Source organism: Rhodospira trueperi, from assembly GCF_900101965.1.
GTDB classification, from domain to species: domain Bacteria; phylum Pseudomonadota; class Alphaproteobacteria; order Rhodospirillales; family Rhodospirillaceae; genus Rhodospira; species Rhodospira trueperi.
The window spans coordinates 55,494-112,967 of the sequence record NZ_FNAP01000013.1; the positions used below are offsets into that span (position 1 = coordinate 55,494).

Genomic DNA, 57,474 nt, shown 5'->3' on the forward strand with positions numbered 1-57,474 from the left:
GGTGAAGAGGGTGTCCGTGGTTTCGACCCGCAGGTGGACGTCCTTGCAGAGGAACCGCAGGTCGCGGTTGCGCATCAGGGCGCCGGGCAACAGGCCAGTCTCGCACAACACCTGGAAGCCGTTGCAGATGCCCAGCACGGCGACGCCGCGTTCGGCGGCCTTGCGCACTCCCGTCATGGCGGCGGCGTGGGCGGCCATGGCGCCGCAGCGCAGGTAGTCACCGTAGGAGAACCCGCCGGGGACGACGACCAGGTCCAGGTCCTCGGGCAGGGCGGGGTCAGCGTGCCAGTGCATGACAGGCGGGCGGCCGGTGGTCTGCTCCAGGCTGACCGCCACGTCGCGGTCGCAGTTGGAGCCGGGAAAGACGATGACGGCGGACTTCACGGGTCCACCTCGATCCGGTAGGTCTCGATCACGGTGTTGGCCAGCAGTTGGCGGCACATGTCGTCCACGCGGGCGCGCGCGGCCTCGGCGTCGGTGTCGTCCAGGTCGAGGTCGATCACCTTGCCCTGACGGGCCTCCTTCACGCCGTCGAACCCCAGCGAGTGGAGCGCATTGGCGATGGCCTTGCCCTGTGGGTCGAGCACGCCGGGCTTCAGGGTGACATGAACGCGGGCCTTCACGGGCTGGGTCCTCCGGTCATTACAATGGTGGCGGCGCCGACGCGGGATTCCAGAGCGCTTGGCGTGCGTTCTGAATCACGCAAGGCGCCTTCATGATTTAATATCTGAGCAAATCGTCGTCGCGATCCGTTCCGGATCGCTCGGGATTTGCTCTACTGCAACACCGCCGGACCCTGCATGTCGCGGGGGCCGCCCTCGGGCAGGATGCCGAGTCGGCGGGCGACCTCCTGATAGGCCTGCTCGACGCCGCCCATGTCGCGGCGGAAGCGGTCCTTGTCCAGGCGTTCGTTGGTCTTGACGTCCCACAGTCGGCAGTTGTCGGGGCTGATCTCGTCGGCCAGCACCAGGTGCATCTCGTCGGTCTGGTCGTCATAGACGCGACCGAACTCCAGCTTGAAGTCCACCAGCTTCAGCCCGATGCCCAGGAACAGGCCCGACAGGTAGTCGTTGACCCGCAGCGACAGGCTCATCATTTCGTCCAGGTCCTGGATGGTGGCCCAGCCGAAGGCGGTGATGTGCTCCTCGGTGACCATCGGGTCGTTCAGATCGTCGCTCTTGTAGTAGTACTCGACGATGGAGCGCGGCAGCACCGTGCCCTCCTGGATGCCGAAGCGCTTGGACAGCGAGCCGGCGGCGATGTTGCGCACCACGACCTCGATGGGGATGATCTCCACCTCGCGCACCAACTGCTCGCGCATGTTCAGGCGGCGGATGAAGTGCGTCGGCACGCCGATGTCGCCCAGACGCTGCATCAGGAACTCGCTGATGCGGTTGTTCAGCACCCCCTTGCCGGTGATGGTGCCCTTCTTCTGATTGTTGAAGGCGGTGGCGTCGTCCTTGAAGTACTGCACCAGGGTGCCCGGTTCGGGACCCTCGAACAGGACCTTGGCCTTGCCTTCATAGATTTGTCTGCGTCGGGCCATCAGCATCGTCTTGCGGGTTGGGGGCGGAAAACAGGAGCAAGCGCCCGCCACCGGACGGCGACGGGCGCGACAGCCGCACCATAGCGCGGGGCGGTCTTCGTTGAAAGGCGGATATTTGAGGGCGATCCGCCGGACACCCGCTTCAGCTCGCGGCCGCCTGGGGTTCCGCGGTGTCCGGCTCCTTCGGCGGGACATCGTCCGCGCCTTTTGCCGGCGCGGGGGGCGCGGCCTTCTTTTTTTTCCGGGCCTTGGATCCGGCCACCTCGTCCGGCGCCGGCGTGGTTCCCGCGTCCGGTTCGGGCGGCACACCCTCGGCGCCGATGGCCGGGCCGTGATAGTCCGTCACACCCTGCGCCAGCGCGAAACAGGCCAGCCGCACCGCCTTCGGAATGTCGATGACGTCGCCGTCACGCTCGCCCTTTTCGTAATACTGGACGACGCGGCGCTTCAGGCCCAGGGCCTCCGCCGCCTCTTTTTGCGACATGCGCATGACGCCCTTGCGCCAGTGCTTGAAGTCCTTGGGTGTCACGGTCCTCTCTCGCGCAGCATGGCTGCCATCAGCCATTCATTCTGCTGTTATCATGATATGACAGGACACGCAAAGCCGGGATGTGCGCCGTGTCAGCGCTGTTCGGCGCCCAGGGGCACCGGCCGGAACGGCGTGCGGTCGGGCGGGCCGTCGGCGAACCGCATCACCGACGCGGGGCCGTCCACGGCCGGGGCGGGCAGGGCGATCTGGGTGGCGTTGACGGTGGCGAACCCGCTGTCCAGGGCAAAGCACAGGCCGGCGGTCGCCGCCGGTGCGTTGGTGTCGGCGCCCCGGCCCTGAAGCGCCGTCCAGGCCTCCCACCCGTCCGGGGCCGTCGGATCGGGCGGCGGCGCGGCCCGGAAGTGCTGTAGGTTGGCGGCGATGCGCGGGTCGGCCGTATCGTTGGCGTCGAAGGCGGTGATCATCGACAGGCCCTCGTCCAGCGGAATCGCGTTCATCGGCTCGGTGCCGGCGTGGCGCAGCCAGAAGGCGTCCCGGTTGTCGGCGATGATCATGTTGAAAGCCCGATAGGCGTCCGGGTTCAGGTCGGCGAGCGCCCGCGCGGCATCCGCCGCGTCGGCGTGGTCCAACGCCTCCAACACCAGTTCGCCCCGGCTGCGCTTGCCCGCTTGCGGCCCCAGCGTGCCCTTGCGGTTCAGCATCACCGCGACGACGCCGGAGTCGTTCAGCCCCAGCCAGGAGCCGCCCGCAAGGTCGTCGCGCCCGGCGATGATCTCCGGGCGGTCGGGCCAATGGCGTCCGGGGGCCGTCCATGGCCGATCCCGCATCTCGTCGCGGTTCCCGGCCAGGATCAGCGGCCAGGCGTGGTTCGGCCGGCGCAGCACGATGACGGTACACATCAGGGAGGTTCCTTGTTCTTTCTCTATCCTGTCGGGGACGGCCCCGGTTCCGTCTTCCCAACGTGGGGAGGTTCGGCCCGTTCCTCAAATCCCGGTGCGAAAAAGGGGGTAGGCTCGCGCGCGGTGGTGAGGGTATAAGGGCCGCGCTCCGGGAGGATACCTCCGGAACAGGGAGAGGGAGGACCATGAGCGATCCGTTCCAAGAGCGCGAAAAGGCGTTCGAGGCGAAGTACGAACACGACGAAGCCTTGCGGTTCCGAATCATCACCCGTCGTAACAAGCTGCTGGGGCTGTGGGTCGCCGGCGAGGTCGGCATCACCGGCGCGGACGCCGATGCCTATGCCCAAGACCTGATCGAATACGACCTGACCCACGCCGGCAAGACCGACATCGTGGACAAGGTGCGGGCCGATCTGGCGGCGCGCGGGATCGAGATGTCGACTCACCGGCTGGAACTGCGGATCGCCAAGCTGCTGCATGAGGCCGAGGCGCAGGTCAACGCCGAGCTGGTGGGCAAGCCGTCGCACTGACGGCGTCGCTGCGGTCGGCGGGGACGGCGCTTTCTTGACCGGCCCCGGACCGTGCCCTATGTCGAGCCCATGCTGGGCGGGACCGGGTCCGGTCCCGCCGTCGATTCGTGCTCCGTCGTCTCCCTGAGGACACCGCCATGGCCGTTCTGCCCATCGTCGTCGCCCCCGATCCCCGCCTGAAACGGACCGCCGAGCCGGTGGCCACTGTTGACGCTGGGGTCGCCGCCCTGATGGACGACATGCTGGAGACGATGTACGCCGCGCCGGGCATCGGACTCGCGGCCCCGCAGGTGGGGGTGCTTAAGCGGGTCATCGTGGTGGACGTGGCGCGCGAGGGCGAGCCGCCGCAACCGCTGCGCATGGCCAACCCCGAGGTGGTCTGGTCCTCTGAGGAGTCCAATGTCCACGAGGAAGGCTGCCTGTCCCTGCCCGACATGTACGAGGATGTCACCCGGCCGGCCCGGGTGCGGGTGCGCTATCTGGATCGCGACAATCGCGAACAGGAGATCGAGGCCGACGGCCTGCTGGCCACCTGTGTGCAGCACGAAATCGACCACCTGAACGGCAAGCTGTTCGTCGATTACCTCAGCACCATCAAGCGCGGCATGATTCTGCGCAAGTTGCAGAAGCGCAAGAAGAACGGAGACCTCGCCGCGTGACCCTGCGCGTCGTCTTCATGGGCACGCCGGACTTTGCGGTGCCGGCGTTGCGGGCTGTGGCCGACGCGCACGAGGTCGTCTGTGTCTACACCCAGCCGCCGCGCCCCGCCGGTCGTGGCAAGAAGGAGCGGCCCTCGCCCGTGCATCAGGCCGCCGAGGCGCTGGGTGTGCCGGTGCGTCATCCCGCCACCCTCAAGGACCCGGCCGACCGTGAGGCCTTCGCCGCGCTGGGAGCCGACGTGGCCGTGGTGGCGGCCTACGGGCTGATCCTGCCGCGTCCGGTGCTGGACGCGCCCCGCCTGGGCTGCGTCAACATCCATGCCTCTCTGTTGCCGCGTTGGCGGGGTGCCGCGCCGATCCAGCGGGCCATCATGGCCGGCGACGCCGAAACCGGACTGACCATCATGCGGATGGAGGCCGGCCTCGACACCGGTCCCATGCTGCTGTCGGTGAAGACCCCCATCGGCCCGGACACCACGGCGGGCACCCTGCACGACACGCTGGCCGCGATGGGCGCGCCCTTGATCCTGGAGGCGCTGGACGGGCTGGCGGCCGGGGTATTGACGGCGGTGCCTCAGCCTGTGGACGGGGTGACCTACGCCGCCAAGATCGATAAGGGGGAAAGCCGGATCGACTGGACCCGGCCGGCACCCGATCTGGACCGCCATGTGCGCGGTCTGTCGCCGGTGCCGGGCGCGTTTTTCGAGCACGACGGCGAGCGCGTGCGGGTGCTGGCCGCGACACCAGAGGATGGGCGGGCCGAAACAGCGCCCGGCACGGTGCTGGACGATGCGCCCCGTGTGGCCTGTGCGGACGGCACGGCGTTGCGTCTCGACCGCCTGCAACGCGCCGGCAAGGGGCCGGTGGATGGCGCCGCCTTCCTGCGCGGCCGGCCGTTGCCACCGGGCACGGTTCTGGGGTAGGGACGGCGGCGCCATGCCCCGCTACAAGCTTGTCATCGAATACGACGGTGCGCCCTTCGTCGGTTGGCAGCGTCAGGACAACGGCCCGTCGGTCCAGCAGGCGCTGGAGGAGGCGGCCGAGCGCATCTGCGGCGAGCCGGTGCGCTTCCACGCCGCCGGGCGCACCGATTCGGGCGTGCATGCGCTGGGCATGGTGGCGCATGTGGACCTGCCCAAGACCCTGCCGGACGGCAAGCTGGCCGACGCGCTCAACGCCCACCTGCGGCCGGCGCCTGTCGCGGTGCTGATGGCGGAGGACACAGGCGAAGACTTCCACGCCCGCTTTTCCTGCATCGAGCGCCGCTATCTCTACCGCATCCTGACCCGCCGTGCCGATCCGGCGCTGGACCGGGGTCGGGTGTGGTGGCATGCGCGCTCGCTCGACGCCGACGCCATGCATGCCGCCGCCCAAGTGCTGGTCGGCCATCACGACTTCAGCAGCTTCCGCGCCGCCGAGTGCCAGGCCGACAGTCCGGTCAAGACGCTGGACGACCTGTCCGTCGCCCGGTGCGCCGAAGAGGTGCATGTCACGGCCCGCGCGCGCTCCTTCCTGCATCATCAGGTGCGCAACATGGTGGGCTCGCTGGCGCTGGTCGGGACCGGCAAGTGGTCGGCGGCCGACCTGCGGGCGGCGCTGGAGGCCCGCGATAGAGCCGCCGCCGGGCCCACGGCGCCCGCGTGCGGGCTGTACTTCGTCTCGGCACGGTACGGCGAGGAGTGAGGGGGCGACCTACTCGTCCCCGATGCCGTCCTCGCCGTCCTCGGCGCGGCGGCGCCGGTGCATGGTCAGGCCGACCTCGTCCAGCACCGCCTGATCCTTGCGGGCGCGCTCCTGCTCGGCCCGTTTGTCGCGGGCGTCCTGCGCCAGTTCATAGGTCTTGCGGCGCCGGTACAGTTCGGCCAGGGACTCGCGCGTCGTTTCGATCCGCGCGCGGACATCCGCCAGGGCCTCGGCGAGGTCGGCCTTGCGCTGGCGGTGCGCGGTCAGGAACGCGGGGAAGGTATAGGCCGCCTCCGGGTGCTTGTCGGCCAGCCGCGATTCCCGCGCCAGGGCCTCGTCCAGCGCGCGGTCGCGGGCGACCAGATCCGACTCCTCGCGCAACAGCACGCCGATCTGACGGCGCAACTCGTCGATCTCCAGCTTGTTCAGGCGGATGACCGCGTGAAGGTCGCCCTTGGCCATGGCGGATGGACCTCACAGGCCGCGCCGGCTCGGCCACAGCGCCAGCAGGGCCGGCAGCACTCCCAGCGTACACACCAGGGTCAGGCCGATGGCGATGGTCAGCAACACGCCCATGCTGGCCGTGCCGGGGTGGCTCGACGCGGCGATGGACCCGAACGAGCCGATGGTCGTCAGCGCGCTGAAGACGACGGCGCGCGGGGTGCTGCTCGTCATGGCGCGGCCGACGTCGGTTTCGTCGCGCTCGCGCTGAACCAGGTGGATGGCGCTCGCCACCCCCAGCCCGAACAGCAGTGGCAGAACGATCACATTGGCGAAGTTGAACGGCAGGCCAAAGACCGCCGCCGAGGCCACCGTCAGCAGCGCCGCCAGTGCCAGGGGCGCGAACACCAGCAGGATATCGCGGACGCGGCGCAGCGTCACGGCCAGCAGGAGGGTGATGCCCACCAGCGCCAGCCCGGCCGCCTCGGCGAAGGCCCGCAGCACCGTACGTCCGGACTCCCGGATCAGGACGGGGGAGCCGGTGGCCTGTGGGACCTCGGTGCGCACGGCATCGACGAAACGCGCCAACTGGTCCGGATCGCGCGGGTCCAGGGCGGGACGGACCTCGACCCGGGCTTGGCCGTCCGGCGCGAGATAGCGGCCGAGCAGGGCGTCGGGCAGGTCCTCCAATGCGACCGGCCCGGCCATCAGCGAGTCCCGCAGCCGGTCGAGCATCGGCGGCAGGTCGGCGGTCAGACCCTCCGCCACGGTGGCCAGCGCGGTGTCGGTTTCGGTGCGCGCCAGGGTCTCGGCGAGGCGGGTGGCGGCGGCGGCCGTCTCGCCTCCAGCGCTGTTCGCCAGCCGCCCCAGCGCGCTCACCAAGTCATCGCGCGCGGCCCGACGCTCCGCCGCGTCCGGCGCGGGCATGGGATCGACCGCCAGCGCCGGCCCCAGGAACAGCGCCAGATCCTGGATCGCCATCAACTTTTCGGCTTGGTCCCGGGGCACCAGATCGCGGGCGGTGATCGCGCTGTCGACCTCCGGCAGGGCTCCGACCCGTTCGGCGACGGCCTCGGCGGCGTCCAGGTCGGCGGCCAGAATGTCCATGGTGTAGGGCGTAACCCGGGAGTCCTCCAGCAGGTCAAACAACGTGGCAACGGACTCGGTGTCGGGATCGCGCAGGTTCAACGGATCGAAGTCGAAGCGCGCGCCCGGCACCAGCGCCGCCGCGCCAATGCCCAGGGCCAGCGCCGCCAGGGCCACCGTCCGTGCGCGCTGGCGCAACCCGGACTCCAGGTGGCCGGCCAACCGGCCGAGCGTGCCGTCGGAGCTTGTGCCGCGCCCCGGTCGAGCCGGCAGCAGGGCCAGGATGGCGGGCGGCAGCGTCAGGTTGGCGATGAAGGCCACCGCCATGCCCATTCCGGAGATCAGGCCAAGCTGCGCCAGCCCCCGGTAATCCGTGGGCAAGAAGGACAGGAAGGCGATGGCGGCGGTCACCGCGCACAGGGCCAGGGCCGGGCCGACGCCGCGCGCCGCCTCGGCTAGGGCGGCGGTGTTGTCGGCGCCCCGGTCGCGTCCTTCCTTGTAGCGCAGGGCGAAGTGGATGCCGAAATCCACCGACAGGCCGATGAACAGCACCGCGAACGCCACCGAGATCAGGTTCAGGGTGCCCACGACCGCCGCCGCCAGACCGGCCGTCCAGCATAGTCCCGCGAGCAAGGTGATCACCGTGGCCAGGATCAGGCGCGGCGAGCGCAGGCCCAGGATGAGCAACGTGACCACGGCGGTCAGGGTGATGGCGCCGGCGATGTCCATGCCGGTCTGAACGCTCTTGAGTTCCTCGGTTTCCATGGCGGCGGCGCCGGTCAGGCGCACGGTCACGCCGGCCTCTGGGGTCAGTCCCAGATCCCGGGCGGTGGCGCGCACGGCCTTCATGGCCTCGCCGGCGGGAGAGAGCCCGGTCAGGTCCCGCTTGGGCTTGGCCAGGATGATGCGACGGTCGGTGTTCGTGGGCAGGTCGGCGGCGGGCTCGATCAGATCCCGCCAGTCCAGCCGGGCGGGGACGTCTGACAGCCGGGCCTCGGCGGTGTCGGCCATCCGGTCCAGCACTGCCGCCAGCGGCAGGGCCTGACCGGATCCGCCGCCCGCCTCGGCCAGCCCGTCGGCGACGGTGCCCATCAGGTGCGCGAGTCCGCGCAAGGAAGGGTCGGCCGCGAGCGGTCCCAGCAGGGGTTGGGCCTCGGCCAGGGTATCGGAGACGCCGTAAAGATCGTCCAGTGGCAGGAACAGCAGGCCGTTGCGGCGGAAGAATGGATCGCCCGCCACATCGGAGACGAACGCCAGCAGATCCATGCGTTGGCTCAGCGCGTCGCCCAGCCGCGCGGCGGCCTCGTCGGTCATGGCCGCCGTCCGGCCCTCCACCACGATGACCAGTTCGCCGCCGAAGCGGGGGAACGCCTCCTTCAGCGCGCGGTCTTGCTGCTGGAACGGCAACGCGGGGTCCAGCATGGTCGAGGTGTCGGTCGAGACACCGATGCGCGTCGCCGCCAGCCAAAGGGACAACACGGTCAGCAGCAGGGCCACCGTCAGCACCGCCCAGGGGTGGCGGCGCGCGGTCTCCACCCAGCCGGCGAGCAGGCGCGCCGTCATGTCACGAACCCGTTGTCGCGGAACCAGGTTACCGCGTCGGCGATGGCCTGATCGGCGGGCCGGGCGTCGTATCCCAGATCGCGCCGGGCCTTGGCGCTGGAAAAGAACATGCGCTTGCGCGCCATGCGCAGGCCATCGACGGTGGCGAACGGCTCCTTGCCGGTCACCCGGGCGATGCCCTCCGCGATATGGGCAAAGGGCAGGATCAGTCCGTGCGGCAGGCTCACCCGGGGCGGTTTGCGGCCCATCAGGCGGGCCACCACGGCCAGGATCTCGGCCAGGGTCATGTCCTCGCCGCCCAGAATATAGCGTTCACCCACGGCGCCCCGGTCGAAGGCGAGCAGGTGCCCGGCGGCGACGTCGTCCACATGGGCGATGTTCAGCCCGGTATCGACGAACGCCGGCATGCGGCCGCAGGCGGCCTCGACGATCACGCGGCCCGTCGGGGTCGGCTTGATATCGCGCGGCCCGATGGGGGTGGAGGGGTTGACGATCACCACCGGCGCGCCCTCGGTCTCGATCAGCCGGCGCACGGCCTGCTCGGCCCGGAACTTGGAGCCCTTGTAGGCCCCGATCATGTCGGCCTCGGTCGTGGGCGTGTCCTCGTCGGCCGGAGCGCCGTCGGCGTGGGGCTTCAGCACGGCGACGGAGCTGGTGTAGACGGCGCGCCGCGCACCCGCCTCCAGAGCCGCCCGGATGACGTTCAGCGAGCCCTGAACGTTGGCCGTCTCCATGGCCTCCGGATCGGGAATCCACAGGCGGTAGTCGGCGGCCACGTGGTACAGCGCGTCCACACCCCGCGTGGCGGCCTTCAGAGACGCGGGATCGGTCAGGTCGCCCTCGGCGATCTCGACGTCGAGGCCGGCCAGATTGCGCCGGTCACTGCCGGGCCGCGCCAGACAGCGCACCGCCTCGCCGCGTGCGAGCAGGGCGCGCGCGACGGCGGTTCCGACGAAACCGGTGCCTCCGGTGACCAGCGTTGGCATGGCGGTTTGATCCTCAACAGAAATCATTGCGGCCATGCGTACCGCTCCGGCCGCGTTCGGACAAGGGGTGGGCCAGTGTTGCGAATCCGTCTCAGGCGATAATCCCTCGACCGATTGGGGTGACCGCATCCTTGCATCGCCCCCGCGCGGATCGCTAGATAGGGGACAAATCAAGCTCTTGATCAAGGATCCAGCTCGTGGATGAGACCCACGCCCCTTCCGCTTCGACCGCGCCGTCGGATGGCATCCATACCTCGGCGCACGAAATGCCGACCCGACTGCGGGTCATTCTGGCCAGTCCGCGCGGCTTCTGTGCTGGTGTCGAGCGGGCCATCGAGATCGTCGAGCGCGCGCTGGAGATCTATGGCCCGCCGGTCTACGTGCGGCACGAGATCGTGCACAACAAGCATGTGGTCGAGACCTTGCGCGCCCAGGGTGCCGTCTTCGTCGAGGAACTGGACGAAATTCCCGACGGCGCCATGACCGTCTTCAGCGCGCATGGGGTGCCGCAGGCGGTGGTCAAGGAAGCCGGTCGGCGCGCCCTGCCGGTGATCGACGCCACGTGCCCCCTGGTCTCCAAGGTGCATCGGGAGGGCCAGAATCTTGCCCGCAAGGGCCGCGAGGTCATCATGATCGGCCATGCCGGCCATCCGGAGGTCGAGGGTACGCGCGGGCAGGTGCCCGGCGGTGTCCACCTCGTCAGCAAGGTCGAGGACGTGGAGAGCCTTCAGGTGCGCGATCCCGACATGGTCGGCTATGTGACCCAAACCACGCTGTCTGTGGACGACACCAAGGACGTCATCGACGCGCTCAAGACGCGGTTTCCCAACATCCAGGGGCCGGACGTCAAGGACATCTGTTACGCCACACAGAACCGTCAGACGGCGGTGCGCGAGCTGGCCCGGCAAGTGGACCTGCTGCTGGTGGTGGGGGCGCGCAACTCCTCGAACTCCAACCGTCTGGCGGAGATCGGCATCACCATGGGTGTGCCGAGCCATCTGATCGACGATGCCACAATGGTTCAGGACGAATGGTTCAGAGGGGTGTCCGTGGTCGGTGTGACCGCCGGGGCTTCGGCACCGGAACGTCTGGTCCGCGATCTCATCGCGCGCATCGACCAGGTGGCGCCGTCGAGCGTGGAACACCTTCAGGGTATCAAGGAAAACATGCAGTTCAAGCTGCCGCGCGTGCTGGCCGATGCCATGGCGGAGCGCGGCATTCAGCCGGACTCGGATCGGGACCGTCACGATCTGCATGTAGCGTGACGGTGTGACGGCAGGTCCGGTCAAATCATTTCAGTGAGGTAAGGTCGTGGGCGTTCCCCTGATCCAGCAAGTCCGCGTCGGCACGTATTTGATGAAACAGCGTCTGCGCGGCAATCGGCGCTATCCGCTGGTGCTGATGCTGGAACCGCTGTTCCGCTGCAATCTGGCGTGCCCGGGGTGCGGCAAGATCGACTATCCGGACAGCATTCTGAACAAGCGCCTGTCGGTCGCCGAGTGTGTCGAGGCCGCCGAGGAATGCGGCGCGCCCGTCGTCTCCATCGCCGGCGGTGAGCCGTTGCTGCACCGGGAGATCAAGCAGATCGTCGACGAACTGACGAAACGCAAGAAGTTCGTCTACCTGTGCACCAATGCCATGCTGCTGATGAAGCGGATGGACGACTTCACGCCCAGCCCGTACCTGAGCTTCTCGATCCACCTCGACGGCGACCGCGAGCATCACGACAAGGCGGTGGACCAGACGGGCGTGTTCGACAAGGCGACGGCGGCCATCCGCGAGGCGCGGCGGCGCGGCTTCCGGGTGACCTGCAACACCACGCTGTTCGAGGGCGTGGATGTCGAGCGGGTGGCGGGCTTCGTGTCGTTCGCCACCGATGAGCTGGGTGTGGAGGGTGTGACCATCGCGCCCGGGTTCGCCTATGAGCGGGCGCCGATGAAACAGGTGTTCCTGAACCGTCAGCGCACCAAGCAGCTCTTCCGCGATCTGTTTGCGCGGGGCAAGGGCAAGGGCTGGCGTTGGAACCAGTCCAGCCTGTACCTGGACTTCCTGGCCGGCAACCAGACCTATCAGTGCACGCCGTGGGGCAACCCGACGCGCAATGTGTTCGGTTGGCAGCGCCCCTGCTATCTGTTGAACGAGGGTTCGGTCGGTACCTTCCGGGAATTGATGGAAACGACCGACTGGGACAGCTACGGCACCGGTCGCTACGAGAAGTGCGCCAACTGCATGATGCACTGCGGCTACGAGGCGACGGCGGTCGAGGATACGGTGCGCCGGCCGTGGAAGGCGCTCAAGGTGGCGTTGCAGGGCATTCGAACCGACGGGCCGATGGCGCCCGAGGTCTCGTTCGAGGGGCAGCGCCCGGCGCAATGGGTGTTCGACGATCTGGTGCGCCAGCAGATGAGCCGGACCGACGCCGCCATGGCCGAGCGCGAGGCGGCGCGAGCGGCCAGTCACGTTCGGCGTAAGGCGGATCAGGACGCGGCCTGAGCCGGGAAGGCGCTTGGCCGAGCGTTCAATTGCTTCCCCATCATTGTTGCATCAATTATCCAACCCCGCCATCAGACGGTCGGGGTTGGCTTGCCCGCTGGTGCTCGTTCTGGCATTGATGGCTGGCGTTCGCATGTATTGCTAGATACAGCGAACGGCACATTGCAGGGTGATACAGAATTCATTATATTTGGTGAGTCTGGATGCGGATCACGGTCGAGTTCTACGAAACGCCAATGGACTGGCCGCGCGATGAGGGCCGCTTCATGGACGACATGATCCGGATCATCGAGACAGGCGATCGTCACGAAAGAAACCGGGCCTACGAATTGGTTTTTGATGATCTGCTTGGGCTGGAAGGGAAGACGTACGACGCGTTTCTTGACCATCTCGTCGGATACACCGTCTGGCGATGGTTCGATGACGTGCCCGTATACCAGACACCAGGAGAGCCTGGTGCGCTTTTCGCGCCGGTGGAAGAGCAAGACGAAGATGGAACGGTGCGGGTTGTGATCCATGCGCTCGGCTGGTTTCGTCGGTTATCGAGGGCCGATGAGGAAATTGAAGATCAGTTGAAGCACCTGATCCATCGGCGGTGCCTATCACTCGGTCTTTGCGAAGGTGATACACATGGCGGACTCTAGTGTTCGAACAAAGTCTGAGCGGTTGACCGCCCTTCCCCGACGGAAGCGTCGGGAGGCCCGTGGGGCGTCGGCTATGGACTTGATCGTCGAACTCGAACGGGACCATCCCGATCTGGCGGCTGAAGCCCCCATCTCCAGCGTCGCCCTGGAAATCGGTGAGATGGTTCGGGAGAAGCGTCTGGTGGCGGGGATGTCGCAACGCGAGCTCGCTGAGGCCGCCGGCTTGCACCAGTCGGCCATCAGCGCCATGGAACGCGGCGACGGCAAGGACGGACCGACATATCGCAAGTTGCGGGCAATTGCCGAGGCGCTTGGCATGCGGTTGGAGTTTGTTCCGCGTGACCAATGGCCCTTTTCTTCATATTTCTGTGGGCTCATGCATTCGCGGGCATTTCGACCTGACATTAACAAGGAAATGGAACGAATATCTGAGATGCTGGAGCTACCTTTCCGCTATCGGCAAGAACTTAAAAGCATCGCGGAACAGGTAAATATACTGTCAAAAAAGACGGATGATGTGCTTGCCGCAATGGACGAGGAAAACTTGCCGATAATGAAGACGGGAGGTCGTTGATTGATCGACGGCATGGCCGCGACAGAGGTCGCCGGAGGGGTGTTGGGCCTCTTGGGGTCGATCGTCCTCGCCATCCCAGCCCTGATGGATCTGAACAACCGCCGATTCTGGGACCAACTTCACCGTCTGAACGCTATTAAGGGCGCCTCGAACGACGACGTTGAGGCCCTGCGTCGTCTGCTCCTCGACGATCTCCTGGGCGGGCATCGCCTGCACGCAAGATGCACAGTGGGCGGTGGGGCCTTGCTCGCGGTGGCGTTTCTGTGCTTGGCCGCCGCCGGAACGGCGCGGTTGATCGCTGGATAGCGGAAGCGGCACGCGGCCTGAGTCCCGACGCCACAATGGGTGCGTCGCGCGGTCATCGGTGGCATAGTGGGCGGCCCCGGACCTCTGTGGTCGCAGAACGGACCCGCCCGACGTGACACCGACCCCTCGTTTCGCTACCCGTCTCCTGGTCGGCCACGGCGGCCTTGCCCTGATCTGTGTGGCGCTCGGCGTCGCGCTGCTGCTTTATCAATCCTGGCAGGATCGGCAGCGAGAACGTCTCGTCGATGACGCGCTGCCCCGGTTTTCCGACATGCTGGTGGTCAGCCGCCTGGGAGACGCCCTGGCCGAAATGGCCGGGGCCCTGGCCATCGTCGGGGAAGCGGGCGACCGGGCCGCCGTAAAGGACCGCATGGAGCGGACCCGTGCCGAATTGACGGTTCGTCTCGACGCTCTGGGCGAGACCAAGCTTGAAGCGGTGACGCGGGACCGTCTGGAAGCGGCGGTTTCGGATCTGACCGAGGCGCTTGAAACCCTTGACGCGCTGGTTCTCCGTCGGCTCAGTCTGGCCGATGAATCGGCGGCGTTGAATGCGCGACTGGGCCTGATCGGGGATTTTCTGCCCGATCTGGAACGGGCGTTTTTGTCCGGGCGGCGGCCGGACGCTCTGGATGCGATCATTGACGCGGATGATCTGCCGTTTCCACCGGGACCCAGTGGGTCCGGCGCGGCGACGGCCGTGCGGGGGTGGGCGCGCAACGCCCAGGTGACGGTGGGGATGATGCTGGCGGCATCGGGTGCGGGCGATACGTCGGAACTGGAATATCTTGTGGTCCGCGCCGACGAATCCCTGCGTCGTGCGGCCGCCTCGATCCGCAATGCGGATCGGGCCGCCATTCCGGTCCTGGAAGCCGTCCAGGCCGAACTCGCGGCGCTTGCGAAGGGCGTGGACGGGGCCGACAGCGTGTTTCGCATGCGCCGCCAGCATCTGACCATGACCCAGAATCTGCCCGCCGTGCTGTCCCGCAGTCGGCAGGCGTCCGATCACCTGACGGCGGCGGTGACCCAAATCATTGCGGACCTAGAGCAGGCGCTGGCGGTGCGTGCGCTCGACCAGGACCGAATCGTGCCGGTGTGGCGCAGCGGGGTCCTTGCGATGGTCGTGGCCGGCCTGGGGTGTCTGTTGTGGTCCGGGCTTGTGCTGTGGGAGGACGGGGTTCGGCGCGTTCGTCGGATGACGCGCGCGGTATTGGCGGCGCGGGACGACACCCCGTTGACGCTCGCTGAGCCGGAAACGCCCGCCGACGACCTTGGGCTTCTGGCGCAGGCCGTCGGCGCGCTGGACGCCGAACGGCGGCGGATGGCGCGGGCGCACCGTGAGGGCGCCGACCGTTTGGCCGCGGTGCTGGCGGATGCGTCCGGGGGGCTGCTGGTTCTGAGCGCCGATGGGCGTATTGAGGATGCCAACGCCGCCGCCGGCGATCTTCTGGGGCGCGCGGTGGAGGATCTGTTCGGGCGCCCGGCGGAAGAGGTGCTGGCGGACTCGGCGCGCGGGTCCTTGGCCGACGCCCTGAAACAGGCTCGGGCGCGTCCGGGGACGGCGGTCTTCGCCGGGCCGCTGACGCTGGCCGGGGAGGGGCGCGGCGCGGCGCGGACGGCGCGCCTTGCCGTATCGGCGCCTTCGGCCGATGCCCCGGCCACGACCTGCTTGATCGTCCGCATCGACCCGTCGGACACCGCGCCGGTCGGCTCGGACGCGGCGAGCGAGGAGAGACTGACAGATGCTTCCTGAGGCGGCGACGTTCGATGATCTGGCGGATCGGTTCCGGTGGACCGTGCCGGATCGCTATTCCATTGCCGTGGATGTCTGCGACCGGCATTGCAGGGGCGCGGACTCGGGCAAGGCTGCCGCCATCATCGAGGAATTGGCGGACGGAACGATCCGCCGCCATTCCTTCGCCGATCTGCGTCGGGCGTCAAGCCGGCTGGCCAACGCGCTGGCCGGCCGTGGCGTAAAGGCCGGGGATCGCGTCGCCGTTCTGCTGGGCCAGCAATGGGAAACGGCGGTGGCGCATGTGGCGGCGTGGCGCCTGGGGGCCATCTCGGTGCCGCTGTTCACGCTGTTCGGTCTGGATGCCCTATCGTACCGGCTGGCGGACAGCGGTGCCCGGGCGCTGGTGACCGACGCCGCCCAGGCCGAGCGCATCGACGGGCTGTTGCCCGATCTGCCGGACCTCGCGACCATCGTTTGCTTGGGGGCGGGATCGTCGGACGTCTCCGATTCAGGTCAACGCTTGGTTTCCTGGGACGCCGTTCTGGCCGCCGCCTCGGAAGACCATACGCCGGTGGACACGGCGGCGGACGATCCGGCGATCATCATCTACACCTCGGGGACGACCGGAAAGCCGAAGGGCGCGCTGCACGCCCATCGTGTGCTGCTCGGACACCTGCCGGGGGTGGAACTGCCGCAGCGCCTGTTCCCCAAGCCGGGCGACCTGTTCTGGACGCCGGCGGACTGGGCCTGGATCGGCGGCCTGATCGATGTGCTGCTGCCCTCGCTGCACCATGGCGTTCCGGTGCTGGCGCATCGCGGTGCCAAGTTCGACCCGGAGGAGGCGTTCGCGCTGATGGCGCGGCATCGGGTGCGCAATGTCTTCCTGCCGCCGACGGCGCTGAAGATGCTGCGGCAGGTGCCGGACCCGGGCCGCTTTGGTTGCGACCTGCGCTCGGTGGGCTCGGGCGGCGAGACCCTGGGCGCGGGTCTGCTGGACTGGGGCCGCGACGCGCTGGGGGTGACCATCAACGAGTTTTACGGTCAGACCGAGTGTAATCTCATCGTGTCCAACTGCGCCGACCTGTTTCCGGTGCGGCCGGGATCCATGGGACGGCCGGTGCCGGGGCACACGGTGGCGGTGATTGATCCCGAGACGGGCGCGCCCGTGGCAGCAGGTGCGTTGGGGCCCATTGCCGTGCGCCGGCCCGATCCGGTGATGTTCCTGGGCTACTGGAACAACCCGGAGGCGACGGCGGCCAAGTTCGTGGGCGACTGGCTGCTGACCGGCGACACCGGGCGTATGGACGAGGATGGGTACGTGTGGTTCGTGGGCCGTGACGACGACGTGATTACCTCCGCCGGCTATCGCATCGGCCCGGGCGAGGTCGAGGACTGCCTGCTGAAGCATCCTGCGGTGGCCATGGTCGCCGTCGTCGGCGTGCCCGACCCCGACCGCACGGAGATCGTGAAAGCCTTCGTGGTGCCGGTCGAGGGGGCGGTCGAGGGCCATGGCGGCGAGGCGGCCCTGACCCGCGCCTTGCAGGACTTCGCCAAGGCGCACCACGCCGCCCACGCCTATCCGCGCCGCATCGCCTTCGTCGACAGCCTGCCGATGACCACGACGGGCAAGATCGTGCGCAGGGACCTGCGGGCGCGGGGGTAGGAGACCGGGGCCGAGCGGGCAGGCTGCCCGCGTTCCGTTCGACGGTCGTCACGGACCGGGCGGACCCGTGGCCCGCCCGGCTGACACGAGGCGCGCTCGCGTCCGGTTGCGCGCGCCCTTACTTCTCGACGCAGGCGCTGTTCTCGCACTTCAGGTCGGCCCCGCAATCGTCATTCGTCATGCAGGGCGCGCCGACCCATTCACTGACCTGGATGCCGCGATCGGCCGGCGTCAGGGTGGGGCTGGTGCTGGCATTGACCCCAGTGCTGGCGGGCGGCGTCAGGGAAGCCAGGGTGATGCAGTCTCCGCCCAGGGCCGGGGTGGCGGCGAACAGGGCGCAACCCGCGAGGGCCACGGCAAAACGCTTGGTCATGAAAACGATCCTTGTGTTCTTGTCTTGGTTTCGGTCGGTCCGCGCTGACAGGGTGCGACGATACTGGCCAAATATGACCGAGGCAATTCCGGTTTTCAATTAAAGAGCTGATATACGTGCATGATTTTCTCTCTAAAAGATAGTACTACTTTATCCTTTGTGGGTATGGCGCGTGTGAGGTCCTGGCGCCCGGCCCGGTTCGGGAACCGAGAGCGCGTGAGCTGTGCCCCGACGCCGAGTCCCCGGTGTCCGCCGTGGCTCAAAGAACCGTGCCGCAGTCCGTAGGGGTCACTTTCCCGTGATCGGAAGACGTGCCACGCCCGGTGCCGAAGGCGTCTCTTCGGTTCTTGAGTCCAGAGTCAATATAAGGGTATAATTATTTGATTCATATAATGTTTTCTGTATACTTGGAGCGCTGGCGGAACCCCGCCGCGTTGGGGCGACTCGGGGCTAGACCATCGATATGGTTGACGCGGCCGTCTCAAATCAGCAGGGTGCGGTCATCTTGCGCGTCAGATGTCCGCGATCGCCCGCCAGGAGGAGCCTGTGGTTTGACTCCCCTGCGGGCGTGTCCGTGGGTGCCCGATGAAGGGCCGGAAGCGTGATCCGGGACGACGACGCGCCACGTCAGTGTTGGCGAAGACGACGAGGTAGGCGACAGATGCGAAATCTCAAGTGGGCGGCCCTGCTGTGCGGGCTGGTGACGATGTCGGGACCGGCTGCGGCGGCGCAGGGAACCGAGTCCTGCAATGTGGTCGGTGTGTACGGGACCATTGCCCTGGTGGTCTGCCCCGACGCGGATACGGATGCGGAGTTTATCGCCGCCGGACAGGAGGCATGCCAGTCGATTGCGGTGCGCAACGTCTGCAACGCTTGGATCTGGCGCAGCCAGGACCGCGCCGCCCGCGTCCTGCCGATGGAGAATCATCAACTCGACAGCGTCACGGCGCTGTGGATCAATCGTCAGGGCCAACTCAAGGTGTGCGCCCGTGACGGCTGCTACGCGGGGCAGCGATAACCGTGACGACGCTTCGCGCCCGACACGGGCGCGGCCGTAGGGTGTCACCGGTGATCGGATCGCGTGGTGGCTGACCTCGGGACAGTCGCAAAGGGGCGGGCGCGTATTGGGCCCCGCCCTTTTTCCGTGACCGAGGGACCGCCTGAGCCCTGACGGCAACCGCCCTCCTCCCTGACGCTGTGACCGTGCCCTGCGTGGCCGAGCGGTCGCTTCGACAGGGCTTCGTCGGTGACGGTGCTGGGAGACCTTCCGGATCAGGTCATGGCGATGGCGCGGGGGGCCGACAGCCTGCGCCCCGGGGGGCTGCTGTCCGTGGCGACGGACCGGGTCTTTGATCCTCACGTCCAGTCCTTGCGGCGGGTGACAGACCTCGCGTGCGGGGCCGGTCTCGAACGGACAACGGTCCCCAGGGGGGCGTTCGCCTACACCGGTAGAAAGAGAAATCGGGACGCGTTCGGGACATGTTGTAGGGCAGCTGCCCTACAGCCAGCCGCCCTACAGGTGCGAACGATTTAACCGGAAACCGCATCACTTCGTTCGGCCTGATTCGCCGGCGTCATGACGGACGGAAGATGGCCCTGTTGGCCCGACCTGTTCGGGCGGTCAGCGCGATTCGGACGCGGCGTCCGGCGTTTTGGCCGTACCGTTGCCGCCGTTCGGGTTGGTCGGCGCCACCTGCTCGGTGCGTTGGGACGCGCGATCAGCCATCAGGTGGTCGAGCTTGCGCTGCATCTCGGCCATCTGCGCCTTCATGGTCTGGACGTCGTCGTCGGTCTCGGCATCGGTCATGGGCGAGGTGGTGCCCGTCGGTAGGGGCGGGAAGCCGGGCATACGGTTCGCCCCTTCAAAGGGCGAGAACATCTTCATGGCGCTTTCGAAAAAGGCCATGTTCTGTTTGTTCAGGTCGTCCATGTTCTGCACGGGGAACAGCCCGTCGAAGGCGTTCTGCATGACCTGACGCATGTTCTCCTGATTGCGGGCGAACGCCTGCATGGAGTGTTCCAGGTATTGGGGCACGACGCCCCCGAGGGAATCGCCGTAGAAGCTGATGACGTGGCGCAAGAAGCTGATGGGCAGCATGTTCTGCCCGTTCTTGCCTTCCTCCTCGACGATGATCTGGGTCAGGACGGAGCGGGTGATGTCCTCGCCGGTCTTGGCGTCGTAGACGACGAAGTCGGTGTGCTCCTTCACCATCTGACTGAGCAGGTCCAGCGTGACGTAGCTGCTGGTCGCCGTATTGTACAGGCGACGGTTGGCGTACTTCTTGATGATGATCGGGTCGTTTTCGTTCCGCCTAGCCCGACCCGTACCAACCTTCTCCGTCATACCGCTCCTGCCTCCGGTTCCTGCGCGTCGCCGGTCCCGCGCGCCACATGGCCTGCGGGATGCATCACCCAAGCCCGGCATGCGGTTCAGTATCGCAGCCGAGTCCTAAGGGTCAGTTTCCGGGTTCCCGCCCCGCAATGCAACACCATATTGCCGAATCATTGTGCAGGGCAGCGCGGGCGTTTCGCAGCCTACCCACATCGGTCCTGCGGTTTTGGAGTGGGTGACAACGTCCCCGGCGCGTGGGTATAGTGCGCGCATGACGGATCATCCTCCCGACCTTCAGGCGCTGGCCCGCCGGTATCTAGACCTGTGGCAGGAACAGCTGGGGTCCATGGCTCGGGACCCGGCCGTTTCCGAAGCGCTGGCGCGGTCGTTCTCGCTCATGACCCAGGGACTGGCCGACGCGGTGAACCCCCCGCAGGGCCCGTCCGCAACCGCCGCCTCCGAGCAGACCGGGGAGGGCCATGCAGACCCCGAGCCCACAGTCGCCGCCAACGCCAACGCCAACGCCAACGCCAACGCCGCCGACGCGTCCCGGGCCGCGTCCGCTGGCCGTGCATCTGGCCACGCAGGGCCAGTTGATGATGACATGGCCGCTCGGGTTGAGCGCCTGGAACAGCGCGTCGCCCTTCTCGAAGCCGCGCTCGGCGGACTGCTCTCCGGGGCCGGACGGCCCAAGGGCTGATCCCGACCCGCTGTGCGATCTGCTTGAAAAGGCCCGCGACGCCGGGGTCGAGCCGGGGGCGTTCGTGCGCGCGGTCGACGCGGAGGCGCGCCGACGTCTTGGCGCCTTTCTGGACGGGGTCGAGGGCTACCGGTCGCACGACTATCATCGTGCCGGGCTTGACCCCCCGCCCGTGTGGCGTCAGGGGTCCACGGTGCTGCGCGACTTCTCCGACACGCCCGCGGAGCCGGAACGACGCGCCCGCGCCCGCGTGGGACCGCCCATCTTGCTGGTGCCGTCGCTGATCAACCGGGGCTACATCCTCAATCTCAGCCAGCGCCGGGCCTTCGCGCCCTATCTCGCATGGCGTGGGTTGCGCCCGATTCTGGTGGACTGGGGGGCACCGGGCGCGGCGGAACGAGAGTTCACCCTGACCGACTATGTGGCGCGGTTGGAGGCTGCGCTGGAATTCGTCCGCGAGACCACGGGGCGGGCGCCGATTCTGCTGGGCTATTGTATGGGCGGCCTGCTGTCGCTGGCGTTGGCGCAACGGCGGCAGGCGGTTCTGGCCGGTCTGGTCCTGCTGGCCACGCCATGGGACTTCCACGCCGACCGCGCCGCCGCCCAGGGACGTCTGGCCACCGCGCTGGCGCCGTGGATCGACCCCGTGCTGGAGGTGCACGAGAATCTGCCGGTGGACCTGTTGCAGGCCGCCTTCGCGACCATCGACCCGCCGTCCATCGGGCGCAAGTTCCGCGGCTTCGCTAACCTTGGTCCGCGCAGTGCGGCGGCGCGGCATTTCGTGGCCATGGAGGACTGGCTGAACGACGGTGTGCCGCTGGCCGGTGCGGTGGCCAGCGAGACCCTGCGCGGCTGGTACGGCGACAATACGACGGCGCGCGGCCGGTGGTGCGTGGACGGCGAGCCGGTTCGACCCGAATCCGTTACCATTCCGGCCTTTGTTGTCGTGCCGCAACGGGATAGGATCGTGCCGGCCGTCTCCGCGCGGGCGCTGGCCCGGGCACTGCCCCGGGCCGAGGTCCGCGAGCCGCTGCTGGGCCATGTGGGCATGATCACGGGGCGCCGGGCGGTGGCGTTGGTGCACGATCCCCTCGTGCGCTGGGCCTTGAAGACCACCCGGGGAAAGGCCTAGGTGGAAACTACGGTTTTCGTAGCCGCTTTGTCTCTTTATAACCAATGCCCAAGAGTGGTGTGCGTGATCCATCCCGACGCGGTCGCCCGGTGGTTCGGCTCTAGAAGCCGACGGGTAAGGGGCTCACCGGCCCGGTGGGGATAGCGGTGCCCGGTATCGCGGGGGCGCGCACCACAGGGGAGGAACAACAGGAGAGTTAAACCATGACCGATGTCGTGATTGCCGGTGCCGCGCGCACCGCTGTCGGCACCTTCAACGGGGCGCTGGCTTCGGTGCACGCGCATGACCTCAGCAAGGTCGTCATCCAGGAGGTGCTGAAACGCGCAAAGGTGGAACCCACCGAGGTGTCCGAGGTTATCCTGGGCCAGATCCTGACCGGCGACACCGGCCAGAACCCGGCCCGTCAGGCCTCCGTCAACGCCGGCATCCCGGTGGAGGTGACGGCCTACGGGATCAACCAGCTCTGCGGCTCGGGCCTGCGCACGGTCGCGCTCGGCTACCAGTCCATCATGATGGGCGACCATGACATCGTCGTCGCCGGTGGCCACGAGAGCATGAGTAAGGCGCCGCACCTCGCGCACATGCGCGACGGCACCCGCATGGGCTCGCTGGAGTTGAAGGACAGCCTTCTGCGCGACGGCCTGTTCGATGTCTTCAACGGCTATCACATGGGCGTGACCGCCGAGAACATCGCCCAGCGCTGGCAGATCACCCGTGACGAGCAGGACGAGTTCGCCGCCGGCTCGCAGAACAAGGCCGAAGCGGCCATCAAGGCCGGTCGCTTCAAGGACGAGATCGTTCCCTATGTCATCAAGACCCGCAAGGGCGAGACTGTCTTCGACACCGACGAGCACCCCAAGGAAGGTGTGACCAAGGAGGGCCTTGCCAAGCTGCGCCCGGCTTTCAATAAGGAAGGCACGGTCACCGCCGGCAACGCCAGCGGCATCAACGACGGCGCGGCCGCCGTGGTGCTGATGAAGGACAGCGAGGCCGCCAAACGCGGGGTAACCCCGCTGGCGCGCATCGTCTCCTGGGCGACCTGCGGCGTTGAGCCGGAGATCATGGGCACAGGCCCCATTCCGGCCACTCGCAAGGCGCTGGAAAAGGCCGGCTGGACGCACGAGGACCTCGATCTGATCGAGGCCAACGAGGCATTCGCCGCCCAGGCCATCTCCGTCAACCGTGAACTCGGTTGGGACACCAGCAAGGTGAACGTCAACGGCGGCGCCATCGCCCTGGGCCACCCCATCGGCGCGTCGGGCGCGCGCATCCTGGTGTCGCTGCTGTACGAGATGCAGAAGCGCGACGCGAAGAAGGGTCTTGCCACCCTGTGCATCGGCGGCGGCATGGGAATCGCCATGTGTGTGGAGCGGTGATGCAGAACCTGATGCGGATCTGACGGGATTTCGTCATCCGCGAACGAGCAAAGGGCGGCCTTGTGAGGGGCCGCCCTTTGTCGTGGGAGCATCCGTTGGCTGGTTGACTCGACACGTGAGCGCGCCACTTACGAATGGGACGCAGTCGCGGTCCGGTGCCAATCAAAACAGACGCCCAGGGAGATTCCTCCATGCTCGATGATCTCCAGCTTGACCGCCGCGTGGTGCTGAAGGGGCTGGCCAGTGCCTCGTTCGCCGCCGTGCTGGCCGATCCCATTCTGGCGCGCGCGGCCGCCGACTCGACCGAGACCGTCTCCCTGACGCTGCCGTCCGGCCGGACCGTTTCCGCCGCGCTGGCGCTGCCGGAGACGCTGCCGGCGCCGACGGTCATGCTGATCCACGAGTGGTGGGGGCTGAACGATCAGATCCGGGCCACGGCGCGGGAATTCGCCCGCGAGGGCTATGTTGCTCTGGCCATCGACCTGATGGGCGGATCGGTGGCCACCACGCCGGAGCAGGCCCGCGCCCAAACCCAGGCCGTGGATGGGGGCGAAGCGACGGAGACCTGCACCGCCTGGATGGACTGGTTGCGTAAGCACGAGCACGGTAGCGGGAAACTCGCCACCGTCGGCTGGTGCTTCGGGGGCGGCTGGTCGCTCAATGCCTCGCTGGCGGCACCGGCCGACGCCACGGTGATCTACTACGGCCGCCTGGTGCAGGAACCGGGTCCGCTGGAGGCACTGGCCGGGCCGGTGCTGGGGCACTTCGGCACCCGCGACCAGTACATCAACGCCGACATGGTCGGGGGATTCGAGCGCGCCATGGCCGCTGCCGACAAGGCGGACAGCCTGACGGTGCACTGGTACGAGGCCGACCACGCCTTCGCCAATCCGTCCGGCGGGCGCTACGACGAGGAAGATGCCGAGTTGGCCTGGGCGCGCACCCTGGCCTTCTTCGCCGAGACCCTGAAGGGATAGAGCGTTAACCCGACGCCGACGCCGAGGCCGGTTCCGCCTTGACCAGCGTGGCCACGAAGGCATAGCCGCCGTACAGCGGCGTGACCGTGACCTCCGCCCGGCCCTCGGCCTGGGTCCCCCACAGGAAGGTGACCAGTTCCGGCCGGAACTGGACGTGGAACAGGCCCAGCCACCAGAACAGCACGGCGCGGAACCAGCGCGGCAGGTCGGACTGGTCGCCGAAATCGACGATGTGGATGCGCCCGCCTGGACGCACCACGTCCAGCGCGTGCTCGACCGATTCGTGCCACATCGGGATCATCGACAGGCTGTAGGAGAACACGACGTGGTCCAGCGGCCCGTCGAGCTCGAACAGCGTGGCCGCATCGAAGTCCTGCGCCAGCCCGCGCGCCAGCTTGACCCGCTCGGCCAGTCCGTTGCGCGCCAGCTTGTCGTTGGCCGTCTTCAGCATCTCGGCGCTGGCGTCCAGGCCCAGAAGGTGCGCGTTGGGATAGCGTGTGGCCATCTTGACCAGATTACGGGCGGTGCCGCAGCCGACCTCGCACACGGTTTCGCCGTCGGCGGCGCCGATGTCGTCAATGACCTTGTCGCGGCCCAGCAGGAAGTATTTCCGGGTGATGTCGTAGATGTGGCGCTGCGGCCGATAGATCCGGTCCATCAGGGTATGAGCGTCCATGGGGCATGCCTTTTTTTGTTTTTTGGCGCCGGCGCGCGGTCAGCGCGCGCGGATGTACAGATGGAAGCCGCCGTAGATGGAGGCGCGGTCGCGCCGCGTCATATCGCGGCAGTACTGGACGTCGTGATCCCAAACCGACAGCAAATCCGGCGAGAGCGCGGTGGTCAGCGGGCTTTCCGTTCCTGCCGTACGGAAGATCACGCGCGCGCCGGGCCGCGCCGTGCGTACGATCTGTGCCCACAGATCGTTGAGCTGGGTCGCATTCATCCAGTCCTGGGCGTCCAGCAGCACGTAGCCGTCCAGGCTCTCGGCCGGCTGATCGGCCAGCCAGTGGGTCATCGAGGCGTGGTGGACATGCACCCGGTCGGACAGGTCGCGCAGGCGCTCGTAATTCTCGCGGCGCAGGTAACGGGGCACCGCCTTTCGGTAGTGCCGGTCATAGCCCCGTCCGAAGGCTTGCCACGCGAAATAGTTTTCCTCGATCGGGAAGTCGCAGGCGAGCCGTTCCAACCGGTCTCGCAACAGCCCCGGGATGTCGCCGTCGGAGGCCGTCATCAGGGCGTCGAACTGGGCCGGGGGAATGCCCAGGCCATACAGCGACACCGGCATGCCGCACATGGCACGCACCAGCTTTTTTTCGAACAGCGGCGAGATGGTGGCGTCGAACACGGCCTTCTGTTCCTCCGGCGTGCGCACCGCCAGCAGAACACGCGGATTCATGCCGTGGGCGCGGGCCAGCACATGCAGCGACCCGATGAAACGCCCCAGAACGCCAAACTTGTAGATGTTCTTGGTGAAGTAGTTGATACGCCGACCGTGAACCGGGGTCCATCCGGTCCAGTATTTCCGGGTCGTTTCGTCCAGGTGCGGCAGCAGATACTTCGAAAAGGCCCGGGTGTTGGCCCGCTCGTCGGCATGGCCGAAAAAGCGGAAATAGGTCTCGTGGTCGGGAAAGTGCTGCAACGCCGCCAGCTTCAGGTGACTCAGCGCGACATGAGACGGGTTCAGGTCCACACCGTCGATGCGCGCGGGTGCTTCCGTCAGGTAGTTTAGGATGTTGCACCCACCCGAGCAGATGGTGACGATGCGCTTGTCTCCGGTCAGCTGGAGCGCCTCCAGGTCGATCTCCGGATCCTCCCAGATCTGCGGGTACACGAAGCCCTTGAACATCAGGGTGAACAGGCGTTCCAGCGCGCCTTTCTTGGAAATAGGCTTGCTGTTGTGGACGGCCGCGTGCAGCAGGGCGTTCTTTTTCATGAGGTCGGGGTTCCGGGTACCGCGTGGGAAGGCGAAACGACAAGCGCCCGCTGCCGGTGGGTCGGGTCAGCGGGTGGCGCATCCTAATGTCATTTCGTTGTCGGCGGAACCGGTTTCCGACATGAAATTGGGTGTCCTCATTTGGACGGGCGGCACTCTTGACGAAACCTGCGCGTCGGCCGACGGTGCGGGGCAGTTTCCGGCCCGGTCGCGGGCCGTTCCAGCGGGAGCATGCCATGGACTCGACCTCCGCCTATGATCGGCTCAAGGCCCGTTTTGCCCGTCTCGGTCATCTGGGTGACGCGGTGGGGGTGCTGGACTGGGACCTGGCCGCGATGATGCCGGAGGGCGGCGCCGAGGCGCGCGCCGGCCAACTGGCCACGCTGCGATCCATTTCCCACGATCTGCTGACCCTACCGGAGGTCGGGGATTGGCTGGACGCCGCCGAGCGCGATGAGGCGGCCACGCTTGGCGATTGGGACCGCGCCAATCTGCGCGCCATGCGCCGGGAGTGGCGCCACGCTGCGGCGCTCGATTCGGATCTGGTCGAGGCTCATTCCCACGCTTGCTCGGCGTGCGAGATGGTCTGGCGGCGCGCCCGCGCCGAGGATGACTTCGCCGCCGTCCGGGGGCCGCTGGCGACGGTGCTCGACCTGACGCGGGAAATCGCCGTCACCAAGTCCCAGGCGTTCGGGTGCTCGCCCTACGATGCCCTGCTTGATGCCTACGAGCCGGAGGGCTCCCAGGCGGCCATCGCGGCGGTGTTCGACGATCTGGCCGTCGACCTGCCGGGCATTCTGGACGATGCCCTGGCCGCCCAAGGGCCAGCGCCGATCCCGCCCAACGGGCCGTTTCCCGCCGCCCGGCAACGCGCGCTGGCCGTTCGGCTGATGGAGACGGCCGGGTTCGATTTTCATCGCGGCCGGCTGGATACGAGCCTGCATCCCTTCTGCGGCGGGGTGCCCGACGACGTGCGCATCACCACGCGCTACGACGAGTCGGACGCCACCGGGGCCATCATGGGCGTGCTGCACGAGACCGGCCACGCGCTGTACGAACAGGGGCTGCCGGCGGACTGGCGCGATCAGCCGGTCGGTCGCGCGCTCGGCATGAGTGTTCACGAGAGCCAAAGCCTGTTGATGGAGATGCAGGCGTGCCGCTCCCGCGCGTTCCTCACCTACGCCGCGCCGATCATGGCGGACATGTTGGGCGACGGCGGATCGGGGTGGGACACCGAGACGCTGTATCGGCTCTATACCCGGGTCGAGCCGGGGCTGATCCGCGTGGACGCCGACGAGGTGACCTATCCGGCGCATGTCATCCTGCGCTTCCGGCTGGAACGGGCATTGCTTTCGGGCGACCTGACGCTGGGCGATCTGCCCGGCGCGTGGCGCGACGGCATGAGGGACCTGCTGGGCGTGACGGTCCCGGACGACCGCGACGGCTGCCTTCAGGACATCCACTGGTATGACGGCGCCATCGGCTATTTCCCCACCTATACTTTGGGGGCAATGACGGCGGCGCAGCTGTTCCAGGCCGCCGTGCAGGCCGTGCCGTCGATCCCGGACGATCTGGCCCGGGGCGATTTCGGGCCGCTGCTGGGCTGGCTGCGAGAGCACGTCCACGCGTTGGGCTCCAGCGTCACGGCGGCCGAGATGCTGACGCGCGCCACCGGCAAGCCGCTCGACGCCGGCGTGTTCAAGGCGCACCTGCGGCGCCGCTACGTGGACCGGGCGGTGTGACAGCGGAGGCGCTGATCACGCCGCGTGCGGGCGGACCACTGCCGTAATGTGCTTCCCGGCGTTCGCTTCGGTGACCGCCAGATCGTACGCGGTCTGGAGGTTGAGCCAGAGCCGCGCCGACGTGCCGAAGTAGCGCGCCAGCCGCAAGGCCGTGTCCGCTGTGACGGCGCGCTTGCCATGAACGATGTCCGCCATGCGGCTTTGCGGGACGTCGATGGCGCGGGCCAGCGCCGCGACAGACACGCCAATGGTCTTCAGTTCATCGGCCAGGATCTCCCCGGGATGGATCGCCGGCAAACGAACCGCATCAATGATCATCGACGATTTCGACGTCATGGGCTTCTCCCTCTTCGAACCGGAAACAGATCCGCCACTGCCAATTGATGCGGATGCTGTATTGGCCCTTGCGGTTCCCATGAAGGGCTTCGAATCGATTCGATGGCAACCGCATCAAATCCTCAAGGCAGCTTGCTTCATTAAGAAGAGCCATCCGGCGCTGCGCTTGCCGTTCGAAGGCGCGAAACTCCTTGACCGATTGGCCCAGGAGAAACCGTGCGGTGCGCTTGTCGGCAGCGGACTTGATCATGTCATTAGGATATCCAGGATTCGGTAACCGTCAAGCGGATAGACGATGGTGTTCCCCGCACCGTATCCACCGCCGTTGAACCCCCGCCGTCGCGTCGCTACCTTCGGCCCAACGTATACGGTTCCGAATGGCCCGCATGGCCCACATGAAAGGACGCCCGCGCGATGAAGTTCACCGGCACTAAGACCTACGTGGCCACCGAGGATCTGGCGGTGGCCGTCAACGCCGCCGTCACCTTGCAGCGCCCCCTCCTGGTCAAGGGCGAGCCCGGCACCGGCAAGACCGTGCTGGCGCAGGAGGTGGCCGACGCGCTTGGCCTGCCCCTGATCGCGTGGCACATCAAGTCCACCACCAAGGCCCAGCATGGCCTGTACGAGTACGACGCGGTTTCCCGGCTGCGCGATTCCCAGTTGGGTGACGAGCGGGTTCACGACATCCGCAACTACATCAAGCGCGGCCGCATGTGGGACGCCTTCACCCACGACGGCGGCGCGGTTCTGCTGATCGACGAGATTGACAAGGCCGACATCGAGTTTCCCAACGACCTGCTGCTGGAACTCGATCGCATGGAGTTCCACGTCCATGAAACCGGCGAGACCGTGCGCGCGGAAACCCGGCCCGTGGTTATCATCACGTCGAACAACGAAAAGGAACTGCCGGACGCCTTCCTGCGCCGCTGCTTCTTCCACTACATCAAGTTCCCCGACACGGAGACGATGCAGGAGATCATCGACGTCCATTTCCCGGACATCAAAACCAATCTGGTGCGCGATGCCCTGGGCGTATTCTATGACGTGCGCGAGGTGCCGGGGCTCAAGAAGAAGCCTTCCACCAGTGAGTTGCTGGACTGGATCAAGCTGTTGATGTCCGACGACGTCTCGGCGGAGGCGCTACGCTCCAACGACGTCAAGCATGTGCTGCCGCCGCTGCACGGCGCGCTCTTGAAGAACGAGCAGGACGTCCACCTGCTGCAACGCCTCGCCTTCCTCGCCAAGCGCGAGCGGCGGTAGGGCAGCTCAATACGCATACTCCAGGAACAGCGGATCAACGCTGCCGTTCCAGCGGCCGTGGAACGACTCCAGGTGCTCCTCCGCCGGGCAGCGGCCGGTCTCGGCGATCTCCGTTAGCACGTCCAGGAAGCAGGTCTCGTCGCGGCCCTGGCTGTTGAGCCGGGCCCGGCGGGCCAGCCCGCGCCGCGCGATGTCCAGGACCTCCAGCGCCACGTCTCCCAGGGTGCCGGCGCGGAACGGTGTGTGTAGCGCCTGCACCGGCACCTGTTCGCGCAGGGTGGCGATTTCGTCGGGTGTCCAGCGGCGGATGAGCTGGCCGACCTCGTCGAGCGCCGTCGTGTCGTACAGCAGGCCGACCCAGAACGCCGGCAAGGCGCAGATGCGGCTCCACGGGCCGCCGTCGGTGCCGCGCATCTCCAGGTAGGTCTTCAGCCGCACCTCGGGGAAGGCGGTGGTGACGTGGTCGGCCCAATCGCCGATGGTCGGGCGCTCACCCGGCAGCGCGGGCAGGCGGCCGTCCAGGAAGTCACGGAACGACTGGCCGGCGGCGTCGATGTACTGGCCGTCGCGGTGGACGAAGTACATGGGCACGTCGAGCATGTAATCGACGTAGCGTTCGAACCCCATGCCCGTCTCGAACGCGAACGGCAGGGTGCCGCAGCGGTCGGGGTCGGTGTCGGTCCAGATGTGGCTGCGGTAGCTGAGGAAGCCGTTGGGCCGGCCCTCGGTGAACGGGCTGTTGGCCCACAGCGCGGTGGCCAGCGGTTGCAGAGCGAGCCCGGCGCGGATCTTACGCACCATGTCGGCCTCGCTCTCGAAATCCAGGTTCACCTGCACGGTGCAGGTGCGCAGCATCATGTCCAGGCCGAGCGTGCCCCGGGTGGGCATGTGGCGGCGCATGATGGCGTAGCGACCCTTGGGCATCCAGGGAATCTCGGCGCGCGGCCATTTGGGATTGAAGCCCAGGCCGATCAAACCGATCCCCAGTTCGGAGCACACGGTCTTGAGGTTGAGGTGGTGACCGGTGGTCTCGGCGCAGGTCTGGTGGATGGTCTCCAGCGGGGCGCCGGAGAGTTCGAGCTGGCCGCCGGGTTCCAGGGTGACGCTGCCGCCGGTGGGGCAGGACAGGGCGATCAGCGTGCCCGCTTCCTCGACCGGTCTCCAGCCATAGGCCTTCAGCCCCTCCAGCAGGTCGCGGATGCCGGGTCCCTCCGTGCCGCCCTCGTAGGGCAGGGGGCGCAGGTCGCGCAGCGTGAAGGCGAGCTTCTCGTGTTCGGTGCCGATGCGCCATTGCTCCGGCGGCTTGCATCCGGCCTCGAACCAGGCGACCAGATCGGCTTTGCTCTCCACGGGCTGGGCATTGGGCTTGGACGGCGCGGACATGATGGGAGAACTCCGGGGTGGACTCAGCGCCAATCGCCGGCCACGGCCTGCCACAGCGTCAGGCCGGCGATGGCGGCCGTTTCGGCGCGCAACACCCGGGGACCCAGGCGCACACAGGTAACAAACGGCAGATGCCGCAGCACGTCAAGCTCCGGGCCGGCCAGTCCGCCCTCGGGACCGACCAGCAACGCGGCCGGCCCGCCGGCGTGAGAGGCGAACGCGGTGGCGGCGGGAATGGCCTCGCCGTGTTCCGCCAGCACGAAAAGGGTCCGGTCGGCCGGCCAGTCCTCGGCAAGACGTGCCAGGGGCAGGGGGTCGGTGACCGCCGGCACGTCCAAGCGCCGGCACTGCTCGGCGGCCTCGATGGCCAGCGCGCGCAGGCGGGCGGCATTGACACGGGCCGCCGTCGTCAGCCGGGTGGTGACCGGTTGAAGGCGGGAAACGCCCAGTTCAGTGGCCTTCTCGGCCAGTATGTCCACCGGCCCGCGTTTCAAGGGGGCGAACAGCAGCCACGGGCCGTTCTGCCCGCCGGTTGGCTGCGGTCGCAGCCGATCCCGGCAAACGGCCGTGGCGTGGGCCTTGGCGACGGAGTCCAGCGCGGCCCGCCATTCGCCGTCGCGGCCATTGAACAGGATCACGGCATCGCCCGGGGTGCGTCGCATAACGCTACGCAGGTAGTGCGCCTGGGGCGCCGAAAGGGTAACGCGCCCGTCCTCGGACAGGTCGGCGTCGTCCACATAGAGCCGGGGGGCTCCGGCCGGCGGCGGCGCGGCGGCGGTCGTGACGGGGTCGTTGGTGGTCATCGCTGGGTCAGACGGGGCGGGTCGGGCGGGTCATTGAATCACGCAATGCGTTCTAATTATTTGATGTTGAAGCAAATCGTCGTCGCGATCCGTTCCGGATCGCTCGGGATTTGCTCTAGGGGTTTGCGCCGGTGCCGTCCGGCAGGCTGCGCACGGCAAGCACGGCCTTGTTGGTCCCCGCGTCCGTCCGATCAAACGCCAGCATGGAGCCGGTGGCAAGGGCAATGCGCTGGGCGACGGACAACTGGAACAATCCGCTCTGGTTTTCCGACCGGTGCGCGTCGATGTTCAGCGGCTGTCCGGACAGCAGGCGAATGCGGATGGGATAGGGCAATTGCGGGCCAGCGTCCTCGATCATGAACAGGACCATGTCGGACACGTCGGCGCGGATCTGGGCCGACAGAGTCACGGGCGTGCCACCGGCGCTGTTCGCCAGGGCAAAGCGTGTCAGGGCGGCGACGGCCTGCTTGATCAGGAATGGATCGAACCGGCCCCGCGGGTGGTCGGGTAGGGAACGTACCTCCAATGGGCTGCCATGGTTGGGGTACAGCGCGATCATCAGGCTGGCCACCTCGACCAGAACGTCCTGCACTTCAACAAGTCTCGGGCGCGGGGTCAGGTCGGTCAGGGTGTCGCCCATTGCGGCAAGGCTCTGGTCCAGAATGTGGCTCAGTTCGCGCCCGGCGGTCTCGATGTGCTGGAAATACTGTGTCACGGGATCGTCGGGCAGGCGCGGCCGTACGCGAGCCGCCGCCAACTCGCTGAAGCCCAGGATGGCGTTCAAGGGGGTGCGGACCTCGTGCGACAGGCTGGCGATGACGCCGGCGCTCATGTTCGGGACCGGAGCGCCGTCCAGCATCGATTCAAGCGACTCCTGATCCCGGACAAGCACGTCGACGCAGAACAGGCGTGGCCTACCCGACTCGTCCGGCAGCGAGAGGTGATTGGAATGAACCTCGATCCGGTGGCCGTCGCGATGCTTCAGGCGGATTTCGCCGCCGCGCGGCGGGGGACCTCCGCCAAGCCAAGCGTTGATCTCCCGGATCACCGCGTCGCGAAGCTGGTCCGGGATGATCAGATCCTCTAGGCGCTGTCCAAGGGCCTCGGCGCGGGAATAGCCGTACAGCGCCTCGCTGGCGTCGTTCCAGTAGAAGACGCGCCGTTCGGCGTCGTATCCCTGGATGGCGATGCTCTCGAGAGCGTCGAGAAGGGTTATCGGTTCATCCGTCATGGCTTGGCGTCGGCACTGGAAGGTGTGGGGCGTGGAGTGGCGGAAAGGTTTTTGAGGGGAGCTGTAGGTCCACACTCCCGTGTCCAATCGTCTCGCGTTTGGCTCTGGTGCGCAACGACCTTGTCCGCAGCGTGGAATCTCCCAGAAAGTCAGCGAAACACTATGGATCCTCGTGACCTTTGCGGTGGTGGTGCGAGGGGGCGATGCGCTCACGTCTTCGGTCAAAGGGCGCCGGTTGGTTGACGCGGGCGGCTGGGGGGCACAAGCTGTGATCCGGCCAGCGTCGGCCGGGTCGCGAACGGATGTCCGCCATGTCCTTGCCCCGTCCTCCGCGTCCGCGCGCGATCATTGATCGGCGGGCGTTGACGGTACAGCTTGAACACCTGACCGACCTCGTCAGCGAGGGGCGGCCGGAAGGGGTGCGCGCGGCCCGCGCCGACATACTGGCCGCGGCGAAGGACGCGCTGTCCCGGGGGCGCGAGGAAATTCGCCGCCGCTTCGAGGGTGAGGGCGGCAGCGGGGCCGCGTTGTGTGCCGGCAACACCTATCTGATGGACCAGATCGTGCGGGTGTTGCATGACGTGACGGTCACGCACCTGTTTCCGAAGCAGAGCCGGACCACCGGTGAGAAGCTCTGCATCATGGCCGTTGGCGGCTATGGGCGCGGCGAGATGCTGCCGTTTTCGGACATCGACCTGCTGTTTCTGCTGCCCTACCGCGCCACGCCGTACACCGAGCAGGTCGTCGAGAGCATTCTGTACGTTATGTGGGACCTGGGGCTGAAGGTGGGGCACTCGACGCGGTCGGTGGACGAATGCCTGCGCCAGGCCCGCGCCGACCTGACGATCCGCACCGCCATGCTGGAGGCGCGCTATATCTGGGGCGAAAGGGCGTTGGCCCAGGAGTTGACCCACAAGCTCTATGCCAAGGTCGTGGCCGGAACGGGGCCGGAGTTTCTTGAGGCCAAGATGGCCGAGCGCGACAAGCGTCACGAGAAGATGGGGGACTCCCGCTACGTGCTGGAACCCAACATCAAGGAGGGCAAGGGCGGGCTGCGCGATCTGCACACGCTGTTCTGGATCGCGCGCTATCTGTACCGGGTCTCCGACATGGACGAACTTGTCGAAACCGGCGTGCTGACCGCCAGCGCCGCGGCCAAGTTCTCCCGGGCGCGGGCCTTTCTGTGGACGGTGCGGGCGCATCTGCACTACATCAGCGGGCGCGCCGAGGAACGTGTGACCTTCGACGTACAGCCGCGCATCGCCGAGCGCATGGGCTATCGGGACCGGCCCGCCGCGCGCGGGGTCGAGCGCTTCATGAAGCACTATTTCCTGGTCGCCCGCGATGTCGGCAACCTGACCCGGATCTTCCTGTCGGTGCTGGAGGCGCAACAGAAGCGCCGGCCCATGCTGTCCGTGCCTGGGTTCGTGATGCGCCGACGGAATCTAAACGGGTTCGTGCTCGACGGTGACCGGCTGGCGGTACCTCGCCCCAGGACGTTCGCGGACGATCCGCCCGCCCTGCTGCGTCTCTTTCTGGTCGCCCACGACCACGGTTTGAGCATCCACCCCGATACGCTGCGCCTGGTGACCGAGAACCTGTCGCGCCTGAAGGGGCTGCGGGACGATCCCGACGCCAACGCCGTGTTCATGGACCTGCTGACCCACCGCAAGGAGCCGGACACCATCCTGCGCCAGATGAGCGAGGCCGGCGTGTTCGGCCGCTTCATGCCCGATTTCGAGCGTGTTACGGCGCAGATGCAGTACGACATGTACCACGTCTATACCACGGACGAGCACACCATCCGGGCCATCGGTGTCCTGAGCCGGATCGAGAGCGGCGCCTTGGCCGAGCGCCTGCCTGTGGCGACCAAGGTGGTCCATAAGGCCCATTCGCGCCGGGCGCTTTATGTGTCGGTTCTGCTGCACGACATCGCCAAGGGGCGGGGCGGCGATCATTCGGTGCTGGGCGCCGAGGTGGCGCGGGAGGTGTGTCCGCGTCTGGGGCTGTCCGACGAGGAAACCGATACCGTCGCTTGGTTGGTGCTGCGTCACCTGGACATGAGCCGGGTGGCCTTCCGCCGCGATGTGGACGACCGCAAGACCATCGAGGACTTCGCCGCCCTGGTGCAGTCGCCGGAGCGGCTCATGCTGCTGTTGGTGCTGACCTGTGCCGATATCATGGCTGTGGGTCCGGGAATCTGGAACAATTGGAAAGCAGCTCTGCTGCGGGAGCTGTATTACCGGACCGAGGAGTTTCTGATCGGCAATCCGTCAACGGTCTCTCAGGATCGTCGCGTCGAGCGGGCCAAGCAGGCCCTGCGGGAGGCCTTGAGCGACCTACCTCCGGATTGGGTCGAGGAGCATCTGTCGCGGGGCTATCCGGGCTACTGGTTGAGCTGTGATACCACCATGCAGGAGCGCCACGCCCGGATGATCCATGGCGCCGAAGGCTCGGCCGCGGGCGCGGGCCCGGGCGTGACGGTCGATACGCGGGTGGACGCGGGACGGGGGGTGACGGAGGTGGTCGTTCATACTCCCGATCATGCCGGCCTGTTCAGCGAGATCGCTGGCGGGATCGCGCTGGCGGGCGGTTCCATCGTTGATGCCAAGATCTTCACCCTGACCGACAGCATGGTCCTGGATACCTTTACGGTTCAGTCGGCGGAGGGCGACGCGCTGGACCAACCCCACCGTCTGGATCGGTTGCGGGAGACCGTCGTCAAGGCCGTGGGCGGAACCCTGGATCTGCGTGGCGAACTGGCCCGCAAGTCCCGCAAGCTACCGGCGCGGGCCAAGGCGTTTTCCGTGCCGCCCCGTGTCATCATTCACGAGGAGGCCTCCAAGACCCATACCGTGATCGAGGTCAACGGTCGTGACCGGCCCGGGTTCCTGTATGCCGTCACGTCGGCGCTGACACATCTGAACGTTCAGATCGCCAGCGCCCGCGTCAATACCTACGGGGAGCGTGTGGTCGACGTGTTCTATCTCAAGGATTTGTGTGGGATGAAGATCGATCATCCGGGCAGGCTGCGGGAGATTCGGCGTGTGCTGACACAGGCGGTGGCGTTGCAGGCGCTGGAAAGTGAACACGGCTCGGCGGTGGCGCGGGATGCCGAACGCAAGGCGACCCGGGCGGCGGAGTAGGGGTGACCCCAACCAGCTTCGTCGTATGGACGATCAGGGATGAAACCATCGGAGATGGATTGCGGTGCAAGAACAAATTCAGGACAATGAAGATCTTGCGGAAATTATTATAAAGACAAATGCAAGCATTATTGTTCCGACCTATAAAGAGGTTGAAAACATTCCCCTGATGATCGAGCGGATCGACTGGTTGAGGCAAAGCCTGGGTGTCGATCTTGAGTTGATATTCATGGACGACGACAGCCGGGACGGAAGCGTTGAGGCGGTTGAGCGGGCAGGGTACGACTGGGTTCGGATCATCGTCCGCACCGAAAACCGGGGGCTGAGCCCGTCGGTCATTGAGGGATTTCGTGCTGCCCGGCATCCGATCCTGGTGTGCATGGATTGCGACCTCAGTCATCCCCCGGAAGCGATCCCACAGATGATTCTGGCCTTGGGATCGGGACAGCAGTTTGTGATCGGATCGCGCTATGTGCCGGGGGGCTCCACGGACGATGATTGGGGGCTGTTCCGGTGGCTGAACAGCACCGTCGCCACACTGCTCGCGCGGCCCCTGACCGCGGTGCGCGATCCCATGTCAGGCTTTTTCGCGTTGCGGAAGGCGGATTTCGACCGGGCGAAAGACCTGAACCCCGTCGGTTACAAGATCGGACTTGAACTCATCGTCAAGTGCGGGTTCGAGAACGTCGCGGAGGTTCCAATTCACTTCGCCGACCGGCTTCACGGTGAGAGCAAATTGAGCTTGAAGGAGCAACTGAAGTACATCAGGCATTTGCGTCGTCTTTACATTCATCAGTTCGGGAATGCGATGCACTTCCTTCAGTTCATGGTCGTGGGGGCCTCCGGTGTTGTTGTCAACCTGACTGTGTTGACGATTCTGTTGATGCTGGGGGTTGCCGATTCGGGTGCGCTTGCGGGGGGCATTCTGGTCAGTCTGGTGTCCAACTTCCTGCTCAATCGGCGGTTCACGTTCAGTTATGCCCGAGACAACGCGATCCTGCCCCAGTTCCTTGGATTTCTCGGCGCATCGGCCGTGGGCATGGTGGTGAACTACGCCGTTGCGCTGTATCTGCGGACCAGCGTGTTGCCCGAGACGCCGACGGCCATTTATGTCGCGGCGCTGACGGGCATCGTGTGCGGGATGATTTTCAACTTCCTGGGCAACCGCTACATCGTGTTCAGGAAGCGGTATGTCGAGAAGTGATACCGCCCGATTTTACACCAGCAGAGACAACGGATCCTCAATGATCGCCTTGAACGCCGCCATGTATTCGGCACCCACGGCGCCGTCGACCGAGCGGTGATCGACCGACAGCGTGCAGCTTATCATGGTGGCCACGGTCAGGGCGCCGTCGCGGACCACGGGGCGCTGCTCGCCCTGACCGACGGCCAGGATGCAGCTTTGCGGCGGGTTGATGATGGCCGAGAACTCCCGGATGCCATACATGCCCAGGTTGGAGATGGAAAACCCGCCGCCCTGGTATTCGTCCGGCTTCAGCTTGCCGTCGCGGGCGCGTGCCGCCAGATCCTTCATTTCATTGGAGAGGGCCGCCAGCCCCTTCTGATCGGCATTGCGGATGATGGGCGTGATCAGCCCCCGGTCGGTGGCCACGGCCACCGAGATGTCCACCGTCTCCAGCCGCAGGATGGCGTCGTCGGTCCACACCGCGTTGGCCGCCGGTACCCGGCGCAGGGCGACGGCGGCGGCCTTGATGATGAGGTCGTTGACCGACAGCCGGTATGCGCCGTCCTTGGCCCGCTCGTTGAGGTGCTTGCGCAGATCCAGCAGGGCGTCGAGCGCGCAATCGATGGTCAGATAGAAATGAGGGACGGTCTGTTTGGACTCGACCAGCCGGCGGCCGATGGCCTTGCGCATCTGGGAGTTCGGGATTTCCTCGTAGGTTTGCCACGGCTGAAGCGACGGCGATGAAGGCGCGGTGGCGGGAGAGGGCACGGTATGGTCGGCCGGTGTGGCGGCGGGGGCCGGCCCTTCCGCCTTTGCCCGTTCGACGTCCGCCTTGACGATGCGCCCGCGCGGCCCGGATCCGGTGAGGGCGCCAAGATCAAGACCGGCGTCGGCGGCCAGTCGGCGGGCCAGGGGACTGGCGAAGAGGCGGGTCCCCGCAGGGGTGGTGTCCATGGCAAAGGTCTCCGTCAACCCCAAACGATTGCGCGCATCGCGGCGCGGGTTCCGGGCGCTGATCCGCCACCAGGGCCGGTGCCGGCCGAGCCGGCGCGCACTCCCGACGTATGGTTGGCCCCACCTTTTTCAAGTGGGGCCCGGAACGTGGCGTCCTTGGCGCATGCTAGCGAACACAGCCGCCGGGGCAACGGCAAACACCGTTGGGGGCGGGAAAGTCTTGTGGCCCGGGCCTGTCGATCCGGCTAGGGTGGCCGCGCCATTTGCCTGTTCCGGACCTGACTTCCATGCCCAGCGTCACGCCGCCCTCTCCCCGAGTCACCATCGTCACCGGAGCTGACGACGGCTATGCGCCGCTGGCTGAGGACTTGATCGCGTCGGTCCGCGCGCATCGGGCACTGGATGGGATCGACCTGTCGCTGATCTCGACCGGGATGAGCCCGCCGGTCTTGGAGCGTCTGCGTCCCCGGGTCGAAAATTTGGCCGACGGCGCCTGGAACATCGGCGCTGCCGGCCGCCGCGCCGGTGACCGCGACTGGCTCATGGCGCGGGTCAACAAGCTGTTCACGCGGGACTACTTCCCCGGCTACGACGTCTATATCTGGATCGACGCGGACGCCTGGGTGTGCGATCCGGCGGCCATCGATTGGCTGCTGGCCGGCGTGCGTCGCGCCCGACTGGCCGTGGGATATGACGACACCCCGACGGGACCGATCCCGGTTGATATTCGGAGCCATGTCGGGGGGCTCGCCCTGGCCCGGACCTACTGCATGAAGCATGCCCGGCGCGCTCGCCTGGGCGCTGATGTGGTCCGGAAACTGGCCCGGGTCCGGCCGTTCAACAACGGGGTTTTCGCGCTGGCGGGTGACGCGCCGCACTGGCCGGCGATCCAGGGGTACATGACGCGCATGGTCCGGCATGGGCGCATCTTCGGGTCCAATCAGATGGCCATCGTCATGGCCGTTCACCTGGATGGCCTGCCCGTCGCCATGATGCCGCACGCCTGCAACTACCTGGATGTTCCGCGTGTCTGCGCGGAGACGGGTGCTTTTGTTGAGGCGGAAATCCCGCACCGCCCGGTTGGCATTCTCCACCTTGCGTCGCGCGATGCCATGCGCGCCGATCCGACACTTGAAATGGACCTGCTGGACACGATGGATCGGCCGGTGCGTCGCTCGTTGCGCTACCGGCCCGAGTATCTGGCGCGGGCGTCCGGGTAGGGGGGGGCGCCTCGACCGGTGACGGTCAGCGCTTGACGGTGCGGTCGAAGAAAACGTCGTCGTCCAGCGCGTCGTTGGTGGGCGGTGGTGCGACGTGTCGGCCGGCTCCATCGTCTCCGTACGGTGCCACGGCAATGACCGTGACGTTGTCCCGGCCGCCGGCCCGCAGCGCCTCGGCGATCAGATCGTCCACCGCCGCCACGCCCTGGTCCCGCAGAAGCCGGGCGATCTCGGTCTCCGGCACCATGCGGGTCAGCCCGTCCGAGCACAGCAACAGCAGGTCGCCTTTTCGCAGCGGTCCGTGCACCGTGGACGGGGCCAGATCCACGGGCGCGCCCAGGGCCTGGGTCACCACGTTGGACAGGGGGTGGGATTCCGCCTCGTGTTCCTGCAGCGAGCCATTGTCGATCATGTCCTGGACGACGCTATGATCGTGCGTGACGCGGCCGAGCTCGCCGTCCCGGAACAGATAACAGCGGGAGTCTCCCACCCACACACAGGCATAATGGTCATCGTGGATCAGCAGCACCACGACCGTCGTGCCCATGGTCTGATCGTCGCCCGCCTCGCGGGCTTCCCAGAGCAGCGCGTCATGAACATCCAGCAGGGTCGCCCGTACGGTCTGCAACAGGTCGAGTCCGGATGTGGGCGCGGGCATGGCGGCCAGCGCCTCGCGCACCATGTTGCTGGCCACGTCGCCGCGGCTGTGTCCGCCCATGCCGTCGGCGACCGCCCACAGACCGATGTCGGGGCGCTCCAGGAAGGCATCCTCGTTCACGCGTCGAACCCGCCCCGTATCAGAGGACGCGATGGACCGGACGCGATATCCGTCAGCACTCATGGGTCCATGATCTCCGCATGATCGGGGGTGTCCAATAGCATGCCCAGGGCACGCCACAGCGGAACCCGTTCCGACAGCATATCGCGGATGAGGTCGATCAGAAGGGCGTGGCACTGGGCCGTATCGGAGATCTTCTCGCCCTTGTGCATCACGACTTCCCCCTTCTCTTTGAAGTATGCCCACAGTTCGGGGACGAGGATTTCGGGCGCCTGTGGCCGCCCGCGCGCCAGCGCATCCAGCACAAGCGCCTCCAGACCGCCCACCGGCTGTTCGCAGCCCAGACGCGGCACCAGGACGGTGGGGCGCGTCTGTAAGCCTCCATCATGCACCGCCTCGACGGCCTGCGCCAAGGCTCGGCGGCAGGCCGCGCGCGTGGTCTCACCCGGTGCGTCAAGACTTGGGATCGCAAGGCCGCCAGACAACATCAGCGCGACGGTTTCCGGGCGATTCTGCTCGGTATTGGCGAAGGGTCCCGCCATCAGAGCGCCCAGGGGCAGGCGTTCTTCCCGCCAGAGGCGTTCGCAGGCTTCGCGGAAGGGGGCCTCCAGATCGATGCGTCCGGCCGGTACGGTCACGCGGTACGTCGCGTCCTCGGGATTGATGCCGGCGGCCAGAAGACATTCATCCAGGGTTCGGTCCCGCGCCCGCTCCGTCAGGCGGCGGGGGCCGCGCACGTAGAGGTCTTTGCGTAGAATCCGTTCCATGAAATAGTCGCGTAACGTCTCCCGCACCGATGAAACAGGAATCTCGTTCAGGGTCTCGTTTTGTTGGGGTTGGAGAAGCAGGGCCGGGAAGTTCTCATAGGGTGTCGCGCTGCCGATGTAGGTCAGGCGGGCCTGTTCCATGTCCCGCGCCACATCGGCGTGATACAGGGCCGACCAATTGGTGTTGGTGTATTCGTGCGCCAGATACGCTGGGTCGGCCTCGTCGAAGGAGTCCAGCAGGCTTTCGATCAGTTTGTTGCCGGCCAGATGCGCGGCGTCGGCAGCGTGCATGGCCTTGATCCGGGTGATCGCCTCGCCCAACCGGTGATCGCTGCGCCCGACCGACAGCGAGGCGGTCTCGTACAGCGCCCGCTGCAACACCGACATCGAGGCGCTGCCCGGAAGCACGTTGTAGGTGATGAAGACCAGCCCCCCCGGGCGCACATGGCGCGCCAGAATGCGCTGGATGGCGAGCCTGACGGACGGGGCCACCCAGGAATAGACGCCGTGGCAGATGACGAGATCGCAGTCGGGCAGGGCCTGCGGGTCGTCCGCGAGATCTGCGAAATCGGCGTCCAGCAGGGTGATGTTGGTCAGCCCCAGATCAGCCGCGCGCTGGCGCGCGGCGGCGATGTGGCTGGGGTTGAAATCCACGCCGACGAAATCGCAGTCGGGATAGGCGGCCGCCGCCGAGATCACCAGGTTGCCATAGCCGCACCCGAGTTCCAGAACCGCGGAGCCGGGCTGCAACGCGGGGATGTCGTAGCCGGCCAGCATGGCCGACAGGCGCAGATAGGCGGGCGCGTACTGGGGATAGGACCGGGTCAGATAGGGCAGGTCGGTCACGTATCCATGCCCGTGTGTCGATCCGCTCATACGCCTGTCCCCGCGCCCGTGTCTGTCACCATCGAACCGTGTCCGCCAGCCGTCACGCGGCCCGCGACCATCCGGTCCAGCCCCGTGCCGCCCAGGCGCCGTCAAGGAACGCCACCGCCTGCGGCACCGGAGGCCACCCGCGTGTCCGCAGGATGCCGCCGCCGACCTGTTCGGAGCCATCGGTCCACCACAGCCCTCCCATACTATCTTCCAGGGGGCCGCCGGCGTCCGTCATCAGCCATGCCAACCCGGTGATGGTCTCGCAGGCCTCGGCGTTGCCCAAGGGCACCCAGACACCGGGACGCGACGACTCTCCGGCCCCGGCGGGATCGTCGGCCGTATCGGGCCAACCCCAGTCGAGGGCCTCCAGGTCGGACATCAGATCATCGGCGTCCAGCGAGTCGGAATCCAGGGCGCGGCAGGCCAGATCCTCCAGTTGGTCCAGCAGGCTCCGGCCATGCCGTAATGCCGTCGCCAGCCTGCGGGGGCCGTCCAGCGGGGCCGTCAGGACCAGGGGGAAGTAACGCCCCACCCGGTCCACGCTGGGCACCATCACCCCCGTCTGCGCCACGCCGGCCACACCGTGCCCCAGGGCGAAGCGCCAGACCGGTCCGGTCAAGTAGGCATCGAGCCACGCCTCCTCCCCCAGGTCGTCGCGCACGGCGGCCATCAGCGCGCTCAACCACCCGTCCCAGGCCGTGGCCAGGGCCGGGCTCATCCCGCGGCGCACGAAGTCGCCGTGCGCCGGCAGCTTGCCGTAAAACCCGAGCCCCGGCATTCAGAGGTCCCCTGGGCACCGGAACGACCGGAGTTCCGGCAGGTTGAACGGATTGGTGACACTGCCCGCCCGGATCTCGAACGTCGCCGACCGCGCGCCGGACGTGAAGACGGCTCGGAAGCGGTCGCCGGTCCCGCCCTGGAGCCGGTGCCCCTGATCGAGCAGGCGGAAGAACCCCCAGGGACCGTTGAACGACTGGATGGATTGGGATCCCGGCAGGTCGGGCTGGAACGACAGCCGGGTCCGCGTGGTGGACCCCGGCCACGTCAGGCGCTGCGTCGAGATCGGACCATGGGCATACCCCACCGTTTGGCCGTCGATTTCCAGGATCACGCTGTTGGCGCTGTTGTCGAGGGCCACGGGTGTGACCTCGAACGAGACGGAAAGCTGCGAGCCGCCGGTCGGGAAGAAGGCATCGCGGATGGCCGCGGCCCGCTCGAACTGGGCCAGGGTGGCCCGCGACAGTCCCAGATCCAGCCCATTGTGTCGACGGCTGCGCCACGGCTTGGACGACATGTCCACATAGGGCAGCAGGTTCTGACGGAAGAACGAGTCGATCATGCCGTTCGGCGCGAACAGACGCGCGAAATCGGCCAGCGCGACCTCATTTCCGGCGCCCGACGCGAACGGATAGCGGCCCTGAATGGCCTCCCGGCAGAAGGGCAGGATCTCGGCGCTCCAGCCCCCGCTCAGGGTTTCGCGCGTGCTGCTGACGGCGACCGTCTGCCCGCCCGATGCGATCTGGGTGAGCCAGCCCGACAGCGGTGCCGGCACCTGTCCGGCCTCGGTCTCCAGCCGGCGAATGGTGTCGACGGCGGCGCCGCCGCCACCGCCACCGCCCCCGGCCGTGAGTGCGGCAAGGTTCCCCCCGCTGTCGGACACGCGTCGAAGCTCGCTGTAGGCTCGGTCAAGCTGATCGATCAGTCCGTCAAGGGGCGGGGAGCCGCCGTCCATGGCCAGGACATAGTCATGGAGCCGGCGGAAGCGGTCGTTGACAAACTGCCCGGGCAGGGTCTGGTCCTGGGCGCCGCCACCGGAAGCGGCACTGCCGCCGCCGCCACCCCCGGCCAAGCCGGAGTCGGAGAAGATGCCGGCTAGCCGCTCGACCGTTGACAGCGCGCCGGAGCCCAGACCCAGGGCCTGGGTGACCTGACGGGCCTGCCCGGCCGCCGACTCCACGGCTTCCGCCTGTTGGCCCGGCGATCCTCCGCCAAGGTTCGACAAATCGGCGATGCCGCCCGTGCCCTGTTCCTCGGGGCGCGCCAGACGGGTCTGGTTGGCGACCTCCGTCAACAGATTGCGCAGCGGCGAGTTGGCCCCGGACAGCAGGCTCAGAACCTCGGTCGCGTCGCCGGCCGTATTGAACGGCACCAGCACGATGTCGCCCAGGAGCGCATCCCACGTCGCGACATAATCGTCCATGTACAACGCGGCGAGGTCCCGCTCCAGGCGGCGGATCTGCTCGTCCTGAAGCGCTTCGTTCTGGCCCAGGACCCAGCTTTCCCCGGCCACTTCGCGCGAGACGTCCACCAGCATCGGCAGGAAGACGGTGTGGAAGCCGGTGTAGGTGTAGAAGCCGTCCACGCCCTCATCCAGATCGGCGCCCGAGCGGCGGGCGAAGACCCGCTGCGCGGACGGTCCGGCGGCGTCGAGAATGCTCCAGTCCGGCAGGGCCTTGGCTTCGCGGCTGTTCTGGATCAGGGCATAGGCCCGTTCGGCGAGGGGCTGGCGCTTCAGGGTTTCGCGGGTGCGCTCGACCAGGGCGCCGTCCAGCGGCATGACCGTGGGCACGCCGTTCATCAGGGCCGCCACATGGGCATCGAGGTCCGCGCGCATGGCCTCGTTGCGCTGTCCGGGATAGCGCTGCCGCGCATCCAGGATCGCCCATTGCCGGAACAGGTTCTCGTCCAGCGGCCCTCTGCCGCCGACCATCAGGTAAAGCTTCAGGAGGCTGTACAGCGTCTCGGTTTCCTGGGCCTCCATCAGCATGTCGCGCAGACGGTAGGTCAGGCGTGGCAGCAGGAGTCCGTCCAGCGCCTTGGCGTAGGCGGCCTGGGTCTGCTGCGCTAGTTTCTCGCCCTGGTACAGGCCGAATCCGGACCCGGTCGGGCGGGGTTCGTCGCGGTGCGCGTAGCCGGTGGGCAGATCGCGCACGGTGGCAAGGGGCGGTATGATCGGCGGCAAGTCGGCGGAGTCCACCACCACCGTGTCCCCGTCGCTTCCCAGAACGGCCTGGACCTGGGTGCGGTAGGTGTCGACTCCGGCGCGAACCCGCTCCATCAGGTCCAGGTTGACCAGAGTGCTCCAGGTCCACAGGCCGACCGCGCCGCCAAGCACAAGGACGGAGGTTGCCAGCGCGGCGATGCGGGTCCATTTCTGGCGCAGTTCGGCGCGGCGGTTGCGGCCCACAAGGCCGGCCTCGCGGAACAGCACCTCGCGCAGCAGGCGGGTCAGGAAGAAGCTGCGGCCTTGTCCCCGGAAGGCACCGAACTTGGCCGGCGGCACGCCAAAGCGCCCGGCCAGCCCGGCCATGACGCGGTCGATGGGCGTGCCGTCCTGCGTGCCGCTGGTGAAGTAGACGCCGCGCAGCAGGATCGGATCCTCATAGCGGCCGGCGCGGAACGCCTCCTCCAGCACCTGCATGACCGGATCGCGCAAAGCCGCGACCTGCAACGGGAATCCGGCGATCAGGCCGGCGCGGGCGTAGTCGTCTTCCTGTTGCAGGCGGTTCAGGCGGCGCTGCTCCAGGCGCTCCATCAGCAGGTCAAGCTCGTCGGGGAACAGGTCCAGCGGATCGGTTCCGGTCCCTGGCTTGCCGGTTTCCGCCGGGAAGGTCATGCCCCAGACCTGGGCGCGCTCGTCGCGCCGCATGTCGGCGAAGAATTCCATGAAGCCGGCCACCAGATCGGCCTTGGTCAGCATGACGTAGACCGGCAGGCGCAGCCCCAGGCGGTCATACAGCTCGGAGATGCGCTTGCGGATGGCCAGGGCGTGAGTGCGACGCTCCGCTTCGGAGACCGTCATGATGTCCGACAGGCTGATGGCCACGATCAGCCCGTTGACCGGCTGGCGCGGCCGGGCCTTGCGCAGAATGCCCAGGAAGCCGTCCCAAGCGGCGGCGTCCACCCCGGCGTCGGAATCCTGGGTGGTGTAGCGGCCAGCCGTGTCCAGCAGCACGGCCTCGTCCGTGAACCACCAGTCGCAGTTACGGGTGCCGCCGGCGCCGGAGACCTTGGCCTTGCCTGGCTCGGTGCCCAACGGAAAGCCCAGACCGGAGTTCATCAGCGCCGTGGTCTTGCCCGACCCAGGCGGGCCGATGATCATGTACCAGGGCAGCTCGTAGAGATAGGCCCGGCCGCTCTTTCCATCCTTCCGGCGCATGCGCTGCAGTTCGCCCAGCGCGGACTGCAGGCCCTTGCGTAGCGATTCCACCTCTGGCCCGGCGTCGGCCGCCGCACCGGTTTCGGCGTTCTCGGCCATGCCTTCGGTCAGCGCCGCCTGCCGCTTCCTCCGGCGCAGGATCCCGACCACCACGAAGCCGGCCCAGATGACCAGCAGGATCAGCGCCCCCAGCAGGCGCGCCGCGACGCCCTCAAGGGGTCTGACGGAGCCGATGGCGACCAGCGGGCCGATGAACCAGATCAGGACGATCAGGAACAGGGTTCCGATCAGTCCAAGGAACCAGCCTCGCGTCAGGATGGAGAGGATCTTGCTCACGGTCGGTATCCGTTTGTCTTCTCGAACCGGCCAACGGGCGCGCGACCATCGCCGCGCGCCCCGGCCTCAGGAACCCTGCTTGACGAGCAGGACATCGGTGCGTCGGTTGGCCTCGCGGCCTTCCGGCGTGCTGTTGTCGGCGATCGGCTCGGTGGCGGCCTTGGCCTCCACGCTCAGGCGATCAGGTTTGTCCAGGTCCGCAGCGATCAGATCCCGGACGGCCTGGGCGCGCGCCAGCGACAGGTCGTAGTTGGACGGGAAGCGCACCGTGCGGATCGGCACGTTGTCGGTGTGGCCCTGGATGATGACCTTGCCGGGTTCGTCATTGAGCGCCAGCCCGACCCGGTTCAGGACGGAGTGGAACCGCTCGCTGACGGTGGCGGAGCCGGACGGGAACATGCCGCGCGCCATCAGCCGCACGGTGATGACCCGCGCGTCCTCAAGCACCGACACCAAGCCGTCCTCGATCTCCTGTTCGAGGAACCCGCTTACGCGCTCGATCTGGCTTTCCTCGGCCACCTCGGGCGGCGGAGGTGGTGTCGGCGGTGGCGGTTCGGTGACCTGTTCGATGACGATGGCGCCGCTGGGCGGAAGACCGGCGAAGGCCCCGTACAGGTCATCGCTCTTGGTGTTGAGCCACCACGAGAAAGCCACGAAGAGCAGAACCAGAAGGGCCGCCGTCGCGCTGGCGATGACCCACACGGGGATCAGCGAGGCGACGGGGCGATGACCCGTTTCGGCGCCGCGCCAGTGCGGCGACAGTTCCTCCGGCGGTTCGCCCCGGATGTCGAGCAAGAGGCGGTACAGGCCGTCGCGCTTGCGCCGGTGCTCGCTGCGGCCGCGGTCCAGCACCCGCAACTCGCCCTCGAAACCGAGCGAGAGGCAGAGGTAAATCAACTCCAGGACACGCCCGTTGCGGCCCGGGTTCTCACTCATCCGATTGAGAAGGCTGTAGAAACGCTTGCCGCCGTAGGCCTCGCCGTGGAAGCACAGGGTCATGCCCTCGCGCGACCAGATCGACCCGCTACCCCACGGCGTGTTCAGGACGATGTCGTCCATGGTGGCCGACAGCACATAGTGCGCGGTGCGGTGCTGGTCCTCGGGCAGGTCCGTCTTCTTCAGCCGGCGGTTGAAGGCCTCGAATTCCTCCATCACCCGATCCCGCAGGGCGTCCGGGTCACGGTGTGTGCCGCCCAGGCGCAGGCGGGCGATCAGGCTGAGCAGGGGCGAGGCGGCGGCAACCACGGGATTGTGACGGGAGCGCTCGGCCAGATCGGCGGCGATGTCTCCCACCGGGGCGGCTGAAGCCGTCCCGCGCGATCCCCCGGACCCGGCGGAGCGCCGGGAGGGTGCCGGATCGGGTTCGTCATCGAACGCGGCCGGCTCTGGCGGGCGCGGTGCCTGTCGGCGACCGGCGGACGGCGCGGGCGCGGCGGGCCGGCCGCCCCCGGTGCCCCCGGGTGACGACCGCCGGGCCGGCGACGGCCGGATCACCGTGCGTTCGATGTCCCCCGGCTCGCTGAACGGATCCTTGTTGTCGTCATCGGCCATCGTTGTCCGCCTTTACCACCATCCGCGCCACCATCCGTGCCATGTCCGCCGTCCCGTCGGTCCCGACGGTTTCTACTGCCGGATCGCCCACAGTTCCATTTCAATGCCGGGGTAATCGCCCCCGATATGAATGCCGATCCCGCCCGACGTTGCCAGCCGGCGCCAGAACTCCCCGGTCTTGTCGAGTTCGAAGTACACGAAGTCGGCGTGATAGGGGATCTGGCGCGGCGCGACCGCCAGCGGGTTGGCGTCCACGCCCGGCAGCGCCGAGTTGACCAGTTGGCGGATGTCCTCCACCGGCCCGATCTTGACCTGATGCGGGAAGTGCCGGCGCAGCACCTCGGGCGAAACATCGGCCTTGACCGCCAGCACGAACACCGCCTGATTGAGCAGGCTGCGGTCGTTGATGGCGGATACCAGAACGCCCGAGCGGGTGGCCCGCAGTTCGAGCTGGATCGCGGTCTGCTCCAGCACCGCGCTGAGCGAGTGGCGCAGGTCGGCGATCACCGGCTCGAAGGTCTCCCGCAAGGCATCATGGCGGTACGGCGGGAACTTTGCCGGGCGGCGCGACTGCGCCGCGAACGTGGACAGTTCACCGGCCATCTCCAGGCACAGCGCATAGAACCGTTCCGGATGGACGTCTCCGCTGGTGGCCCAGTGGGTCAGAAGGGGTTCGTATCGGTTGGTGGCCTGCAACAGCAGGAAATCGGAGATTTCCGCCACACCCTTGGTCCCGGACTGGGACAGGCGGGCGGCCAGGGCCTCGCCCCGGTGGTGCAGCAGACCCTGCAACTCCGTCATCACGGCGAACAGCGGCCGCGCCGCCCGGCACACCAGGGCGGAGGGGATATACTCGTTCTCCAGCTTGACACGTCCGTCGGCGTCAACGCTGGCGACCCGCGCCAAGCCCAGGCTGGCATAACCGGCCCGATCCTCGCCTTCCAGACGGAAGCGCAGACGCTGTCGGCCGACCTGGATGGTCGCGGTCACATCCGATCCGGCGATGTCATCCACCGATTCGTAGTCTTCCGCCATGAAGCGCGCGGTGGCCTCGCCCCGGGCATCAAGCGCCATTTCCGACAGGCCCGGGCGGCGCAGCGGCAGGGTCAGGAAGATCTCGGCCCCCCGGGCCTTTTCCGTGAGTTCCAGGGGAGGCGGCGTGTCGGCCTCGTCGGGGATGGAGAACGGCGTGCCATCGGGCATGACGCCCCGGCACTCGATCACCGCGAAGCGGCCGGTCTCCAGCAATTCGGCATCCACCGACAGCGCGGTGATGCCCCAGGGCGCCGGCATCATGTCGGCGGTGCGGTCGCGCACCAACCCCTCGACGTAGCGATCCGCCTGCTGGAAGTGCTGGGCCCGCAGGAACATGCCCTCGGACCAGACCACCCTGTTACGCCAACCCATGCCGTCCCCCGACCCTGTCCGTGCCGCTTGCCATGTCTCCTCCGTGTCCGGGTCGCGTTGCCTAGCCGGCGTCCGGAGATTCCTCCAGATTCAAATGCGCGCTTGGCGCCGTGCCAGTCGTCAGGGTTACGCCCCGCTGTCCCATCTGAACGGTGATCGCGTTCTGTGTGTTCGGTTGCAGTCGCGCGACGGAGCGCCAGACGGCGTTATCGAGATCGCGATAGGCGGCGACAATACCCACATACGTCTCGCCCGCCTGCGCCGTGCGCTGGATCGACACGCCCTGGCCCGGACGGACGATCATCTGCTGATGGGCGGACAGTTCCTGGCCGAGAGCCGCTTCCGGCTGCTCGGTCAACTGGAAGAAGTCGCCCGACTGAAACGCGGTGGCGGCGCGCAGCCAGTAGACATGCACCTGAACCGGCGCCGGCTGGCCCATGGGATCCATGTTGACGGTGTTGTCCGCGTTGATCGACAGGACAACCGTGGTCGGTGGCGGTGGTGGCGGCGGTGCGCTGGCGCATGCACTCAGCGCGAGGGGGGCGACCAGACCGACGCCCAGCAGTCCAAGAATGCGTCCGGTAACGGACCGGCGCGTCCACCGGCCGGCCTTTCTGATCACGTTCATCACCTTGTCTCCCACCTGTATTCTGTGAGTGCCGGGGATCGTAGCGCTCTCGCGCTGTCCATGCTACACGTCTTTGCTCAACCGTTCGTAGGCTTTGCGGAATTCGCGCTGGAAGCGGCTGTCGAAATCCTCGGTGGCCTCGTCGGCCAGTTCACGATAGTGCGCCTCGTACAGTTCCCAAAGCTTCGCCCGCCGGCCGCCCGACAGCAGGCCGCCCAGTCCCTGCCGACCGGACAGCTTCCCTTCCAGGGTCGCCGGATCGAAGGTCGCGAGCACGGCCTGAATCGCCGCTGCGGAGCCGGCCATGGTGGCCAGTTCGTGGGTGCGCAAATCCTTGAATGCCTCTTCCGTGGCCGCGTGGCCGTCCATGTAGGTCTGGCCGGGTGGTGCCAGCAGGCGCTCCAGGGCCTCGGTCGCGTTGACCGAGAATTTCAGCGCGTTGTTGCCGCGCGCGCGGATCATGGTCTGTTCGGCGCGGATTTCGTTCTTGACCGTGGCCCGGGCCTGGAGCAGGTCGCGCAGCCCCTCGGTCATGGCCACCAACAGGGCACCGGCGGTTTCCATGAGGTCTTCGGGCGAAACGTTCTTCGGCGCGTGATCGAGGTGCGCGCCGCGCAGAAACGCCGCGATCAGAGCCTCACCGCTGGCGTCCGTCGGTCCGGCGCCGGCCGACGGTGGGGGTTCGGCGCGGGCCACCGGGGTCGGGCGGGTCGGGCGCGCGGCCTCGCCGTCGTCCATGGCGAACGGATTCGCCTTTGTATCGGCCGGGCGGGCAGGGGGTGGGTCTGGCGTCGGTGCGGGAGGGCGCGGACGCGCCGGAGGTTCGGCCGCCGGTGCCGGTGTCGGTTGAGGTGGCGGTGGTGCGTCGGCCTCTTGGGTCGGAGGCGGAACCCGGTCGCCGCTGTTCTCTTCGTCGTCAGGGAACGAGCCGGAGATCAACGGCGCGTCGTCGTCATCGTCGTCAAAGGTCGGCGGGGGGATTGGCCGGGATGCCGGCCGGGAGTCCGGCGTCGGCGTCGGCGTCGGCGCTGGTGGTGGCGACGGCTGCCCTCCGGCAATCGGCGCGTCGCCCAGCAGGTCGTCAAAGTCATCCGCGCCGGAGGCCGGCGGCGACGGTGGAGGAGACGATGGCGGCGGTGGTGCGCGGCCGGTTCCGGGTTGCAGCGGCGCGTTCCCCAACAGGTCATCCAGTTCGCTGTCCCAGTCCTTGCTCAGGACCTCGGGGCGCTTCTCGTGCATGATCCGCGGGGTGTGCATGACATCGTGTTCGGCCGGCGTGTGATCGGCCGGGGTGGCGGGCGGACGCGGCGGCGCCTTGGGCCGGATCGGATCGTCGAGCCAGTCGGCGGGTTGGTCCTCGAACGGCGACAGGCCGGCGCCCGTGCTCGAACTCGCGCCGCGCCCTCCGAACCGGCCGCCGTTGCCGTCGTCTCGTTGGCCGCCGATCCAGCCCGGCCCGTCGTCGTCGGCCGACGGCGACTGGGGCGGCGCGCTGCCGGTGCCGTAATAGGTCCGCTCCTCGAACGCGGTCCACGGCTGGGCATCGCGCGCGTATTCCTCCACGTCCTCGCGGTCGATGTCGTCATCAATGCGGGCCAGGAGTTCGTAGTCACCCAGGCGCACGCTGTCGCCCGGCGCCAGTTCAACGGTCTGGCCGCGCCCGACGGGAGCCTGGGCGTTGTTGATGAAGACGCCGTTGGTGCTGGTGTCCGTGAGAACGAAGGCGTCGCCGGTCCAGGCGATCTCGCAGTGCTGTTTCGACAGCAGGCGTTCCGGGTCGGCCAGCACCCAGTCATTGTCCGGGCCACGACCGAGCGTCAGACGGCCGCTTTCCAGGACTTGGGAGGTGCCGGCGGGCGGGCCGCCGGGCAGACCGGAGGACAGGGTCAGTGTCAGTCGCGCGGCCATTGGATCCGTCTCGCGTCAGGCGGGTGAAGATTCAAGGGCGCCATTGCCGCCCCGCGCGATATCGCACCCCTGATCCAGGAGTCGCGCAAGGTGCCGGGACGCCTGGGCGGGATCGGTGCGTACGGCGGCCATGACCACCGCGTTGCCGACGATCTGGGCTGTCAGGGAGTCATCGGGCGGAATGGCCTGAACCTCAGGCGGACTGTCGGGGGGGGCCAGGCTGCCGCTGCTGAAGGCGGCGGCCAGGGCGGCCAACGAGGCCGGGCGGTCTGTTTTGCTCGCGAGGGCGGCCCGGTAACAGGTCAGCCGACGCTCCTCGACCGGTTTGTAGACCCAGGCCTCTGCGGCCTCAAGGCACGCGGTATCCGCCGGGCGCGTCGGCTTGGGATCGGCGGCGATGTCGGCGCGGGACGCCAGACAGGCCCACCATACCGCTTCGCGCTTGGGCAGGGCGAACGCGAGCAGGCGTACGGCGGTGGCGGCCTGATCCTCGGTCCGGGCCAATCGTGTGATGACGGCCTCCGGCGGCGCCTCGGCGAGGGCGTCATGCGCCTCGCCCAGCATGTCCTCGGCCGTCTCCGGCGGCAGGCCGAGATCGCCGGTCCGGGTCGCCTTGACCTTCTTCCATCGTGTCGGGGCCGCCGCCTCGGCCTGGGGTTCGCCGGCCATCGCCTGCCCTCAATCAGTTGATCTTGACGATACCGCCCTGAAGGGTCAGCACGCCGTTGCCCTTGACGGTGGTCATGACGGCCTCGACGTTGGTCGTCACCTGACCCTTGATATTGATCTGCATGCCCTTGATGGTCACCCCCGATTGGTCGAGCTTGACCGAACTCTGACCGACCTTGAGTTCGATGGACTGCATTGCCTCGTGTTCGCTCTTGCCCAGATCGATCTTGGTGGTGTGGTTGCCCATCTTCAGGTGCAGCTTGTCGTTGCCCTGACCCAGGGTGATGGTCCGGTTCCCCTGGTCGACATCGACGGTTTCGTTGCCGGTTTTCACCGTTTCGGTGCGGTGGCGTTCGATCTCGATGGTCTGGTCATGGCCCACATCAAGCGTATCGTCATTCTCGACCACCCGATCCATGTTCTTCTCGGCGTGGACGTAGACCTGCTCCTCGCCTTTCTTGTCCTCGAAGCGAAGCTCGTTGAAATTGGACTCGCCGCCGTTCTTTGAACTGCGTGTCTTGAACCCGCTCTGCGTCTTGTTGGCCGGGAGTTCGTAGGGCACCGGGTTTTCGCCGTTGTAGACGTATCCGGTGACGATCGGACGGTCGGCGTCGCCCTCGAAGAAATCGACGATCACCTCCATGCCGATGCGGGGAATGAAGATCCCGCCCCAGCGGCGGCCGGCCCAGGGCTGCGACACCCGTATCCAGCACGAGCTTTTTTCGTCTTCCTTGCCCTCGCGGTCCCAATGGAACTGGACCTTCACCCGGCCGTGCTCGTCGGTATAGATTTCCTCGCCCGACGGTCCGACCACGACCGCCGTCTGCGGGCCGGCCACCACCGGCTTGTGGTGCGGCCGATCCGGGCGGAAGACGACATCGGCCGGCATGCAGACGAAGCTGTTGCGGTAGATCGGCGGATCGGCATCGCCCGATACCTGGGTGTAGTCGTGCGACAGATGAGAGACCCGGGTCAGGGCGTGCTCGGTACCCGTTTCGCTCTCCACCTCGTGGTCGCTCAGGGTGAACCGGGCACCGGAATAAAACCCGGGACAGTCGCTCTCGCCTTCGGTCAGTTCGAAGTCGCGCTCACTCAGTTCCATGCGCTTGCGGGTGAACGCATCTCCGCGGCCCTTTTCGAAATAGCGACCGGGGTAGTCGTAGATTTCCCACTTATCGAGCCCGCTGACCGGCTTGACCGTGCGGGTCGTGGTGGTCAGGTCGGCCGACGGCTTCTTGAAGTCGTAGTCGCGCTGGGTCCATGTGCCCGTGATGTAGTTTTCGGCGGCCTGCCAGCGGCTGATGACGTTGGTTAGGGTTTCCTGGGCGCGGAACGGAACCTTGTCGTTGAACGTGTCGCCATAACCGGAGCTTGAGTCGGCGACCATCAGCGTGTGTTTCTGGTCTTCGTGCTTGAAATAATAATAAAATCCTTCTTCGGCAAAAAGACGAGAAATAAAATCGTAGTCCGTTTCTCGATACTGGACGCAATACGTCCGTTTTGGTGGCTTCGACTTGACGCCACCAAAATCATAATCAGAGAACCCATGCTCACCGAAAATCTTCTCCGCGATCTCGATGATATCGCGGTCCTGGAAAATCCGGCAGTCCGTTGTTTTGGTCAGGAACCAGAACCACGGTCGGATTTCGCACGCGTAGTAACGGTAGTTTCGGGTGAACATCGGGCCGCGCCCGAAGGACGTCACCATGCCGGAGAAATAGCGTGGTTCCTCATCGGTCGGCCGGCGCACGATGCCGGTGACACGCTTGCCCAGGAGATCCTTGGCGCCGAGGCCCTCGTTCGGCGACACCATCTCGAATTGAAAACGAAAGAGGTCGGAAATGGCCTCCTCACCCTCCAGGCGGGTGAGAATCAGCTCGTCCGGCCCCAATGGCGTACGCAGACGCAGATAGCGATCACCTTCCTTGATCTGGAGTCCGCTCATACGTCTCCCCATCGCCTGCCTGGGAAAGCCCCCGGCACGATCCGACGATGGCGCGGTTCACCACCGTCGGACCCTTACCGTGCCTGGGTTACGACCCCTTGGTGGTGGTCAGGTCGTAGTGCGTGGACTTCGGCGAGCCCTTGCCGGCTTCATCGTAGGCGATGTGCTTGAACTCGATCTTGGTGAAGTTGATCGAGATCGTTTCGTTCGGCCGGTCGCCGCCGGTGCTCATGGAATAGCTGCTCACCAGGGCGTTGGTGAGCTTGTATTCCGCGTAGGTGCGACCGGGGCTGCCGGTCGACACCAAGTGGATGGTGCAGTCCTTGCCGTTGTGGCTGGTGCAGGACTCCTGGAACAGGTCAACCGAGGATTCATCCATCAGCTTGGTCAGGTTGATCTCGGAGACCGACGGCTCGGACGCCTCGCGGTTCTGGGTGGAGCCGACCGGCGTGCTGATGGCGCGACCGACGCCGAACTGCATGCTGTCGATGTCAAGCCAGTCTTTGTGTTCCTGATGGGTCGCGTTGCCCTTGATGCTGCCGTACTTCACGTAAATGGCCATGGCCCTGTCCCTCGTTCTCAGTTGATCCAGTCTAGTACTCGAACCTTGAAGTGATGCGCGAATGAATTCCCAGCTGCGATGGTCCTCGAATACAGACGCCGGGGTCGGTCGGCCCCATGCGGAGCGTCAGCCGGCCTGAACGTCCGCCGCGTCCCCGTCGGCCTCCGCCGCGCCGTTGTCGGCGGTCGGAGCCCCCGGTCCCGTGTGCGCGTCCACCCCCTCGACCTCGCATTCGATGCTCGCATCGGCACCGACTGTGAGGGTGGCGCGCCGCACCACCTGTCCCGCCGCCATGCACGACAGGATACGCGCCGACAGATCCGGCAGGATGGTGCGGGTAATGATCCGGTCGATGACGCGGGCCCCGGATTCGACCTCCGTGGCGCGCTCGGCGATCAGGTCGATCACCGCGTCGTCGATGTCCAGATTGGCCTTGTAGGCATCGGCCACGCGGGCCTGAACCCGGCTCAGTTGGAGGCGGGCGATGCCCTTGATGATTTCGGGCGGCAGCGGGAAGAACGGCACAACGGCCACGCGCCCCAGGAAGGCCGGCTTGAACACCTTGAGCAGCTCGGGTCGCAGGGCATCGTACAGCCCGGCGGTGTCCGGCATGGTGTCGGGATCGGCGCACAGGGCGTGGATGGTGTCTGTGCCGGCGTTGGACGTCATGATGATGACCGTGTTTTTGAAATCAATGTCCCGGCCCTCACCGTCCTTCAGCATGCCCTTGTCGAACACCTGATAGAAAATGTCCTGCACGCCGGGGTGTGCCTTCTCCATCTCGTCGAGCAGCACCACGGAGTAGGGCTTGCGCCGCACCGCCTCCGTCAGGACACCGCCCTCGCCGTACCCCACGTACCCGGGCGGCGACCCCATCAGCAGCGAGACCTTATGTTCCTCCTTGAATTCGGACATATTTATGACGGTCATGTTCTGCTCGCCGCCATAAAGCAGATCGGCGAGGGCCAGCGCGGATTCCGTCTTCCCCACGCCACTGGTGCCCACCAGCATGAACACGGCCAAAGGCTTGCGCGGATCGGAAAGACGCGCGCGGCCGGACATCACGGTTTCCGAGATCACCTCCAGGGCGGCGTCCTGTCCCAGGATGCGCTCGGCCATCTTTTCCTGAAGCGACAGGATGGTGTTGATCTCGTTGGAGACCATGCGGCCGACCGGAATGCCGGTCCAGTTGCCCACCACGGCGGCCACGGCCTGACCGTCCACCACGGCCTGCATCAGCGGGTCCTCGCCCTGGAGGGTCCGCAGGGCCTTGACCTTCGCATCAAGCTCGACGCGAAGCGCGGCCATTTCGGCGTCGGATAGCGGTTCGGGTGGCGGTGCGGCGGCATCAAGCGGCCCGGCCTCGGTGTCCGGGGCGGCGCCGGCGCCGGCGGTCGCCCGATCCGTCGCGGCGGCGGTTTCCAGCTTGCCGCGCAGATCCCGGATCTCTTTGACCAGCGCTAGTTCTTCCTTCCAGCGTGCCTCAAGCGCTTCGAGTTCCGATGCCTTGGCTTCCCGGTCCTCGCGCATCTCGGTGACATCGGCGGCGCGCGCGGCGTCCACCTGTGCCTCGCGTTCGGCGATCCCGATGGCCGTGTCGAGGTGCTCCACGGCGCGCCGCAGATCCTCGACCTGTGACGGCGTCGCATGTTGGCTCAGGGCAACGCGGGCACAGGCCGTGTCCAGCAGGCTGACCGACTTGTCCGGCAATTGGCGACCGCTGATGTAGCGGTGCGACAGCCGCACCGACTCGACCACCGCCTCATCCAGGATCCGCACGCCGTGATGCTGCTCCAGCGTGGACACAAGCCCGCGCATCATCAGGACGGCGCCATGCTCCGACGGTTCCTCCACCTTGACGACCTGGAAGCGCCGGGCCAACGCCGCGTCGCGCTCGAAATACTTCTTGTACTCGGCCCAGGTCGTGGCCGCGATGGTCCGCAATTCCCCGCGCGCCAGCGCCGGCTTCAGCAGGTTGGCGGCGTCGCCCTGGCCCGCCTGTCCGCCGGCGCCGATCAGGGTGTGCGCTTCGTCGATGAACAGGATGATCGGCTGGGTGGAGGCTTTCACCTCCTCAATCACGGATTTCAGGCGGTTTTCGAACTCGCCGCGCATGCCAGCGCCGGCCTGCAGCAGGCCCAGGTCCAGGGTGCGGATGACGCACGGCTTGATGGACGGCGGCACGTCGCCGGCGGCGACGCGCAGTGCGAAGCCCTCGACCACCGCCGTTTTGCCGACGCCGGCCTCGCCGGTCATGATCGGGTTGTTCTGCCGCCGCCGGGTCAGGATGTCGATGATCTGCCGGATTTCCTGATCGCGCCCCAGGACGGGGTCGATGGCGCCGTCCCGCGCGCGCTGGGTCAGGTCGATGGTGAACTGGTCGAGCGCGCCGCCCTTCTTCGCCGGGCCACCAGCGCCGCCTTCCGGCCCGGCCACGGCACCAGGGCCGGCTCCGGCGCCCTGTCCCTCCGGCGAGTCGGCGGTCAGTTCGGGCAGGGTGTTGGTCAGG

At 67.1% G+C, this 57,474-nt stretch carries 50 protein-coding genes and 1 pseudogene (2 of these 51 running past the window's edge); 21 read left to right on the forward strand and 30 right to left on the reverse strand.

The annotated features are described in order from the left end of the window. The 5 genes from purQ to BLS85_RS14980 all read right to left on the reverse strand — a co-directional run. A protein-coding gene (purQ, locus tag BLS85_RS14960) for a phosphoribosylformylglycinamidine synthase subunit PurQ (protein ID WP_092787543.1) crosses the window boundary here: on the reverse strand, positions 1-384 show its 5' portion. The gene continues 309 nt to the left of window position 1, outside the view; 384 of the gene's 693 nt are visible here — the first part of the coding sequence; the start codon lies at positions 382-384; its stop codon lies beyond the left edge, outside the window. Next, the gene (gene purS / locus BLS85_RS14965; RefSeq protein ID WP_092787544.1) at positions 381-623 is read right to left on the reverse strand and encodes a phosphoribosylformylglycinamidine synthase subunit PurS; all 243 of its coding nucleotides are present in this window, start codon (positions 621-623) and stop codon (positions 381-383) included. The genes purQ and purS overlap by 4 nt, the downstream gene beginning before the upstream one ends. 152 nt (positions 624-775) lie before the next feature. Next, positions 776-1,546: a phosphoribosylaminoimidazolesuccinocarboxamide synthase gene (gene purC / locus BLS85_RS14970; protein WP_092787602.1), complete on the reverse strand. Its 771-nt coding sequence runs from the start codon at positions 1,544-1,546 to the stop codon at positions 776-778. 142 nt (positions 1,547-1,688) lie between these two features. After that, positions 1,689-2,075, reverse strand: coding sequence for a helix-turn-helix domain-containing protein (locus BLS85_RS18810; RefSeq protein WP_143027215.1), 387 nt, complete (start codon positions 2,073-2,075; stop codon positions 1,689-1,691). Between the two features lie 92 nt (positions 2,076-2,167). Beyond that, positions 2,168-2,935, reverse strand: a complete 768-nt coding sequence (locus BLS85_RS14980) for an NRDE family protein (RefSeq protein WP_092787545.1) — start codon at positions 2,933-2,935, stop codon at positions 2,168-2,170. A gap of 185 nt (positions 2,936-3,120) precedes the next feature. Here BLS85_RS14980 and BLS85_RS14985 point away from each other — a divergent pair, with 185 nt between their 5' ends. The 4 genes from BLS85_RS14985 to truA all read left to right on the forward strand — a co-directional run bounded on the left by BLS85_RS14985 (position 3,121) and on the right by truA (position 5,807). Beyond that, the gene (locus BLS85_RS14985; protein WP_092787546.1) at positions 3,121-3,465 is read left to right on the forward strand and encodes a DUF1476 domain-containing protein; all 345 of its coding nucleotides are present in this window, start codon (positions 3,121-3,123) and stop codon (positions 3,463-3,465) included. A gap of 137 nt (positions 3,466-3,602) precedes the next feature. Further along, a complete protein-coding gene (gene def, locus BLS85_RS14990; RefSeq protein WP_092787547.1) occupies positions 3,603-4,124 on the forward strand; it encodes a peptide deformylase in 522 nt (173 codons plus the stop codon). 2 nt (positions 4,125-4,126) lie between these two features. Continuing rightward, positions 4,127-5,047 (forward strand): methionyl-tRNA formyltransferase, encoded by a 921-nt coding sequence (gene fmt, locus BLS85_RS14995; protein ID WP_092787603.1) that lies wholly within the window; start codon positions 4,127-4,129, stop codon positions 5,045-5,047. 13 nt (positions 5,048-5,060) lie between these two features. Then, positions 5,061-5,807: a tRNA pseudouridine(38-40) synthase TruA gene (gene truA, locus BLS85_RS15000; RefSeq protein ID WP_092787548.1), complete on the forward strand. Its 747-nt coding sequence runs from the start codon at positions 5,061-5,063 to the stop codon at positions 5,805-5,807. 9 nt (positions 5,808-5,816) lie between these two features. On the opposite strand, the gene BLS85_RS15005 is transcribed toward truA, so the two are convergent. The 3 genes from BLS85_RS15005 to hpnA are packed head-to-tail and all read right to left on the reverse strand — an operon-like array spanning position 5,817 to position 9,883. Further along, the gene (locus BLS85_RS15005; RefSeq protein ID WP_092787549.1) at positions 5,817-6,269 is read right to left on the reverse strand and encodes a flagellar export protein FliJ; all 453 of its coding nucleotides are present in this window, start codon (positions 6,267-6,269) and stop codon (positions 5,817-5,819) included. Positions 6,270-6,281: 12 nt separating this feature from the next. After that, positions 6,282-8,897: an MMPL family transporter gene (locus tag BLS85_RS15010; RefSeq protein ID WP_092787550.1), complete on the reverse strand. Its 2,616-nt coding sequence runs from the start codon at positions 8,895-8,897 to the stop codon at positions 6,282-6,284. Next, positions 8,894-9,883 carry a hopanoid-associated sugar epimerase gene (hpnA, locus tag BLS85_RS15015; protein WP_092787604.1) on the reverse strand — a complete coding sequence of 330 codons (990 nt, stop codon included), beginning with the start codon at positions 9,881-9,883 and terminating at the stop codon, positions 8,894-8,896. The genes BLS85_RS15010 and hpnA overlap by 4 nt, the downstream gene beginning before the upstream one ends. Before the next feature lie 266 nt (positions 9,884-10,149). Between hpnA and ispH the strand changes: the two genes are divergently transcribed. From ispH to BLS85_RS15050, 7 genes are all read left to right on the forward strand, one after another. After that, entirely contained in the window at positions 10,150-11,148 is a 999-nt protein-coding gene (gene ispH, locus BLS85_RS15020; RefSeq protein WP_092787605.1) for a 4-hydroxy-3-methylbut-2-enyl diphosphate reductase, read from the forward strand. 46 nt (positions 11,149-11,194) lie between these two features. Then, on the forward strand, positions 11,195-12,376 hold the full coding sequence (gene hpnH / locus BLS85_RS15025; protein ID WP_092787551.1) for an adenosyl-hopene transferase HpnH: 1,182 nt from the start codon (positions 11,195-11,197) through the stop codon (positions 12,374-12,376). Positions 12,377-12,579: 203 nt separating this feature from the next. Beyond that, positions 12,580-13,020: a hypothetical protein gene (locus BLS85_RS15030; protein ID WP_092787552.1), complete on the forward strand. Its 441-nt coding sequence runs from the start codon at positions 12,580-12,582 to the stop codon at positions 13,018-13,020. 73 nt (positions 13,021-13,093) lie between these two features. Beyond that, on the forward strand, positions 13,094-13,594 hold the full coding sequence (locus BLS85_RS15035; protein WP_176793781.1) for a helix-turn-helix domain-containing protein: 501 nt from the start codon (positions 13,094-13,096) through the stop codon (positions 13,592-13,594). A gap of 12 nt (positions 13,595-13,606) precedes the next feature. Beyond that, entirely contained in the window at positions 13,607-13,900 is a 294-nt protein-coding gene (locus BLS85_RS15040; protein WP_218128449.1) for a hypothetical protein, read from the forward strand. A gap of 112 nt (positions 13,901-14,012) precedes the next feature. After that, positions 14,013-15,650 (forward strand): PAS domain-containing protein, encoded by a 1,638-nt coding sequence (locus BLS85_RS15045; protein WP_092787555.1) that lies wholly within the window; start codon positions 14,013-14,015, stop codon positions 15,648-15,650. Further along, positions 15,640-17,295: an acyl-CoA synthetase gene (locus BLS85_RS15050; protein ID WP_092787556.1), complete on the forward strand. Its 1,656-nt coding sequence runs from the start codon at positions 15,640-15,642 to the stop codon at positions 17,293-17,295. Before BLS85_RS15045 ends, BLS85_RS15050 begins: the two co-directional genes overlap by 11 nt. Before the next feature lie 118 nt (positions 17,296-17,413). On the opposite strand, the gene BLS85_RS15055 is transcribed toward BLS85_RS15050, so the two are convergent. Then, complete coding sequence (locus BLS85_RS15055; RefSeq protein WP_092787557.1) at positions 17,414-17,668, reverse strand: hypothetical protein; 255 nt, start codon at positions 17,666-17,668, stop codon at positions 17,414-17,416. 661 nt (positions 17,669-18,329) lie between these two features. On the opposite strand from BLS85_RS15055, the gene BLS85_RS15060 reads away from it, so the two are divergent. Continuing rightward, on the forward strand, positions 18,330-18,686 hold the full coding sequence (locus BLS85_RS15060) for a hypothetical protein (protein WP_092787558.1): 357 nt from the start codon (positions 18,330-18,332) through the stop codon (positions 18,684-18,686). 603 nt (positions 18,687-19,289) lie between these two features. Here BLS85_RS15060 and phaR read toward each other — a convergent pair. Beyond that, on the reverse strand, positions 19,290-20,012 hold the full coding sequence (gene phaR, locus BLS85_RS15070; protein ID WP_092787560.1) for a polyhydroxyalkanoate synthesis repressor PhaR: 723 nt from the start codon (positions 20,010-20,012) through the stop codon (positions 19,290-19,292). Between the two features lie 259 nt (positions 20,013-20,271). Here phaR and BLS85_RS19480 point away from each other — a divergent pair, with 259 nt between their 5' ends. The 4 genes from BLS85_RS19480 to BLS85_RS15085 all read left to right on the forward strand — a co-directional run bounded on the left by BLS85_RS19480 (position 20,272) and on the right by BLS85_RS15085 (position 24,185). Beyond that, on the forward strand, positions 20,272-20,700 hold the full coding sequence (locus BLS85_RS19480) for a hypothetical protein (RefSeq protein WP_245699251.1): 429 nt from the start codon (positions 20,272-20,274) through the stop codon (positions 20,698-20,700). After that, on the forward strand, positions 20,597-21,832 hold the full coding sequence (locus tag BLS85_RS15075) for an alpha/beta fold hydrolase (protein WP_245699252.1): 1,236 nt from the start codon (positions 20,597-20,599) through the stop codon (positions 21,830-21,832). Before BLS85_RS19480 ends, BLS85_RS15075 begins: the two co-directional genes overlap by 104 nt. 203 nt (positions 21,833-22,035) lie before the next feature. Beyond that, positions 22,036-23,208, forward strand: coding sequence for an acetyl-CoA C-acetyltransferase (locus BLS85_RS15080; RefSeq protein WP_092787562.1), 1,173 nt, complete (start codon positions 22,036-22,038; stop codon positions 23,206-23,208). A gap of 191 nt (positions 23,209-23,399) precedes the next feature. Then, the gene (locus BLS85_RS15085; RefSeq protein WP_245699253.1) at positions 23,400-24,185 is read left to right on the forward strand and encodes a dienelactone hydrolase family protein; all 786 of its coding nucleotides are present in this window, start codon (positions 23,400-23,402) and stop codon (positions 24,183-24,185) included. Between the two features lie 4 nt (positions 24,186-24,189). Here the strand turns inward: BLS85_RS15085 and BLS85_RS15090 are convergent, their stop codons facing one another. Together BLS85_RS15090 and BLS85_RS15095 are read right to left on the reverse strand one after the other, a co-directional pair. Next, a complete protein-coding gene (locus tag BLS85_RS15090; RefSeq protein ID WP_092787564.1) occupies positions 24,190-24,861 on the reverse strand; it encodes a class I SAM-dependent methyltransferase in 672 nt (223 codons plus the stop codon). Between the two features lie 39 nt (positions 24,862-24,900). Continuing rightward, complete coding sequence (locus tag BLS85_RS15095) at positions 24,901-26,118, reverse strand: BtaA family protein (RefSeq protein ID WP_092787565.1); 1,218 nt, start codon at positions 26,116-26,118, stop codon at positions 24,901-24,903. Positions 26,119-26,354: 236 nt separating this feature from the next. Here BLS85_RS15095 and BLS85_RS15100 point away from each other — a divergent pair, with 236 nt between their 5' ends. Beyond that, complete coding sequence (locus BLS85_RS15100) at positions 26,355-27,860, forward strand: carboxypeptidase M32 (protein ID WP_092787566.1); 1,506 nt, start codon at positions 26,355-26,357, stop codon at positions 27,858-27,860. A 15-nt stretch (positions 27,861-27,875) separates the two neighbouring features. On the opposite strand, the gene BLS85_RS15105 is transcribed toward BLS85_RS15100, so the two are convergent. Together BLS85_RS15105 and BLS85_RS15110 are read right to left on the reverse strand one after the other, a co-directional pair. Beyond that, the gene (locus BLS85_RS15105; RefSeq protein WP_092787567.1) at positions 27,876-28,196 is read right to left on the reverse strand and encodes a HigA family addiction module antitoxin; all 321 of its coding nucleotides are present in this window, start codon (positions 28,194-28,196) and stop codon (positions 27,876-27,878) included. Then, complete coding sequence (locus tag BLS85_RS15110; protein WP_092787568.1) at positions 28,168-28,446, reverse strand: type II toxin-antitoxin system RelE/ParE family toxin; 279 nt, start codon at positions 28,444-28,446, stop codon at positions 28,168-28,170. The genes BLS85_RS15105 and BLS85_RS15110 overlap by 29 nt, the downstream gene beginning before the upstream one ends. A 164-nt stretch (positions 28,447-28,610) precedes the next feature. On the opposite strand from BLS85_RS15110, the gene BLS85_RS15115 reads away from it, so the two are divergent. After that, positions 28,611-29,456, forward strand: coding sequence for an AAA family ATPase (locus BLS85_RS15115; RefSeq protein WP_092787569.1), 846 nt, complete (start codon positions 28,611-28,613; stop codon positions 29,454-29,456). Positions 29,457-29,462: 6 nt separating this feature from the next. Here BLS85_RS15115 and BLS85_RS15120 read toward each other — a convergent pair whose 3' ends face one another. From BLS85_RS15120 to BLS85_RS15130, 3 genes are all read right to left on the reverse strand, one after another. Then, positions 29,463-30,839 (reverse strand): glutamate--cysteine ligase, encoded by a 1,377-nt coding sequence (locus BLS85_RS15120; RefSeq protein WP_092787570.1) that lies wholly within the window; start codon positions 30,837-30,839, stop codon positions 29,463-29,465. Between the two features lie 23 nt (positions 30,840-30,862). After that, the gene (locus tag BLS85_RS15125; RefSeq protein ID WP_092787571.1) at positions 30,863-31,642 is read right to left on the reverse strand and encodes a 16S rRNA (uracil(1498)-N(3))-methyltransferase; all 780 of its coding nucleotides are present in this window, start codon (positions 31,640-31,642) and stop codon (positions 30,863-30,865) included. Between the two features lie 115 nt (positions 31,643-31,757). Next, the gene (locus BLS85_RS15130; protein WP_092787572.1) at positions 31,758-32,873 is read right to left on the reverse strand and encodes a PAS domain S-box protein; all 1,116 of its coding nucleotides are present in this window, start codon (positions 32,871-32,873) and stop codon (positions 31,758-31,760) included. Positions 32,874-33,184: 311 nt separating this feature from the next. Here BLS85_RS15130 and BLS85_RS15135 point away from each other — a divergent pair, with 311 nt between their 5' ends. After that, positions 33,185-36,019: a [protein-PII] uridylyltransferase gene (locus BLS85_RS15135; protein ID WP_092787573.1), complete on the forward strand. Its 2,835-nt coding sequence runs from the start codon at positions 33,185-33,187 to the stop codon at positions 36,017-36,019. Between the two features lie 64 nt (positions 36,020-36,083). After that, positions 36,084-37,223, forward strand: a complete 1,140-nt coding sequence (locus BLS85_RS15140) for a glycosyltransferase (RefSeq protein ID WP_143027216.1) — start codon at positions 36,084-36,086, stop codon at positions 37,221-37,223. 12 nt (positions 37,224-37,235) lie between these two features. On the opposite strand, the pseudogene BLS85_RS15145 reads toward BLS85_RS15140, so the two are convergent. Then, positions 37,236-38,141: pseudogene (locus tag BLS85_RS15145) on the reverse strand (2-oxo acid dehydrogenase subunit E2); the annotation flags it as partial. A gap of 305 nt (positions 38,142-38,446) precedes the next feature. Between BLS85_RS15145 and BLS85_RS15150 the strand changes: the two are divergent. Further along, complete coding sequence (locus BLS85_RS15150; RefSeq protein WP_092787576.1) at positions 38,447-39,379, forward strand: hypothetical protein; 933 nt, start codon at positions 38,447-38,449, stop codon at positions 39,377-39,379. Positions 39,380-39,404: 25 nt separating this feature from the next. Here BLS85_RS15150 and BLS85_RS15155 read toward each other — a convergent pair whose 3' ends face one another. The 12 genes from BLS85_RS15155 to tssH all read right to left on the reverse strand — a co-directional run. Beyond that, entirely contained in the window at positions 39,405-40,157 is a 753-nt protein-coding gene (locus BLS85_RS15155; RefSeq protein WP_218128451.1) for a PP2C family protein-serine/threonine phosphatase, read from the reverse strand. A gap of 59 nt (positions 40,158-40,216) precedes the next feature. Beyond that, positions 40,217-41,800 carry a class I SAM-dependent methyltransferase gene (locus tag BLS85_RS15160; RefSeq protein ID WP_176793783.1) on the reverse strand — a complete coding sequence of 528 codons (1,584 nt, stop codon included), beginning with the start codon at positions 41,798-41,800 and terminating at the stop codon, positions 40,217-40,219. Positions 41,801-41,852: 52 nt separating this feature from the next. Beyond that, positions 41,853-42,578, reverse strand: a complete 726-nt coding sequence (gene tagF, locus BLS85_RS15165; RefSeq protein WP_092787579.1) for a type VI secretion system-associated protein TagF — start codon at positions 42,576-42,578, stop codon at positions 41,853-41,855. Further along, positions 42,579-46,295, reverse strand: coding sequence for a type VI secretion system membrane subunit TssM (gene tssM, locus BLS85_RS15170; protein ID WP_092787580.1), 3,717 nt, complete (start codon positions 46,293-46,295; stop codon positions 42,579-42,581). 66 nt (positions 46,296-46,361) lie between these two features. Continuing rightward, positions 46,362-47,846: a type IVB secretion system protein IcmH/DotU gene (gene icmH, locus BLS85_RS15175; RefSeq protein ID WP_092787581.1), complete on the reverse strand. Its 1,485-nt coding sequence runs from the start codon at positions 47,844-47,846 to the stop codon at positions 46,362-46,364. Positions 47,847-47,918: 72 nt separating this feature from the next. Continuing rightward, entirely contained in the window at positions 47,919-49,253 is a 1,335-nt protein-coding gene (gene tssK / locus BLS85_RS15180) for a type VI secretion system baseplate subunit TssK (RefSeq protein ID WP_092787582.1), read from the reverse strand. Positions 49,254-49,314: 61 nt separating this feature from the next. Next, positions 49,315-49,881: a type VI secretion system lipoprotein TssJ gene (gene tssJ / locus BLS85_RS15185; RefSeq protein ID WP_092787583.1), complete on the reverse strand. Its 567-nt coding sequence runs from the start codon at positions 49,879-49,881 to the stop codon at positions 49,315-49,317. A gap of 63 nt (positions 49,882-49,944) precedes the next feature. Beyond that, positions 49,945-51,789 carry a type VI secretion system-associated FHA domain protein TagH gene (gene tagH, locus BLS85_RS15190; RefSeq protein ID WP_092787584.1) on the reverse strand — a complete coding sequence of 615 codons (1,845 nt, stop codon included), beginning with the start codon at positions 51,787-51,789 and terminating at the stop codon, positions 49,945-49,947. A 15-nt stretch (positions 51,790-51,804) separates the two neighbouring features. After that, a complete protein-coding gene (locus tag BLS85_RS15195; protein ID WP_092787585.1) occupies positions 51,805-52,458 on the reverse strand; it encodes a DUF6931 family protein in 654 nt (217 codons plus the stop codon). Between the two features lie 13 nt (positions 52,459-52,471). Continuing rightward, positions 52,472-54,403 carry a type VI secretion system Vgr family protein gene (locus tag BLS85_RS15200; protein ID WP_176793785.1) on the reverse strand — a complete coding sequence of 644 codons (1,932 nt, stop codon included), beginning with the start codon at positions 54,401-54,403 and terminating at the stop codon, positions 52,472-52,474. 88 nt (positions 54,404-54,491) lie between these two features. Further along, entirely contained in the window at positions 54,492-54,965 is a 474-nt protein-coding gene (locus BLS85_RS15205; protein ID WP_092787587.1) for an Hcp family type VI secretion system effector, read from the reverse strand. Between the two features lie 126 nt (positions 54,966-55,091). After that, positions 55,092-57,474: the 3' portion of a type VI secretion system ATPase TssH gene (gene tssH / locus BLS85_RS15210; RefSeq protein WP_425438486.1), read on the reverse strand. It continues 389 nt past the right edge of the window; only the last 2,383 of its 2,772 coding nucleotides appear in the window; the start codon falls outside the window, past its right edge; its stop codon occupies positions 55,092-55,094.

Coding starts and splice junctions, on each gene's coding strand:
- BLS85_RS15080 (WP_092787562.1), top strand. CDS start 22,036: ATGACCGATGTCGTGATTGCCGGTGCCGCGCGCACCGCTGTCGGCACC.
- BLS85_RS15105 (WP_092787567.1), bottom strand. CDS start 28,196: ATGACGTCGAAATCGTCGATGATCATTGATGCGGTTCGTTTGCCGGCG.
- truA (WP_092787548.1), top strand. CDS start 5,061: ATGCCCCGCTACAAGCTTGTCATCGAATACGACGGTGCGCCCTTCGTC.
- BLS85_RS15060 (WP_092787558.1), top strand. CDS start 18,330: ATGCGAAATCTCAAGTGGGCGGCCCTGCTGTGCGGGCTGGTGACGATG.
- BLS85_RS15150 (WP_092787576.1), top strand. CDS start 38,447: ATGCCCAGCGTCACGCCGCCCTCTCCCCGAGTCACCATCGTCACCGGA.
- BLS85_RS15085 (WP_245699253.1), top strand. CDS start 23,400: ATGCTCGATGATCTCCAGCTTGACCGCCGCGTGGTGCTGAAGGGGCTG.
- BLS85_RS19480 (WP_245699251.1), top strand. CDS start 20,272: ATGACGGATCATCCTCCCGACCTTCAGGCGCTGGCCCGCCGGTATCTA.
- BLS85_RS15040 (WP_218128449.1), top strand. CDS start 13,607: ATGGCCGCGACAGAGGTCGCCGGAGGGGTGTTGGGCCTCTTGGGGTCG.
- BLS85_RS14980 (WP_092787545.1), bottom strand. CDS start 2,935: ATGTGTACCGTCATCGTGCTGCGCCGGCCGAACCACGCCTGGCCGCTG.
- BLS85_RS15075 (WP_245699252.1), top strand. CDS start 20,597: ATGATGACATGGCCGCTCGGGTTGAGCGCCTGGAACAGCGCGTCGCCC.
- BLS85_RS15200 (WP_176793785.1), bottom strand. CDS start 54,403: ATGAGCGGACTCCAGATCAAGGAAGGTGATCGCTATCTGCGTCTGCGT.
- BLS85_RS15005 (WP_092787549.1), bottom strand. CDS start 6,269: ATGGCCAAGGGCGACCTTCACGCGGTCATCCGCCTGAACAAGCTGGAG.
- BLS85_RS15050 (WP_092787556.1), top strand. CDS start 15,640: ATGCTTCCTGAGGCGGCGACGTTCGATGATCTGGCGGATCGGTTCCGG.
- BLS85_RS14985 (WP_092787546.1), top strand. CDS start 3,121: ATGAGCGATCCGTTCCAAGAGCGCGAAAAGGCGTTCGAGGCGAAGTAC.
- tagH (WP_092787584.1), bottom strand. CDS start 51,789: ATGGCCGCGCGACTGACACTGACCCTGTCCTCCGGTCTGCCCGGCGGC.
- BLS85_RS15100 (WP_092787566.1), top strand. CDS start 26,355: ATGGACTCGACCTCCGCCTATGATCGGCTCAAGGCCCGTTTTGCCCGT.
- BLS85_RS15035 (WP_176793781.1), top strand. CDS start 13,094: ATGGACTTGATCGTCGAACTCGAACGGGACCATCCCGATCTGGCGGCT.
- hpnA (WP_092787604.1), bottom strand. CDS start 9,883: ATGCCAACGCTGGTCACCGGAGGCACCGGTTTCGTCGGAACCGCCGTC.
- BLS85_RS15110 (WP_092787568.1), bottom strand. CDS start 28,446: ATGATCAAGTCCGCTGCCGACAAGCGCACCGCACGGTTTCTCCTGGGC.
- tssK (WP_092787582.1), bottom strand. CDS start 49,253: ATGGGTTGGCGTAACAGGGTGGTCTGGTCCGAGGGCATGTTCCTGCGG.
- BLS85_RS15135 (WP_092787573.1), top strand. CDS start 33,185: ATGTCCTTGCCCCGTCCTCCGCGTCCGCGCGCGATCATTGATCGGCGG.
- BLS85_RS15115 (WP_092787569.1), top strand. CDS start 28,611: ATGAAGTTCACCGGCACTAAGACCTACGTGGCCACCGAGGATCTGGCG.
- BLS85_RS15205 (WP_092787587.1), bottom strand. CDS start 54,965: ATGGCCATTTACGTGAAGTACGGCAGCATCAAGGGCAACGCGACCCAT.
- tssJ (WP_092787583.1), bottom strand. CDS start 49,881: ATGAACGTGATCAGAAAGGCCGGCCGGTGGACGCGCCGGTCCGTTACC.
- BLS85_RS15030 (WP_092787552.1), top strand. CDS start 12,580: ATGCGGATCACGGTCGAGTTCTACGAAACGCCAATGGACTGGCCGCGC.
- def (WP_092787547.1), top strand. CDS start 3,603: ATGGCCGTTCTGCCCATCGTCGTCGCCCCCGATCCCCGCCTGAAACGG.
- icmH (WP_092787581.1), bottom strand. CDS start 47,846: ATGGCCGATGACGACAACAAGGATCCGTTCAGCGAGCCGGGGGACATC.
- BLS85_RS15195 (WP_092787585.1), bottom strand. CDS start 52,458: ATGGCCGGCGAACCCCAGGCCGAGGCGGCGGCCCCGACACGATGGAAG.
- purC (WP_092787602.1), bottom strand. CDS start 1,546: ATGGCCCGACGCAGACAAATCTATGAAGGCAAGGCCAAGGTCCTGTTC.
- ispH (WP_092787605.1), top strand. CDS start 10,150: ATGCCGACCCGACTGCGGGTCATTCTGGCCAGTCCGCGCGGCTTCTGT.
- BLS85_RS15090 (WP_092787564.1), bottom strand. CDS start 24,861: ATGGACGCTCATACCCTGATGGACCGGATCTATCGGCCGCAGCGCCAC.
- BLS85_RS15125 (WP_092787571.1), bottom strand. CDS start 31,642: ATGACCACCAACGACCCCGTCACGACCGCCGCCGCGCCGCCGCCGGCC.
- BLS85_RS15160 (WP_176793783.1), bottom strand. CDS start 41,800: ATGAGCGGATCGACACACGGGCATGGATACGTGACCGACCTGCCCTAT.
- BLS85_RS15055 (WP_092787557.1), bottom strand. CDS start 17,668: ATGACCAAGCGTTTTGCCGTGGCCCTCGCGGGTTGCGCCCTGTTCGCC.
- BLS85_RS15120 (WP_092787570.1), bottom strand. CDS start 30,839: ATGTCCGCGCCGTCCAAGCCCAATGCCCAGCCCGTGGAGAGCAAAGCC.
- BLS85_RS15130 (WP_092787572.1), bottom strand. CDS start 32,873: ATGACGGATGAACCGATAACCCTTCTCGACGCTCTCGAGAGCATCGCC.
- BLS85_RS15010 (WP_092787550.1), bottom strand. CDS start 8,897: ATGACGGCGCGCCTGCTCGCCGGCTGGGTGGAGACCGCGCGCCGCCAC.
- BLS85_RS15095 (WP_092787565.1), bottom strand. CDS start 26,118: ATGAAAAAGAACGCCCTGCTGCACGCGGCCGTCCACAACAGCAAGCCT.
- phaR (WP_092787560.1), bottom strand. CDS start 20,012: ATGACGGAGAAGGTTGGTACGGGTCGGGCTAGGCGGAACGAAAACGAC.
- tagF (WP_092787579.1), bottom strand. CDS start 42,578: ATGCCGGGGCTCGGGTTTTACGGCAAGCTGCCGGCGCACGGCGACTTC.